A 57,671-nucleotide genomic window follows, 5' to 3' on the forward strand; every position below is an offset into this window, starting at 1 on the left:
AACGTGAGCGTCACGACCAGCCACAGCGTGAAGATCGCTCGTCCCGTCCGTTTCAAATAATAGTTGACCATATTTTCGGTGTAGTATGTTTCCTAGTATTATAATAGTATGTACCAGTGTGTTACTTGCCCGAATAGTTCATCTTACCCATCCGTGGGAGCCAGCTCTCGGGCCATCGGACTTTGGACGCATCCGAACCCTCTTCGGGGATATCCCACACGTCCCCGGTGAGGAACGACTGGGTCTGTTTCTCCGCGATAGGGAGCATCGGAAGGTCCTGGTTCGTCACCCACGCCTGTTCGACGGCGATCGTTTTGACCTTCGAGTCGGACGTCGCGTGTGACATCGCCTTCAGGCGTTCCGAGGGATTGACCGTCAACTCGCCAGATCCGCTCCGTTTCGGCACCGTGACTGTCCCGTGTTTTCCACCGCGGTCCTGATTCGCCGGTGGGTAGTTGTACGTGAACCCGCGGTAGTTCTCCAGCATCATCTGGCGCAACGAGAAGTACGGGAACGTCGCTTGTCCACCACCGGGGAGCCAACTGCCGGACGCGAGGACGAAGTTGCCGTTCGGCCACACTTGGCCCTGGAGGTTGCCGAAACTCCGGCCGTCCATGCTCGATTTGAACCCGAAGCTCTTGAGCTGATCGACGATGGTCTGGGTCGCCGTCACCCAGTCCGACCAACCGGACGGCACCTGAACGGGAAGGTTGACGATGTCTCCGTCGCTGTCGTGCCATTTTCCTCCCTGTTTCTCGTAGCCCGCGTCCTTCAGCACTTTGGCGGCCTTGTCGGTCTTCGATTCGGCCTTCCCGTAATCCGTAAAGTCGCTCCGCGCGTCGCCGATCCACTTGTCGACCGCAGTCGAAGCGATACCGGCGGAGAGTTCCGCTGGCTTCTTCGAGGCGGGTCCAGCGTTCTTCACGATGGCGTCGCGGTCGAGGACGTACGCGATTGCCTGCCGAACCGCCCGGTCACCGGCGTGCTTGTGATCGAACTGCGGCACGAGTCCGTAGCCAACGCCCGATGGGAACTTTATCTGTTGCCAGCTTTTCGGCAACTGTTGGAGGATGTGCGGTGGCGTGAACGCGGTCGCGACCGAATCGATCCGGTTGGATATCATCGCGTTGTACACCGACTGGTTCCCGTCCATGTACAGGTACGAGTACGTCTTGAAATTGATCTTGTCCGAATCGGGGTGGTCGTCACGGCGCTTCGTCACCACCTGCTGTTGACTGGTGCTGTCGAACGCGAACGGTCCACTTGCGACGGGGTCTCGCCACGCGAAGTTCTGGAGTTTGTGTAGTCCCTGTTTCTCGTTCTTCTCGATTTCGTCCAGATACTTCCCGAAGACGCTCTTTTTCTGCTGAACGAAGTTGTTGCTGAGCACTTGGAACTTGACGATGGTCTGATTGACCGGTTGCGAGAAATGCATGACGATGGTCGAGTCGTCCTTCGCCTCGATGGACTTCGTGTAGTCGCTGTATCCCGAACCGGTCTTCATCCCGAGTTTTAGCTGGGTGACGATATCGTCTGCAGTCACCTTGTCACCGTCCGCCCACGTCAGGCCCTTTCGGAGTTTCATCGTGAACGATTTGTCGCCGAACGACCAGTCGGAGATCGCGTACGGGACGAATTCGTTCTTCCCGAGGTTGTACTGTGCGAAGCGGTCGAACAGGAGATTCTGTGATGCCTGTGCGTAACTCGACGGGTTCGACGGGTTCCACTGGATGTTCGTCGGCACCTGATTTACGCGACTGATGTGCTGGACGTCGTGGATGTTGCTTCCGTCACCGTCGCCCCCTCCACTCCCGTCGCCGTTATCACCGTCGTTCGACCCGTTACCACTGCAACCTGCCAATGCGGCCGCACCGGCCGTTCCTGCCACCGTAAGAACGTGCCGACGGCTACATACGTCACTATAGCTCATAGAGCGGTCTCTCATGGTCCAATAAAACCAGCACAGTGATTATAGATAAATGTTTCCACACCATCAACCATTATTCTCTTTTCATTGCGGAGAGCCGAACTGAAACAGCACGACGACCTCATTTGCTTCCCATCGGAACTGTTTGCAAACTTTCTTGCCCCGAAGGGGCAATACGGTGGTATGAACAGCTACGATCGGTTCTGGGAACTCGTGTACGGCGCACGAAGATATCTACAGTTGGTTCTCTTTTTCCTGCTGTTCCTGCTCGTGCTCTCGGGAGTCGCCCTCGTGTTCGGACAGTCGGAGGCGGCGTCGGCCACGATGCTCCTCCTGGATATCATCCTCGTCCTCGCCCTCGGTGCCGTCACCCTCGTCATGCACTGGTACAGCACCAAACGCCACATCCAGAATCGGCAGTGAGGTTTCGATTTCGGGGGCGCTTTTCACTGCTCCTCGTTTTCACTTCCCTTTGTAGTTCATCTTTCCACGACGCGGAAGCCACGTGTGCGTCCACCGTACCTTGGAGACGGTCGCTCCCTCCTTCGGAACGTCCCACTGGTCGTCGGTGAGGAACACTTGGGTCTGTTTCTCCGCGACGGGGAGTATCGGGAGGTCCTGATTCGTCACCCACGCCTGCTCGGTTGCGATCGTTTTGACCTTCGAATCCGAGGTCGCGTGTGACATCTCCTTCAGGCGCTCCGAGGGATTGACCGTCAACTCGCCCGACCCGTCCCGCTTCGGCACCGTCACCGTACCGCGCTTCCCGCCACGGTCGGGGTTCGCCGCCGGATAGTTGTAGGTGAACCCGCGGTAGTTCTCCAACAACATCTGGCGCAGCGAGAAATACGGGAACGTCGCCTGTACGCCGCCCGGAAGCCAACCGCCGGAGGCGAGGACGAAGTTGCCGTTCGGCCACACCTGGCCTTGGAGATTGCCGAAACTCCGTCCGTCCACGTTCGATTTGAACCCGAAGCTCTTGAGTTGATCCACGACGGTCTGGGTCGCCGTCACCCAGTCCGACCACTCCGACGGGACTTGTACGGGGAGGTTGACGACGTCGCCGTCGCTGTCGTGCCACGTACCACCCCGTTTCTCGTAGCCCGCGTCCTTCAGGACCTTCGTTGCTTTCCCCGTTTTCGACTCGGATTTCCCGTAATCCGTGAAGTCGCTCTGCGCGTCGCCCAACCACTTGTCCAGCGTGTCGGACGCGAGTCCGGCGGAGAGTTCCGCTGGCTTCTTCGAGGCGGGTCCAGCGTTCTTCACGATGGCGTCGCGGTCGAGGACGTACGCGATTGCCTGTCGGACCGCCCGGTCGCCCGCGTGCTTGTGATCGAACTGCGGCACGAGTCCATAACCGACGCCGGACGAGAACTCCACCTGTTGCCAGCTATCCGGCAACTGTTCGACGATGCGTTTGGGCGCGAATACGGCACACGCGTCTATCTGGTTCGACGTCATCTGCTGGTGGACGGCCTCGTTGCCGCCGCCGATGTACCGGAAGACGTACTTCTCGAAGTTGATCTCGTCGGAATCTGGGTGGTCGTCACGGCGTTCCGTGACCAACTGCTGTGGACTGGTGCTCTTGAACGCGAACGGTCCGCTCGCGATCGGCTCTTTCCACGCGAAGTTCTGAAGCTTCCGCAGACCGTTCTTCTCGTTCTTCTCGATTTCGTCCAGATACTTCCCGAAGACGCTCTTTTTCTGCTGGACGAGGTTGTTGGCGAGGACGTGAATCTTGACGATCGTCCGATTGACCGGTTGCGAAAAGTGCATGACGACGGTCGAATCGTCCTTCGCCTCGATGGACTTCGTGTAGTCGCTGTAACCGGTTCCGGTGTGCATTCCGAGTTTCAGTTGGGTGGCGATGTCGTCGGTGGTCACGTCGTCACCGTCCGCCCACGTCAAGCCGTCCCGAAGTTTCATCGTGAACGATTTGTCCCCGAACGACCAGTCCGTGACCGCGTACGGGATGAACTTCCCTTCTCCGTGGTTGTACTGTGCGAAGCGGTCGAACAGGAGGTATTGGGACCACTGTGCGACGCTCGATGGATTGGACGGGTTCCATTGGACGTTCGTCGGCACCTGATTGATGCGACTGACGAGTTGGACGTCGTAAATCCCGTCGCCGTTTCCGCCGCCGTTTCCATCGCCAGACCCGTTTCCGTCGCCGTCCGAGTTGCCGTTACACCCGGCGAGGGAAGCGACGCCGACGGTTCCCGCCATCGTGAGAACGCGCCGACGGCTAACTACGTTACCGTACCTCGTGGATTCGTCTCTCATAGCGCATTCGCTTCAAAATAGGGAAAGTAGATAAATATTCGCACGGCACTGGCCGAAACCCCTCTCGGAAATTCATTCCGCCGATGACTCGTCGATCAACCAGTCTACCGTCGCGTGAGCGATGGACCGAATCTCCTCGTCGAGCGGCGCGTCACAGTCGGCGAACTCCCGAAGCGGATCGACGGCCGACGGGTCACCGATGTGACCGAGCGCGGAGACGGCGTGAACTTGCACGGCTCTATCCGGCGTCGTCAGTCGATCACACAGCGGCGCGACCGCGTCGGCCACGGCGTCCGGGTGCTCCTCGCTGATGAAACTGATCGCGCCGACGCTCGCCGACAGCACCGCCCCGGAACCGTCGCGGACGAGCGAACACAACCGTGATGCGTGCGGAAGGACGGCTTCGGCGTCGATGCTCGCCACCTCGTAGACGACGTTCGCCACGACGGTTCGCGCGGTGGTCTGTCGTTCCATCTCCTCCCTCGAAACGCTGGCGAGGTGTTCCCGTGCCTGCGTGTTAGGGGCGGCAGTGGCATCCTCGACCGGATCCGTCGGCTCTGTCGCCATCACCGCCACGAGTTCGTCGGCGTACGGGACGAACCATTCAGCGTGGTCGATCGCCAACACGCGAACGACGTCCGCCGCCAGCGCCGGGATCAGCGGCGTTTCGTGGGTCAGCAGGGAGAGGAGGTCGGGAATCGCGTCCTGAACAGCCGAGGGGGTGTCGTCCGCGACGGCGGCGAGGATCAGCAGCGACTCCCTGAGCACGACGATTCGATCGTCGTCGAGAACTGCCACGAGCGTCGGAATCAGCGGTTCGACGGTTTCGAGGTCGTCCGCGGCGAGTGCCGAAACGATTTGCGCCGTGTGGGTCCGCACGAGGTTCTCCTCGCTTCGGAGTCCCTCCCGAAGGGTGTCGATTTCCACGTCGTCGGCCGAGACCGTTTCCGGGTCGAGTTCCATCAGTTGGTCGTGATCGCCCGTCATTCGACCGAATACAACGAACCTCGGGTAAAATACGTGACGGTCGCTCGACTCCGCTCAGTCGAGCAGTTCGTCCAGACGGCGCGCGATTCCCCGTCCGATGGCTTCCATCCCGGCGTCGCCGGGGTGGAGGATGTCGGCCGTCAACGCCGTCGGTTCCATCAGGTCCTCGCCCGCGATGACGTGCAAATCGTCGTGCGACGAGTCGGCGACGATGGTTCGTAGTGCCGAGCGGAACGCCGTCGCGCGCTCCGCGTCGTCGCCGCGAATCACGTCCGCGTGGTACGGAAACAGCGTCACGCAGGCGACCGGGCGGTTCGGATGTACGTCGGCGACCGCATTCACGAGCGTGCCCGCGCGTTCGCAGAACTGTGCGAGCGTGAACCCTCGGTTCGCCATGTTCACCGAGAGAGCGAGGGTCGCTATGTCCCAGTCGTCGCGTCCGGCGAGATGCTCGGCCATCGCGGATTCGCAGAACGCCGACCCCGAACAGCCCAGGTTCAGCGCGTCGAGTCCGAGTCCTCGGGCGACGCGAGCGACGTAGGTCAGATGCGTCGCCGAAGCCGATGCACCCTCCGTGATGGAGGTTCCGTAGGCGAGATAGCGGCGGGCGGGGAGTTCGTCGGCGGTCGGCGGTCGGCAGTCGCCCGTAACGCCGTGGATGGCGACCGGTGCCCACGCCTCGAACCGAAGCCGACAGACGCGGGGGGAGAACGCTCCGGCCCGGGTCGTCGCGTCGTCGAGAAGGGGAATCCGCTCCGGGATGACGAACTCGAACGTCGTCGGCGTCGGGCCGAGTTCGAGCGGTTCGGACGGCTGAAACTCGCCCCAGAACGGCCGAAAAACGGTCGTTTCGGCCGCCGAGAGCGTCACGGCGACGACGGCGTCGTCGCGCTCGGGCACGAACCGAACCTCACAGCCGGTCGGGTGGCGGAGCCGTTCGCGGGCATCGACGTTCAGGTTCTCCCCGACGGATGCCGGGACGCGACACAGCTGGTCACCGGTTCCGGCGCTTTCGGCGGTTCCGGTGGTTCCGTCGGTTCCGGTGGTTCCGTCGGTTCCCGCTCTCCCGTCCACCCAGTCGGCGGGGACCGTTTCGGCGACGTTGTGCAACGAGACGCTCGGATACGTATCGGAGTGCATGTGAATTGGTACCACCTTGGTGGAAGCGGATGATAAGTGTGTGAGAAACGGGTGGCGTTCGCCGGAGGGTTTTTCCTCCCGCTCATCGTGGGGAATAGTATGTCCAGCAGATCACCCGACAGCGTCGGCGTCCAAAGCGTCGTGTTCAAATCCCGGTCGCTCGCGGACCTCCTCGACACGCTCGAAGACACGGATATCGACTCCCTCGAACTGTGGGGCCACCACCTCTCGCCCGAAAACGACGACGCGACCATCGCGGCGGGGAAGGAACGCATCGAGGATTCCTCCGTGGAGATTTGTGGCTACGGCGTCGTGGACCTCGAAGACACCGGCGAGGCGCGTGAGCACTTCGAGTTCGCCGAGGACCTCGGCGCGGGGTACGTCACCGTCAACTACCCGCCTGCTCGGGACGACGTGACCGAGGAACTCGTCGAACTCGCCGAGGAGTTCGACCTCGACGTCGGCATCCACAACTACTCGACCGTCCACCACGACGACCTCTCGACGGTGTTCTCGGACATCGATGACGTTCGATCGGTGCTGGACCGATACGACCACCCCCGACTCGGCGTCTGCATCGACACCGGCCACTTCCTCGTGATGGACGAGTCGCCGGACGAGGTGATTTCGGCCTTCGACGACCGGATCGTCGCCGTCCACCTGAAGGACACCAGCGACGACGAGATCGAGGACCTACCCGGTGCCGGAACGCTCGACCTCCCGACTGTTCTCGGCCTCCTCGACGAACACGCGGACGTGGACGCGCCGCTAGTGATCGAGTACGAACTGCCCGACGACCGCGTGCTCGACGCTCTTCGTGAGGCCGGGAACAACATCCGAACCGCCGCCGAGCAGTAACCATTCACTTTTTTCGAAGGCCGACCGCAACGAGCGATGAAAACGATTCCGCGTGGATCACGAAGTCCGCGGTCCGCGGTCACAGTCCGCGGTCACAGTCCGCGGTCATAGTCAGCGGTCAGCGCTCGGCGCTCTCCAGTAGTCCTTTCATGTAGCCGACGGCGAAGAGGCGGCCGTTCATCTCGTAGCCGGGGTTTTCGTTGGGTTCGCCCGCCATCGTCGGTACGTGATCCGGACGAATCGGGCCGTCGAAGCCGACGTCCGCGTAGGCTTCCATCGCGGCGAGCATGTCAGTCGGACCGTCGTCGTGCCACGTTTCCACGAAGCCGTTTTCGGTCTGTTCCACGTCGCGGAAGTGCACGAAGTTGATGCGGTCGCCGAAGCGGCGGATGGTCGCCGGGACATCGACGCTCATCGCGGCGAAGTTCCCCTGGCAGAACGTGATACCGTTGTACTCGCTCTCGTAGCAGTCGAGCACGCGCTCGTAGGCGTCCGGGGAGTTGATGATGCGCGGCATCCCTCGAACGTCGTCGATCGGCGGGTCGTCGGGATGCAGTCCCAGTTTCACCCCCGCCTCCTCGGCGACGGGGACGACTTCGGCGAGGAACGATTCGAGGTTCGTCCAGAGTTCCTCGGCCGTCGTGTCCGCCGCGGCGGGGCGTGGACCGCGCCGCATCAGTTCGTCGTCGTAGGCGGAGGTGCGCGAGTCGCCACGAGCAGGGACGGTCGTCGACGTCCGCGCCCATCGCAGTCCGGCCATCCAGTCGTAGCAGACGACCGGGATGTCGAGCGTTCCGAGGTTGCGCAAGAGGGTTTTGAACCGGGCGATTTCCTCGTCGCGTCCGTCGGTCGCCAAACGCGTCGCGTCCGTGAGCGGGACCCCGCCCTCGAACGCGGCGATTTCGAGGCCGTGGTCCTCGAAACGGGTCTTCATCCGCAGGAGTTCATCGAACTCGTAGGGACGGCTCCCGTCGCCGAGTTCGAGCGTGTGGACCACGACGTGTTCGATGCCGATCTGTGCGGCCTGTTTCCACCGTTCACAGGGTTCGGGTGGAAGCACGAGTGCGGGTTTGATAGGAAGTCACCGGTTCAAACACTCGCGGCCGGGACCGAAATAGTATCGATTGGCGGGGGTTTGATAACCGCGGGGAGGGGAAGAATTATATCGTCGCATCGAAATTCAGTAGCCAGTATGCAGACAGCCACCCTTAGTGGGAGCTGGGAGTTTCGACGCCACGGTAGCGAAAACTGGCACAAGGCAACCGTTCCCGGCGGAATATACGGCGATCTACTGAACGCGGGTCTGATCGACGACCCGTACGAACGGGATATCGAACTGGACGTACAATGGGTCGGAGAATCCGACTGGGAGTATCGCCGGACGGTCACCTTCGACGAGGAATTCTTCGACCACGAACGGATCACCCTCCAGTGTGACGGTCTCGACACCGTCGCGACCGTCGCCGTCAACGGCGACGTCGTCGGCGAGAGCGATAACATGTTCCGGGGGTACGAGTTCGACGTCGCCGACGCCCTAACGGTCGGGGAGAACGAGATTCGCGTTCGATTCCGCTCGCCGGTGGAGTACGCCGCCGAACGCTCGGCGGCGCACCCGTACGACGTTCCGACGCTCCGCTACCCCGTGGACCAACCCGCCCGGAACTTCATCCGGAAGGCCCAGTGTCACTTCGGGTGGGACTGGGGGCCGTGTCTCCCGACGGTCGGCATCTGGCGCGACATCCGATTGGTCGCCCATTCCTCGCCACGAGTCGAGTACGTGACGCCGGTACAACGCCACGGATCGGAGAACGTCGAACTCGACGTTCGGGTCGGCCTCTCGGTCCCGACGGCTGGCGAGTACACCGTAACGGCAGCGGTCGATGGAGCGGTCGAAACCCGGGAGGTATCGCTCGATTCCGACGGCGAAGTCGAGTTGTCGTTGACCGTCGAAGACCCCGACTTGTGGTGGCCGTCCACGCACGGCGATCAACCGCTGTCCGACCTCGACGTGACGGTCCAGGGCGCGGAATCCCACTCGGTGACCGAGCGGATCGGGTTCCGTGAGATCGAACTGGTCCGCGAACCGGACGAGGACGGCGATGGCGAAGGGTTCCATTTCCGAGTGAACGGCGAACCGATCTTTGCCCGAGGAGCGAACTGGATTCCGGCGGACGCCCTCTACCGAAACGTGACGACCGAGGTCTACGACGACCTGCTGTCGAGCGCCGTGGACGCGAACATGAACGCGATTCGCGTGTGGGGCGGCGGCTACTACGAGCGCGACGAGTTCTACCGACTGTGCGACGAGAAAGGACTGCTCGTCTGGCAGGATTTCATGTTCGCCTGTGCGCAGTACCCGGCCGACGACGAGTTCGTGGCGTCGGTCGAGGCGGAAGCGCGCTATCAGGTTCGGCGTCTCTCCTCGAACCCCTCGGTCGCGCTCTGGTGTGGCAACAACGAACTGGAAGTCGGCGTCGAGAGTTGGTTCGCGGACAACGAGAACATCGACCGGTTGGAAGCCGACTACGACCGACTGTTCCGCGAGACGCTGAAGGACGTCGTGGCCGAGGAGGACCCCTCGCGCCCGTACTGGTCCGCGTCGCCGTCCAGCGGTCCCGACCGTGTCGACCCGGAAAACGAGAACCGGGGCGACATCCACTACTGGGGCGTTTGGCACGAGGGAAAGCCGTTCTCGGCGTTTCAGGAAACTGAGCCGCGATTCGTCTCCGAGTTCGGCTACCAATCGTTCCCGTCCGTGGAAACAGTGGCCGACGTGGTTCCGGAGGATCAACACAATCCGACCGCGCCGCTGATGGAACACCACCAGCGCAACGAGGGAGGGAACAAGCGCATCCTGCAACGGATGGCCGACCACTTCCGGATGCCGTCGAACTTCGACGATTTCGTCTACCTGAGTCAGATTCAACAGGGAATGGCGATCCGAACCGCGGTCGAACACTGGCGGCGGTTGAAACCCCACTGCATGGGGGCAATCTACTGGCAACTCAACGACCTTTGGCAGTGCGCCTCGTGGTCGTCGGTCGAGTACGGCGGCGGGTGGAAAGCGCTCCACCATATGGCCCGCCGGTTCTACGCCCCGACGCTGCTTTCGATGGTCGAGGACGGGGACGACCTCGAACTGTGGCTCACGACCGACGGCACCGAACCATCCTCCGGAACGGTCGCCGTCGAAGCCGTCACGATGGACGGAAATCGACTGTTCAAGGGGGAGTTCGACGCGGAAGGAGGGGAGAGCGAAAGCGTCCGCATCGGTCGCATCGATATCGAGGACGCGCTCGGCGACGCCCCGCGCTCGGACGTGCTGTTTCGGGCGACGCCGCTCGACTTCGAGGCCCGCCCCGCGTTCCACTTCCTCGTTCCGTACAAACGACTCTCGCTGCCGGAAGCGGCGGTCGAACTGTCGGTGTCGGAGTCGGACGGGGAACTCACCGTCAGCGCGTCGGCCGCCGCGCTCTTTGTCGAGTTGCAGAACGACCGCGACGGGCGGTTCGGCGACAACTACTTCCACCTCGCTCCGGGCGAGGAACGGACGGTCGGATACGAAATCGATGGAACCGCCGACGGGAAAACGGTTGAGGAATCGATTTCGGTCCGTCACCTCGCGGAAACGTACTGAGTTAGGGCTTCGACAGTCGTGGCGTGGTGACGGAGCGGTCGTCCCGACTCCGTCTCGGCACTCGGTGCTCGGTGCCCGGCGCTCCGCGACAATGCGATCCGTACCGAGATATCCCGTTACGGCTCCGCTACTCCGGAGGATCACGCGCCTGTTGTCACGGGAAGTCATCGTCCGAGGCCGACGGACGACAGTAGCCACCGTATTTTATGTCGGATTGGGGATGAGATCGTGGCCACGGGACGAATCACGACCTCCGAATGGGCACGGGATGGAAGCGGAGGAAGTGCTGTACTCACAGGAGGTTTGATCATTTCAAACAATATGTGGTCGCACAGCCAGCGCCGTCGATTCGAGGGCGGTATAGCGTGGGAACTGGAGAGGCGACGATACGTACCAAGATCGCTTCGACGGGTTTGTTCGTTCGAAGAGTGGCGAACGGGACGCGTTTCCGAGACGGGACCCGTGGACGAACGGGGTTTGACATGGTCAACCAAAAGGAGCCAATACACGATTTGGTTTGATTTGATCAAACAATACCGATCGGAATCCGGGACGAAGCGAAGCGCCAGCGGAACAACGAACGGTAGCGTCAGGTGTATTCGGCCGATTAGGAGAGCCAACCGGAAAGCCATTACATAAATATGGTTGTAACAGCTCAGATCAGTTGATAAAGCGGACGAACGGTATCGAAGCGAATTTCGTTTGATCTGGTCAAATATACCGGTCGTACACCGTTGTGTCGGGACGACCACTGCCGGTCAGGACCGCCGTCGATCACGTGCGCCCACCGATGTTGAAGACGATCGGGTCGAACTGGCCTTTACATTATTATGCTTGTAAACATTTGGGTGAGAGGTTCCCACACCAAGGAAACGCGACCGATTACCATATGTAGAACCACATGAATGATTCGATATGAATATAGGTAATTATCAACTACCAAAGCATTTTTGTCCGGTACTTGGAACCGAAACTACACCCGGCGAAAAGAGAACGACGAGATGATATTACTATCAGACATTCGCACGGCACACGAGGTGATATCTAAATTTATGGTTCGTAGAGCCGACAAGAGGCCACGTATAGCGACTTTGAGCGCAGAAGAAGCCCACAACTGGTTCAGGACGTTGAATACCGAAATTAACGAGAATAATAACACCTCGTCGATCGACGGAAACCGTGTGTGTCTCACCGGGTTTGCCGGTTCAAAAACGCGACCGGAAAACGCTCCGGGGGATCATCGTGGTCAGCAACAGAGAAAAGAAAGGGATCGAACCGGTTATTCCGTCCGTTCCGATTCCGATTGACGGCCGAGCGGTTTCATAAAACCCCTGCGCGAAAGATTAGCACGCGAGCAGTACCGCCCAGCACGTTGCATCCAAAGTGTGACCGGACCGCCGTTGAGAAATAGGCAATATTCTGATGGATTGCTTTCGAACCGGTTCGAAAGCACGAAAGAGCGGCGGGGTTTCCGCTTCTCTCTCTCTCTTGACTTACAGTCGCGACAGGAGGACGTCTTCGTCCTCGATGCCTTCGATGACGTACTCCATGAACTGGTTCGCTTTCGCTCCGTCCACGAGGCGGTGATCGTAGGAGAGGTGGAGGTCGATCCGCGGGCGGACTTCGACCTCGCCGTCCTCGGTGGCGACGGGTTCGTCTCGGACCCGTCCGATACCCATGATGGCCACCTCGGGGTAGTTGACGATGGGCGTCCCGAACGTTCGGTGTTCGCCGAACGTCGCGAGGTTGGTCACGGTGAACGTCCCGTCCTGCATGTCGGCGGCGTCGATGGAGCGCTCGCGGGCCCCCTCGGCGAGCGTCTCCAACTCCCGGGCCACCTCCACGATGGATTTGCTGTCGATGTCCTTGATGACGGGAACCAGCAATCCGTCGTCGGTGTGGGTCGCAAATCCGACGTTGTAGTAGTACTTCTCCACGATTTCGTCGGTCGTGTCGTCGATGCTGGCGTTCACCATCGGGAACTCCTTGAGCGCCGGGACGACCGCCTTGAGCAGGATCGGCGTGTACGTGATGTGAACGTCGTGTTTCTCGTCCAGTCGCTCCTTGAGATCCACGAGTTCGGTCGCGTCGGCCTGGAACCCGGAGGTCAACTGCGGGACGACGGCCGCCGAGCGGGTCATGTTTTCGGCGATGCGCCCGCGAAGCCCCGAGAGGTCGCGCCGCTCGGCGCGCTCCTCGTCCTCGTCGATCGCCACCGGTTCGATTTCGGTCGTCGGGTGTTCGATGGCGTAGGCCGCTTGGCCCTCGGCTTCCGCCGTGCCGCCGCCCGACCCACCGGCGCGTCCGGAGAGACGCGCGTCGATGTCCTCGCGGAGCACGCGTCCGTTCGGCCCGGACCCGTCGATAGTCGAGAGGTCTACGCCCTCCTCGCGGGCGTACGCTCGCGTTCGTGGTGCCGCGAACACTCGCTCGTCGGCCGTCGCCGGGGATTGGGACTCCTCCCCCTCGACGTCGCTGTCGGCCTCCTCCTCGGCTTGCAGTTCCTCATCTTGGCTCTCCTCCGTTTCTTCCCCCGCATCTTCCGCTTCCGTTTCTTCTTCAGCCTCCTCGGTTTCCTCCGTCTCGCCTTCCTGCTCGGCTGTCTCCGTTTCTTCTTCAGGTTCCGCTTCCTCGGCTTCCGTTTCTTGCTCGGTGTCGGCTTCCTCTTGCGCTTCTTCGGCGGCTTCGGCCTCCTCCCCGCCGCTCGGCGGGGAGTCGGTTTCGATGACGACGAAGACCTCACCGACTTGCACGACGTCGCCGACGTCAACCTGCCGCTCGGCGATGGTGCCGGGACACGGCGACGGAACGTCGGTGACGGCCTTGTCAGTCTCGACCTCACAGAGCACGTCGTGTTCGTCGATGTCGTCACCCTCCTCGACGTGCCACTCCACGATTTCGGCCTCGGTCAACCCCTCGCCGGGGTCCGGGAGTTCGAACTCGTAGTCGGTCACGGCGACCACCTCGCTCTCGCAGCGACGGAACGGAGGGACTGTTTCGGACTGTGCTGTCGGTTCGTTGTCGTCGATAGATCAGAATTCATAACTCATCACCGCCTCGATCGCGTGTTTCGCCCGCTCCGCGTCGGGGAGATAGTCGTCCTCGATGTCGTTATCCGGGAAGTGCACGTCGTACCCCGTCGCGCGCTTGACGGGGGCTTTCAGCCTATCGAGGGCGTACTCGTTGACGAGCGCCGAGAGTTCGGCCCCGAGACCGAGCGTCCGGCGCGCTTCGTGGAGCACGACGCACCGGCCGGTCTTCTTCACCGACTCCAGAATCGTCTCAACGTCGAGCGGCGAGAGCGTCACGAGGTCGATGACCTCCACGTCGGCGTCCACCTCCTCCGCGGCGCTCTCGGCGTGGCGGACCATCGCGCCCCACGTCAGCACCGTCACGTCCGATCCCTCCTCGACGATCCGGGCCTCGTCAAGCGGGAGCGTGTACTCGTCGGTCGGGACGGGGTCGTCGAACCCGCGATAGATCCGTTTCGGCTCCATGAAGACCACCGGATCGTCACAGCGAATGCTCGACGCCAGCAGACCCTTGGCCTGGTACGGAGTGCTCGGACAGATCACGCGGACGCCCGGCGCGTGAATCTCGAACGTCTCGGTCGATTCCTGATGGTATTCGAGCGCCTTGATGCCGCCGCCGTACGGCATGCGGATCGTCATCGGGAGTTCGATATCGCCGCCGGTGCGCTCGTACATCTTGGCGACGGCGTACATGAACTGGCCGAACGCGGGGTAGAAGAAGCCCATGAACTCGATTTCGGGGACCGGGCGGTCGTCCCGCATCGCCATCCCAACCGCGGTGCCGACGATGCCGTTTTCCGACAACGGCGTGTCTATCACGCGGTCCGGCCCGAACTCGTCGAGCAGTCCCTCGGTTGCGCGGAAAACGCCGCCGAGCATCCCGATATCGTAGCCGAGGACGCGAGTGTCGTCGTCCCGTTCCATCTCCTGATGGAGTGCTCGGTTCACCGCCGTCACGATGTTCATATCTTCCGTTTCAACGCCGTCGTCGTCCGAATTCAGCGGTTCGAAATCGACGCCCAAATCGGGACCGTAATCGTCCCACTGCTCGGTGTCGAACGCGTCGCCGGAGAAATCGGTGAACGGGTTTTCCCCGTTCCGTTCGCGCTGGAACTCCGCCCGCTGGTGGGCTTCGCGCCACGAGGTGCCGTGCAGGTGGTGGTCGAACATCCGCATCGGGTCGGTTTTCGAAACGCTTCGCGCTTCCTCCACGGCGTCGTTCACCGCCGCGTCGATTTCGTCCCGAATCTCCTCGCGCCGGTCGTCGTCGAGGAGGTTTCGGTGGCCGAGATACGTCGAAAGCCGCTCGATCGGGTCGCGGTCGGCCCATTCCGATTTCAGTTCGTCGTCCCGATAGAGGTCGGCGTTGTCCGACGTGTTGTGGTTCCCCATCCGGTAGGTAACACACTCGATGAGCGTCGGCCCGCCGCCGTCTCGGGCGCGCTCGACGGCTCTGCTCGCGGCGTCATACACGGCGAGCACGTCGTTTCCGTCCACGCGTTCGTGCGGAATACCGTACGCTTCTGCCTTCTGTGCGAACGTTTCCGCCCCGGTCTGGCGCTCGGACGGTTCCGAAATCGCCCACCCATTGTTCTGGACGACGACGACGAGCGGTGCGTCGAAGACGCCCGCGAAGTTCAGCCCGTCGTGGAACGACCCTTCGCTGGTCGAGCCGTCGCCGATGAACGCCATCGAGACGGTGTCGCGGTCGCGGAAGCGGTCGGTCATGGCCGACCCGGCCGCGTTCGTCACGTTCACGCCGACCGGCGTGTAGTCCGGCGAGAAGTTGACGGGTGACTCCCAGTCGTCGAGTCCCTCCGCGATGGTTTCGGGTTCCTGTCCGGTCGTCCCGGCGACGATCTTGGCCATCGGTACGTCCCAGTGCAGGAGCGCGGCGTTCTGACGGTAGGTGTAGAAGATCCAGTCGTCCTCAGAGAGGGCGGCGGCGGCACCGAGCGGCGTGGCTTCCTCGCCGCGCTCACGCGCGACGAGGCTCGCCTCACCGCTCCGTTGGAGGTTCAACATCGTGTCTTCGAGCGTTCTGGTTCCCACCATCGTCCGGTACAGACCGAGGAGTTCGTCGTCTCCGAGGTCCGGTACGTCGGCACCGTCGAGGACGCCGCCGTCGTCGTCCAACAGTTGATGGAAGTCGCGGGACCGGGCCGCCTCGTCCCACGTCTCCTCAGACATGGTCGGACACCGCTGGGGAACGTGCTGGTACTTCCGGAACGATGCGACTCGGTGCGTTCGCCGTTAGGCGTGTCGAGTTCGGTGAGGGTGTCGGGTCGATCATGGTCCTGTATTCTCCGTCATCGGTCGCTGTTTCGCGTGTGAATCGCGTGATCGCGGGCGTTCGCGGCGGCTTCCTTCGCGGCCTCCGAGAGCGTCGGATGGGTGTGAATCGTCGCGGCGACGTCGTCCACGGTCGCACCGAGTTCCAGCGCGAGGCCGAACTCGGCAACTAGCTCGGACGCTTCGGGAGCGACGAGTTGCGCGCCGAGCAGATAGCCATCCTCGGCGTCGGCCACGACGCGGACGAATCCATCGTCGTCGTCCAGCGTCATCGCGCGGCCGTTGGCCTGCAGGGGCATCCCCCCGGTCGTTACGTCGTATCCGGCATCGACCGCCTCGTCCTCGGTCATCCCGACCGTGGCGATTTCGGGGTCGGTGAACACGACGGCGGGGACGGCCTGATGGTCGAGCGCGGCCGGTTCCCCGGCAATGACTTCCGCAACGACTTCGCCTTCGCGCATCCCTTTGTGGGCGAGCATCGGTTCGCCCGCCACGTCGCCGATGGCGAAGACGTTCTCGCGGTCGGTGCGGCCACGGTCGTCGGTTTCGATGAACCCGTCGTCGGTCGGTTCGAGGTCGATGGCGTCGAGGTTCACCGTGTCGGTGACGGGTTCGCGGCCGACGGCGACGAGCGCTTTTTCGGCCTCGTACTCGGTTCGGTTCCCGTCCTCGTCCTCCGTGACGACGGTGATTCCGCCGCCGTCGTCGGTCCACTCCTCGGCACCCTCGCCGAAGTGAAATTCGACGCCGAGGTCTTCGGCGCGCTCGCGGACGAGTTTGCTCGGTCGGTCGCCGTATCCGGGGAGGATTTCGTCCAGCATCTCGACGACTGTCACGTCGGTTCCGGCCTTCGCGTACGCGCCAGCGAGTTCCATGCCGATGTAGCCTGCACCGACAACCAGCAGCGAATCGGGCGCGTCTTCGAGCGCGAGGGCCTGCCGCGAGTCGAGAATCGGGTCGTCCTCGAACGCGAATCCGGGGAGTTCGACGGGGCGGCTACCGGTCGCCACGACGGCGTGCTCGAACGTCAACTCGTGCTCGCCATCGTCGGTCCGAACCGTGACCGTCGAACCGTCGGCGAACTCGGCGAGACCCTCGACGAGCGTCGCACCCGCCGCCTCACAGAGCTGTTCGACGCCGCCGGTGAGGCGGTCCACGACGCCGTCCTTCCAGTCCACCGTTTGGGCGAATTCGATGTCGGGGTCGGCGTGAATGCCGCGGTTCTCGCCGGTCGCCGCCTCGTGGGCCGCGTCGGTCGCCGCGATGAGTGCCTTGGACGGGATACAGCCGTAATTCAGGCATGTGCCGCCATAGGCGTCCTTTTCGATGAGCGTTACGTCGAAATCGAGTTGTCCGGCGCGGATGGCGGCGACGTAGCCGCCTGGTCCTGCGCCGATGACGACGACTTCCGTTTCGTCGGGGACGTGATTTTCTGGCATGTGATGGGTGGAATCGCGGTCGTTTTCCGGGCGTTTCGAGTTCGTCGTGTGCGACGGGAAGACGTAGGGAGCGGGTTCGATCTCGATGAATCCGGTCCCTGCTCACACGTCGGACGGGTTGGATACCGATATCCAGCGGGTAATTTCTGACGGCCCACCCGAGCCAACGAGCGAATCGGACGGGAAACGGGAACCGACGGACGGGGGTAATTACGGTGCTTTCGATAGCAACGATAAGAGACACACCCGCTAGCGATGTAGGGTTAGACATGGGACTCCGAGACCACGCCAACGAGGTCGCCAACGACGCCAAAGCGCGGACGATGACGGCGGCACGAAGAGCGCGTGGTGTCGGAGAAACAGTCGCGCGCAAAACGGCCGACACGGGATCGGAAGCGGGCGGCGAAGCGTTACGAACGGTGCGGGAGACCGTCGAGTCCGTCCACGGCCGCGTGGACGGGAGCGAGGGCGTCGAAGCCATACCGGAGCCATCGGTCGTCTCCGCGACGACCGACCAGGCGACGACGGCGCTCACGGTCGAAATCCGACAATTTCTCGACGATGTGGATCACCGGTATGCGGCCAAGAGCGCCTTTAACGGCGCTCGACAGGGGTATGCCGCCGGTCCGTACGGTGCGGTTCTCGGAGCGGGGGCGGGAACGGTGTATGGTGCGTACAACAGCACCAGGGACACCTTCGATCCGGAAGCCGCGAACCCGAACGAAGGCATCGATGTCGGGCAGTATCTGGACGGCATCGGACACGTGAGGACAGGGTACGAGGCTGGCAAGCGGTTCGGGACGAAGGGAAAGGTCGCCGGAGCGGCCATCGGTGCCGGCGTCTCGGTTCTCCCGTTGGTTCGCGAGCTATCCTCGATCGAACGGGCCGACGAGCCCCTGTCCCACTACGTCGATTCGATATCGCTGCCGAGCATCGACGGGATTTCCGTGAGGAGGCGATAACGGAACCGGCGAACACACTCCGGGCGAACGACGGCCAGCACGGCGACAGCGGTGCGTACGAGGGAATTTTCGGCCGATAGGGCCGGAACGATTTAGTCCTTCGCTGTGTTGTCGTTTTACCGAAGCGAGATAGGATAGTCACCGGCGGAAAGCCGTTTCCACGCGGGTATCTCGCCGGGAAACGAACGACGTGCGAGAGATTGTACACATGGAACTCGGAATAATTGGACTCGGTTCGATCGGTGGGAACTTGGCGAAGCAAGCGACCGAAAAGGACATCGACGTCGTCGGCTGTGATACGGCCGACCGCCCGGAACTGAAAGAGAAGGGCGTGACGGTACTCGACAGTGGGGAGTACGAGGAGCTGGCGAACCGCCTCGATGCACCACGGGTCATCTACCTGTCGCTCCCGGCCGGGGAACTGATAGACGAGCAACTGGACGAACTCGTGAAACACCTCGACGAAGGCGACGTGGTGATGGACGGCGGCAACTCCTTCTGGCGGGATTCGATGCGCCGGGAGGAGCGCGTGTGGGAGGACGGCATCTACTACCTCGACACCGGTACCAGCGGTGGCCCGCCGGGTGCGCGCGACGGGGCCTGTTTCATGGTCGGTGGCCGGGAGGAAGGGTTCGAAATCGCCGAACCTATCCTCGACGAACTGTCCGTCGATGGCGGACTGCTGCACGTCGGCCCGCCGGGAAGCGGTCACTTCGTAAAGCTCGTCCACAACGGCGTCGAGTTCGGGATGCTCCAGTCCATCGCCGAGGGAGTCGAACTGCTCGAAGCCGGTGATTTCGACGTCGATCTGGAGGACGTGTTCAACAACTGGTCCAACGGGTCGGTTATTCGAAGCTGGCTGGTCGAACTCATGCGCGACCAGATCGGGGAGGACAACTACGAGGACGTGCCGAACTACATCGAGGACACCGGCGAGGTGAACTGGCTGGTACAGGAGGCGTTCAAGGGCGAAACGCCGATCCCGGTCATCAGCCAGTCGGTCACCGAGCTGTTCAAGTCGCGTGGCAATCAGGAGCACGCCTACCAGGCCATCGCGGCGATGCGTCACGGTTTCGGGACCCATCCGTTCGGCGAGGACGACGACATCCTCAAGGAGCGTGTCACCGGACGCGTGGACAACGTGTCCCGCTCGCACCTGGAGAAGGACAAAGAGCGAAAGGAAGCAGTCCGACCGAAAGACCGCATGGACCTAGACGATTAAACCATGGCAAAACAGTTCAGCTACCGGCAAGGAGGCCACGACGTCAGCGTCTGGGCGGAAACCGAGGAGGAGACCGTCGAGGAGGCGAAGGACGAACTCGCGGACCGCGATTTCGACTTGGACGAGGGGGAAATCCGCGACAACATCCGCGTCATTCCGTCGCCGCGCCGGATCAAGAGTTCGGCCGAGGACGTGTTGATGGACAAGCGCCGCCGCGGCGGGATGGAGGCCGCCGAAGTGGTCGAGGACGGGATGGACGTCGGCCTCGGTACGGGAAGTACCACCGCGTGGGCCATCGCCAAAATCGGCTGGAAGATAGACGAGGGGGCGCTCACGAACGTTCGCGGAGTGGCGACGTCGCTCCAGTCCCACGAACTGGCGAAGGAAGTCGGGATTCCGCTGATAAACGTGGACGAGGTGACGGAACTCGACGTCGCCATCGACGGCGCGGACCAGTGGGACCCCGAGAACCCGCACGTCGTCAAGGGCGGCGGTGCCTCCCACGCACGGGAGAAACTCATCGACTCGATGGCGGAGAAACTCGTCATCGCCACGGACGACCAGAAACGATCGACGCCGTTGTCGTATCCCGTCCCGCTCTCGATCCTGCCCGAATCGCGGGAGGTCGTCAAGGAGTGGATTCGGGAGCAGGGCGGCGACCCGTCGGTGCGGTACGCGGAAAAGAAGGACGGCCCGCTGTTCACCGCGAACGGCAACCTCATCGTGGACTGTGATTTCGGCGACATCGAAAATCCGGAGAAGCGGGCGACGGAGTTGGCCCGAATCCCCGGCGCACAGGAACACGGCCTGTTCGTGAACATGGTCGATGAAGTCGTCTACGGCACCGACGACGACGTGAAGACGGTCCGGTTCTGAACCGCATCCCGACGACGCGGTTTCGCTCTTCTCGCGGAGGATTCGTTTCGGGCGACGACACGGGTTTCAGTCTTACCGCCCCCCAGCAGACCGGTCGAACGACCGGCCTGCTGTGGATTCCTGCAATCGTTTGTGATCTCCGTAGAATCGCGTGAAGTCGTCCGAGAGGGGGCGAAAATCAAGTATCGCTCTCGATTCGACGCGTTCCCGAAATCGCACCGCTTCCCGGGGTCACACCGTTTCCACGTGATTCCGGAGCGTTCCGATGTTCTCGATGTCGATTTCGATGCTGTCACCCTCCGCGAGCGTGAAGTCGTCCGGCGGGACGAGCGACGTGCCCGTCAACAACACCGCGATGTCGGGCATCGTGTCGTGTGCGTCGAGATAGGAGACGAGTTCCTCGCACGAACGGGCCATCTTCGACGTCGAAGTCGAACCGTCGAAGACGGTCTCGTCGTCGCGCCGGATGCGCATCGACAGTTCCAGTTCGCGCGGGTCGCCGACCGTCTCCGGCGAGGCGATACACGGACCGATGGCACAACACTTTTCGAAGACTTTGGCCTGCGGGAGGTACAGCGGATTTTCACCCTCCAGCGACCGACTGCTCATGTCGTTGCCGACGGTGTACCCGACGATATCGCCGCGCGCGACGACCACGGCCAGTTCGGGTTCCGGCACGTCCCACTCGGAGTCGGCGCGGATGCCGATGGCGTCGCCGGGGCCGACCGTCCGACTCGGCGTGGCTTTGAAGAACAGTTCGGGGCGCTCGTTCTCGAACACGTCCTGATACATCGACCCCCGGCCGCTCTCCTCCTCGCGCGCGTCGTTGCTGGTCTCGTAGGTGACACCGGCCGCCCACACCTCGTCGGGGACGGTCGGACGCGGTGCATCCGAGGGCAGTCGGTTCGCGTCGAGCAGGGGCGCGTCGTCCAGATGAATCCGCGCCACGTCGTCGAGTCCCCCCTGAGTCGCGGTCGCGGCGAGCGCCAACTCGCGAACGGAGGCGATACCCGAGGCGGTCGTGAGGTCGTACACCTTCCGTTCCTCTCGTGCGAGCAGTCGGGGACCGTCGTCCGAAGGAATGCGATGGTATCGCATGGGAAAATATTCGCCCTTGAACCACATAGCTCCGACGGCGAAATCGGGGAGAAAAAGGCCACAAGAGTATTGTGGTGAGGGATTCGACCGCACGACCGAGCGACGGTTTGGCCACAAGAACGGAGTACCCCACGCACGTACTTTCTCCGATGCCCGAAACGTACAGCAATTACGTAGACGGAGAGTGGAGAGAATCGGAATCGGGCGAAACGTTCGAAGTTCACAACCCCGCGAATACCGACGAGGTCGTCGCGGAGTTCCAGCAATCGACCGCGGAGGACGCACGCGGAGCGGTCGAGGCGGCCGCCGCCACACAGGAGGAGTGGGCGGACACGCCCGGCGCGACCCGCGGCAAACTGCTGCGTGCGACCGCGAAGCGCATGGACGACCGCGAGGAGGAACTGACCGAGACGCTGGTTCAGGAGGAAGGAAAGACCCGAAGCGAAGCCAACGGCGAGGTCAACCGCGCCATCAACATCTTCTACTACTACGCCGAGCGAGCGATGGACTACGCCGGGGAGCGAAAACAGCCCAGTTCGCAGGGCCAGAACCTGTACACGGTCCGTGAGCCGATGGGCGTGGCCGGACTCATCACCCCGTGGAACTACCCCATCGCGATTCCGTCGTGGAAGAGCGCGCCCGCGCTGGCGACCGGCAACACCGTCGTCCTCAAACCCGCGATGGACGCGCCGACCGTCTTTGCGAAGGTAGTCGAGTGCATCGACGAAGCGGCCGACGAGGTCGGTGCCCCGGACGGAGTGTTCAACTTCGTCGTCGGGAGCGGCGAGGACGTCGGGAGCGCCATCATCGACCACGAGGAGGTCGATACCGTCTCCTTTACGGGAAGCCGAGCGGTCGGCGAGATGGTGTACGAGCAGGCCACCGACCAGCACAAGCGCATCCAGACGGAGTTGGGGAGCAAGAACCCGACCGTCATCGGCCCCAGCGCCGACCTCGAAGAGGCGGTGAACGTCGTCGGTTCCGGCGCGTTCGGCGTCACCGGACAGGCGTGTACCGCGACCGAGCGAGTCATCGTTCACGACTCGCTGTACGACGACTTCGTGGACCAGTTGGTCGAGTACGCCGAGGACCTCGACATCGGCCCCGGACTGGACGACCCCGGCATGGGACCGCACGTCTCGGAGAGCGAACTCGAATCCACGCTGGAGTACGTCGAAACCGGGAAAGAAGAGGGCGCGACGCTCGAATACGGCGGCGAACGCCTGGAGAACGGTGAGCACGAGAACGGCTACTTCGTCACGCCGACGGTCTTCACCGACGTGGAAAACGACATGCAGATCATGCAGGAAGAGGTGTTCGGCCCCTTCGTCGGCGTCACCTCCTACAGCGACTTCGACGAGGCCGTCGAACTCGTCAACGACGTGGAGTTCGGCCTCGCCGCAGGTATCGTCACGCAGGACCACTCGGAGGCGAACCGGTTCATCCAGGACGTGGACTTCGGCATCGTGAAAGTCAACGAGGCCACCACCGGCCTCGAACTGCACGTCCCGTTCGGCGGCATGAACGCCTCCTCCAGCGAGACGTACCGAGAGCAGGGTGAGGAAGGCATGGACTACTTCACCATCATCAAAACCGTCTACGACAACTACTAAGACGACTAGCAGAAGAAGAACCGTTTTTCACTTCGTACGACGGCGAGCAGGCGTGTTTGGGAGTTTTGCGATTGCAACTACTGAGAATACTACCTCGATTACTGAAATCGCAAACCTATCAAATACATCATGTCGTAGCGAACTGTCGAGGTATCACCACAATTTCCTCGTAACACCTACTGTTGAACCAGAATCAAATACCTCTCTTCGCCGCCGAAGTTCGGCTACAAATTTTACCAGGCGGGAAACCGTCGATAGTCGTATGCAGATTTCGAGAATCGAGTCCACGGAGTTCTCGTACCCCATCGAGGACGTGGGGACGGACGCCGGGTACAACCTCGTGTACGAACCGGGGTCGACGACGGAGCGCAAGTTGTTCGGGCTCAGGATCGAGACGGACGAGGGCGTCACCGGGGAGTTCGTCGGCGGGAACTCGCCCGCGTTCGCGCAAATCAATACGCTCGCGGACAACCTCATCGGACGGAATCCACTACGCCGCGAGCGGTTGTGGTCGGAGATGAAACGCGCGCTCCGGAAGTACGACCGGATGGGCATCGGACCGGTCGATATCGCGCTGTGGGACCTCGCCGGGAAACACTACGACGCGCCGATTCACGAACTGCTGGGCACCTACCGAACGCGACTCCCGGCCTACGCCTCGACGTACCACGCCGACGACAACGGCGGGTTGGACTCGCCACACGCGTACGCCGACTTCGCGGAGGAATGCCTCAAAATTGGATTCCCCGGCTTCAAAATCCACGGCTGGGGCGGGACCGACGAACGGCGCGACATCGACCGCGAAATCGAGACCGTCCACGCGGTGGGCGAACGCGTCGGCGACGAGATGGACCTGATGATAGACCCGGCCTGCGAGTACGAGACGTTCGGCGACGCGCTGAAGGTCGGGCGCGCGTGCGACGAGGAGGAGTTCTTCTGGTACGAGGACCCGTACCGCGACGGCGGCATCTCCCAGTACGCGTACAAAAAACTGCGCCAGCAGTTGGACACGCCGCTGTTGCAGACCGAGCACATCCGCGGGTTGGAACAGCACACCGACTTCCTGCGGAACGAGGCGACGGATTTCCTCCGGGCCGACCCCGCCTACGACGGGGGAATCACCGGCGCGATGAAAATCGCGCGCATGGCCGAAGGGTTCGGAATCGACGTGGAAATCCACTCGCCGGGTCCCGCCCAACGCCACTGCATGGCCGGAATTCGGAACTCCAACTACTACGAGATGGCGCTGGTTCACCCGGAGTGTTCGAACACGACGCCGCCGGTGTACGAGGGCGATTACGTGGACGACCTCGACGCCATCGACGACGAGGGAACCGTGCCGGTCCCCGACGGGCCGGGATTGGGCGTCGAGTACGACTGGGACTACATCGAGGAGAACAGGACGGGCGGACGAACCTACGAGTGACGACGCGCCGGTGACGACGCAACGGAACGTGATGGCTGACGACACGGCAGAACGGAATGTCCGACGACACAGCGGACGTGACGGCTAACGACGCAGCGAATACCGACGCGACGGAATTTCAGCGAACGGGGTTACGTCTCGCGTTTCTCGAAGAGACGGTAACTCAGAAGCGCGAACCAGACGCCGACACCGCTAGCGAGGAGTGCATCCAACGTGGTCGTCTGAAGCCACAGTCCCGTCGCGAACACGGCTTCGCCGAGGAGTATCGCGACGACCGTCGGAAGGTATCGGGCGGTCCGGTCACTGAGGGCGGCTTTGACGCGTGATTCCGATTCGGCGTCGGTGGATGGAAGGGGTTTCATTGGATGAGTAGCGTCTCGATGGTGACGGAGGAGACAGCGTAGGGACGGACAGCAACGCGGAAATCGAGGGAATATCGTGCGGCAGAATCGGACAACATCACTCTTGTCTACCCGATTCAGGTGGTTATTTCGCCATGAACCTTGCTATGAGTCCTCAATACCTGGACGTACGTCACATACTCCTCGCCATTACACCCCGGCATTTCACGACGCCACGACCGGACGTGTCGAATTGCCGCTCAGCGGATCGAAAAGGCGAGTATCGGTCGGTCAGCCATCCGACTTATGGCCCTCCATGGAGTAGTACACAGCTATCCCGTGCCAACAATATTCCTCATTAGAATCGGAGCAAAAAACCTTTGAGAGCCGGTCAAGGGACGTATACCAATGGAAGTGACAACAGTTCAAGAACAGTCCTCGTCGCGGAGGGCCGTTCTACTCTACTGCCTCATCACGTCGATTTTCGTCGTCGGAGTGCTGGCCCCGATCTACTTTTCCGTTCCCTATCTCCGCGTCCTCAAGACGGCCGTCCTCCTCGTCGTGGTCGCACAGGTCGGTCGGCTGTTCGTCTCGGCGCTCGTCTCGATACAGGCATCACACGCCACTCCGTCGTTCCCATCGGACGATGACGAACTTCCCACGGTGAGCGTCGTCATCCCGGCGTACAACGAAGCGAGCGTCCTGGAGGGAACCATCGACGCGTGTCGAGCGGTCGATTATCCCGAGCACAAGCTCGAAGTGATCGTCTGTTACGAAGCCGATTCGACCGACGAAACCGCCGCTATCGCACGGCGGGCGGCCGCGGACGACGGGCGAATCGTCGCGGTCGAACGCGACGAACCGGGCGGCGGAAAGGCGAAGGCGACGAACTACGCGCTCACCTACGCGACCGGCGAGATAATCGCCAGCATCGACGCCGACCATCAGTTCGATCCGGCGGCGCTCCGGCGAGCCGTCGGGTGGTTCGAAGCCGACGACGATATCTGGTGCGTGAAAGGACGATGCTACGGCCGGAATCCGAGTGATTCGCTCATCTCGCTTCACGCGACCGTCGAACGCCACGTCACGGAGCGGGCCGACCTCGTCGCGCGCTCGCTCTGGAACGGGTTCAGCATCTTCGGCGGGGGACAGGCGTTCTTCCGCCGGGACGTGTTCGAGCGACTGGGTATGTTCGACGAATCCGTGCTGGTGGAGGACATCGACATGTCCACGCGGATCCACCTCGCCGGGAAGGAGATAGTCGTCGATCCGTCCATCATCACGTTCGAGGAACACCCCGCGACGGTGGCGTCGTGGTGGAGTCAGCGAAAACGATGGGCGCGCGGATGGTTACAAGTGAGCAGTCGCTATCTCGCCTCGGTCGTCACCTCGCCACAACTCTCGTGGCGAAAGCGCCTCGACGGCATCTACACCTTTTCGAACACGCTCATCCTTCCGTTTCTCGTCGTGGGGCTTCCCCTCCCGTTCATCCAACTGTTCCTCCCGGTTACGTCGTACGTCCCGTACAGTCAGGTCATCTGGACGGTGCTCGGTGCCTTTCCGATACTCACCGTCCTCGCCGTCTTGCTTCGGGACAGATACGAGGGGTTGCCACACTCCCGGTGGGAGTACGCCGCCGCGTTCACCCTCGGCGTGTATCTCATCCTGAACTCCGTCGTGTACATCGTCGCGTTCATCGACGAGTACGTCCTCCGCAAACCGGCGGTGTACGTAACGACGAGCCGAAACGACGATACCGTCAGCCCGACCAACGCCGACTGATCGAACGGTCGGAGTTCACCGTTGAGTGGCCCCGGAAGGAATAACGCATGTCGACCGCTGTGGGATCGATTTCGATGAATATATCTTCCCACATAGGACCATATTTGACAATATATTTCTCCCAATCTATGTACTAGTGGTAAAATTTATTGTGGTCGTCGAGAAGGGCACGATATGGAGACACGGAAAGTTCAGGTCACCGGAGGATCCACGTTCACGGTTTCCCTGCCGAAGGACTGGGCGAACGAAAACGACGTCGCGGTCGGGAGTTCGATCTCGTTTTTCTCCCACGAGTACGGGCTGGTTCTGACGCCACGTCGTGGCAGGAAAGGCATCGAAGGACGGCTCGATATCGCCACGCGGAGCGACGATGAACTGATGCGCGCCATCATCGCGATGTACGTGAACGGTTTCAACACGATCACGATCGAGACCCATCACATCACACCCGGCAAACGGCGTGCCATCCGCACGACCACACAGAACCTCGTCGGGCTGGAGATAGTCGAGGAAGCGGACAAGAAAATCGTCGTGCAGGACCTGCTCAACGCCTCACAGATGTCCATTCACGATGCGATTTCACAGATGAAGGTCATCGCGATGGCCATGCTGGAAGACGCCGTCTCCGCCCTCGCCGAGACCGACGAGGACGCCGCTCGGAACGTCATCGAACGTGACGACGACATGGACCGACTGTGGTTCGTCGTCTCCCGGACGTTTCGAAGGACGTTACGGACGCCAGCGGTGGCGGAAGAACTCGGATTCCCCCGCGAGACGTGCTTCGATTTCTACACGTGCGGTCGTCAACTCGAACGTATCGCCGACCACGCGGCGAAGATTTGTCGGGTCGCCATCGAACTCGATGCGATACCCGAACGCGTGGTCGAGGCAGTTACCGAACTGCACGCCGAAGCCGCCGCCATCGTCACCACCGCGATGGAGGCGTTTCTCACGGACGACCGGAAGCGAGCCACCCGACTCGCCAACGAAGCACGGGAATCGGTCTTCGGGATAACCGAATCCGGTCGCAGTATCGACGACCTCCTTCGTGACCTCGAACCGCATCAGGCCCATCAGCTACGACTCAGCATCGATTCGCTTTCGAGGTGTGCCGACTACGGCGGCAACATCTCCGAGACGGCGCTCCAGAAATCGGCCCCTCGACCGTAAGAGCGGTCGTTTCGGGGAACCGTCCGAACGCCGCTATCGCCAGCCCACACGAATCGTCGATCGCTAGAAAAATCCAGATCGTCGCTAGTATCATATTTCTCCTATAGTGTGGAATGTTTCTCCCCGGGATACAATATATACTATGTCCATTAGATATATATTTCTCCCCGATAATTCCCGGATATGGTTTCCAAGAATAACGCCTATCGTAAAGAAATCAACCGTCGTGGATTCTTCCGGAGCGTCGCCGGAACGACCGCGGCCGGTGGGCTTTCGACGCTCCTCGCCAAGCGAGCGATCGCACAGCCGACGACCCCGGTTCGAGACGGTTCAGCGCACGCCTTTTCCTACGACGCGGCGGCGGATGCGGACGCGACGTTTCCGCAGTCGGTCATGAGCGGCGGACCGACCGATTCGGGTGCCATCGTCTGGACCCGAATCGCCGAGGCGGCGTATCGAGAGGGGCAACCTGTCGGGGTTCAGGTCGCAAACGACGAGACGTTCGACGACCCCGCTTTCGAAGGGGTGGTCGATGCGTCGACGGTGTCGGCAACGCATGATTACACCGTCAAAGTGGACCTCGACGGCGAACTCGACGCCGACCGCTTCTACTACTACAGGTTCATCTACGACGGGACGGCGAGTCGAACGGGACGACTCCGGACGATGCCGAGCGCCGACCAGCACGTCGATGACCTCTCGTTCGGGGTCGTGACCTGTCAGGACTATCAGAACGGCTATTACGGCGCGTTCCACCACATCGCGAACGAATCCATCGACTACGTCGTCCACCTCGGCGACTTCATCTACGAGTCGTCGGACGGCGCGTACGTCTCGCCCACGGGCGAAATCAAACCCGGCCGGGATTTCGACCTCCCGAGCGGGGCATCGCTCGCTGAATCCCTCGACGACTTCCGCTTTCTCTACAAGAAATACAAATCCGACCCGCTACTGCAGGAGGCCCTGGAACGCCACACGCTCATCGCGGGGTGGGACGACCACGAGATCGGAAACAACCGGTACTGGGACTACGCGACGGATGCTCCGGTCCTCCCGAACAAGGACGACGGGTCGAAGCCGTCGGTCGCGATGGAAATCACGGCGAACGGAATCCAAGCGTGGATAGAACACATGCCGATGCGGGTCGAGTACGACCCGTCGGAGGAGGACCTTCACGAACAACTTCGCCTGTGGCGGCGGTTCGAGTTCGGTGACCTCGTGGACCTCGTCGTCACCGACGAGCGTCTCTTCCGCGACGGCCCACCGTGTGAAGACCGAACGCTCACCTGTACCAACGAGGACGACCCGGACCGGACGATGTTGGGTTCCGAGCAGAAATCGTGGTTCGTCGACTCGCTCTCCGAATCGAGCGCCCGGTGGACGACGTGGGCAAACGAAGTGCTAACGATGCCGCTGACGGCGGGAGAGGACTGGTATCAGGTCGAATTCCTGGAGGACTCCTGGGACGGGTTCCAGGCCGAGCGTGCGGAACTGATGAACGCCGTCGATGACGCCTCCCTCCGGAACTTCATCACCCTCACGGGGGACCTCCACTGCTCGATGGCTGGCTACCAGCACGCGGGGTACGGCGAAGTCTCGTGGAACCGGGATACCGTCGGCATCGAATTCATGACGCCGTCGATCACGAGCGTGTGTGCCGCCGACGTCGTGGACTTCCCGGGAGACTGGGACAGGGAGGCGTTGGCCGCAATCGCGAAAGCGGAGAACGAACACCTCGAATACATCAACTGGTACGAACACGGCTACTCCGTGGTCGAGTTCACCGAGACGGACTGTGAGTTCACCGTTTACGGGGTCGATGCGGACGAGAATTCGGCCGACGCCGAGAAACGAACGCTGGCACAGTACCGCGTTCCGGACGGCGAACTGTCGCTCGAAGCGCTGTCGGAACCGAAAACGGTGTCGAGGTCGTAATCGGAGTTAGTGCCCATCGCCGCGCGAGGCGAAACGGCAACCACCGTTAAGCGGTTTCACGGATTATTTCACGCCGTCATGGTGCATTCGACGTGGGGCGATTGGTTCGTTCGTGACGAAGTCGAGTCGGTTGACGTGGACGGGATGTCGATCTGGTATCTCGGCTGTAACGGGTACATCGTTCGAACACCCGAAACCACCATCTATCTCGACCCGTACTTCGGCGACGGGTCGCCGCCGCGGACGGTGCGGATGATCCCGATACCCGTGGACCCGACGGCCGCGACGATGTGTGATGCGGTATTCGTCACCCACGAGCACATCGACCACATGCATCCACCATCGTACGGCCCGCTCGTGGAAGACCTCGGGGCACACCTCTACGCGCCGGACGAGGCGTTCGAGAACCCCGCCTACGACGGCGACCTACGAGCACCCGACGACCGGCGCACCGTCGTGTCGGCAGGAGACGATATCTCCGTCGGCGACATCGACGTTCACGTCCGCGCCGCGAACGACCCCGATTCGGGCGGCCCGGTGAGCTACGTCGTCGAACACGAGTCGGGGACGTTCTTCGCGCCGGGCGACTCGCGCCCCGCGGACGCGTTCTCCGACATCGCCGACGAGTTCGACATCGACCTCGGCGTGCTCGCCCACGGAACCGTCGGCAACATCTATCACACCGAGGACGGCGAGACGTACCCAACCGACTGGTACAACGACGGCGAACAGGTCTCCGAGGCCGTCGCCGACCTCGAACTCGACCGGTTCGCCCCGGTTCACTTCGACGTCTGGAAAGGGGTCGAGGCCGACCCGAAGGCGCTCCGGGAATCGCTCGCCTCCTACGAGTACCCGTACGTCTTCGAGGACGTCCGAATCGGCGACCGACTCGTCATCGACCGGCCTGGCGTCGTTCCGGCGAAGGCGATTCGGGAACACTGACGGGCGAAAAGTGATCTCCGGAAGAAAAAAACGAGAGGGGTAATCGAAGGAGCGAAGGGAGATTCGGAACGGCGGTCGACCGGGTTACTCTGAATCGGATTCGGTATCGTTCGCCTTCGAATCCGTTTCCGTATCCTCTCCATCCTCCTCGTCCGCCGACGCGGACTGTGGCGATGCGTTCGACCGAAGTTCGGTTTTCGGCTTCGGCATCGGGACGTCGGCACCCTTGACGGCGTGCCAGATGATCCGGTTGAACTCCTGCATGTTCGCCTCGTCCTCCGTGCCGAGGTCGAGATTCTTCGAGGCCTGTGCTCCCGGCGAGTTCTCGGTGTTCTTCTCGTCGAGCGACTGCTCGGGAACCCGTGCCTCGTAGCTGTAGTCCAAGTCGGGTTCCTCGTCGTCGCCGATGAACGTGTTTATCATCGGCGTCGCGCGGGCGTCGAACTGCGTCAGCGGTGGCATGCCGAGGATGAGTTCGATGGTTCTGAGGATGGAGACGGTACTGTAGAACGTGCTATCGACGACACCCTGACGAGTGTACGGGCTGGCGACCAGCGTCATGCTGCGGTGGGCATCGACGTGATCGGGACCGTTCTGGGCGTCGTCCTCGGTGATGAAGATGGCCGTGTCCTCCCAGTACGAGGAGTTCGTGACCGTCTCGACCAGTTTCCCAACCGCGAGGTCGTTGTCGGCCATCATGGCCTGCGGGGTCGGCATTCCGGGCGTCGTTCCCGCCGTGTGATCGCTCGGGAACCTGAGGATCGTGAGCTCCGGCAGTTCGAGGTCGTTCGAGTCGTCCTCGTACGCGCGGAACTCCTTGAGCCACGCTCCGTATCGTCTGATATCTTTGATGTCGAGGTCAAAGCTGGGGAAGTCGGGGTCCACGTGGTCTTCGAGTCCGGAGACGCTCGGTTCCGCGTGGTCGAAACTTCCGTCGTCGTTGTACTCGTTGTTCGCGAACTCGCCGTAACTTCGGTAGCTGACGTCGGACGCGGCGGCCATGTTCCAGAGGTAACCGCCCTGCGGTCGGGTCGCGCCGCCGTTCTCGAAGTCGTAGTTCCGTCCGCGACCACCGTAGTTGCTCGGCCACGTCTTCTGCGTGTAATCGTTCGCGATGGCTCCGACCGACCAGTTGTGGCCGTCCGCACTCACTTCGGCATCGACGTAGAAGTTGTCGAGCAGCGCGAACTCCTTCGCCAGCGCGTGCTGATTCGGGGCCGATTCGGGACCGAACAACGTGAGCGACGGGTCACCGTTGCCCTCCTCGATGTCGCCGAGCACTTGGTCGTACGTCCGGTTCTCCTTGATAATGTAGATGACGTGGTTGATGGGCGACGGGTCACCGACGCGGCGAGGAATCGGTCGGGAGGTGACGTCCTCCGCGGAATGGACGAGTTCGCTCGTCATCTCGTTAAACCCGTTGTTGTCGACCACCTGTTCCGTGTACGTCCCGAGCCGTTCAGCGTCGGGCAGGGGAACCTTCGAGAGCGTCCCGGAGATCATGTTCCCGATATACTGGACGTCCTGTTTATCCTTCGCCGGATTCGGCCCGTTGGGGTTCGGTCCGGCTCCGAGACCCTTCATGTTCGCCACGAACAAATCACGGCCGTCGTTCGTCACGGTAAGGGCCGACGGGAACCACGCCGTCGGAATCAATCCCGCGATTTCCGCTGTCGTGTCGTCTCCACAACCGTCAGCTCCGAGGTCAACGACGGCGACGTCGTTGTTTCCGGCATTGGCGACGTACAGCGTCTCGCCGTTTGGATCGGTAGCGAGCGCGTTCGGCATGCTGCCGGTCGGTGCATCCTCGTACGGTTCGAGGTCGATGGTTTCGACGACTTCGTCCGACCTCGTGTCGATGACGGAGACGGTGTCGGCGTTGCCGGACGAGGTGTAGACGTGCGAGCGAGTGGGACTGCGGAGAACGTCGTTTGGCCGTCCGCCGACCTGAATCGTCTCCGTGACTTCGAGGTCGTCGGTGTCGATAACCGAAAGCGTGTCCGCACCCCAGTTCGAGACGTACGCTTTCTTCCCGTTTCGGGAGAGTTCGACCGTATACGGTTTGTTGCCCACGGAGATGGACTCGATGACCTCCTCGCGACACAGGTCCACGACGGCGACGGCGTTGTTCAGGTTCGTGGCGACGTACAGTCGTGCCCCGTCGGGCGAAACCGTCAGCCCTGCCGGGAATATCTGTTCGTCCTCGGGGGCGATACGAATCGGATCCCGTTCGGTCAGCGTACCGTCCGCGACGGAGTAAACGCGAATCTTGTTGTTCGTCCCCGCCGAGGCGTACAGCGTCCGGTTCGACGCGAACTCGACGCCGACGAACAGTGCTTCGGGTGACTCGTACGTGATGGTATCGACGACTTCGTTTGACGCTACGTCTACCAGCATCATCGACTGGACGCCCTGCCCGTCGTTCGAGACGGCGAGATACTTCCCGTTCGGACTGAGCGCCATACCCATCGGCCGGTCGCCGACCTCCGTTTGCTTCCCTGCAGGCGTGAGCGTCCATCCGGGAGCGTGCGGAACGAATCCCTCGCCCTCGCCTGGCGTCCCGTCTCCCGACGTATCGGTATCCGAGTCGCCCTTTTCGTCGGCCGTCACGATACTTTTCCTCGCGCCGAGCGCTCCGAAGAGGAGGCTCGACCCCGCGCCCGCTTTCAGTACACCCCGCCGTGTGAACCGCGTGCTTGGCTTCACGTCCGGCGAATGATTGCTTCGGAGGGTATAATTTTATATTTTCCTTATATAAATCTATGATAGCCATTTTCGAATATGTGCGTGCCGTGGACGGACTTCCGGATTGTCATGCCGTTCCTGCTTGCAAATGCGGCGAGTACACTTAACCCGGTTTTGTCCGTACTTTCGCGGGCAATGGGAAGCCTTCACTTCGATTACGACGGTGAGACGGTCATCGTCACGGGTGCGAGTTCGGGTATCGGCCGCGCGATTGCCCTCCGGTTCGGCGAAGCGGGGGCGACCGTCATCAACGCCGACGTGCGCGAGGAGCCGAAATCGGACGGCAAGCCCACCCACGAGAAGATTCGGGACGAGCACAAAGGAAACGCCGAGTTCGTGGAGACCGACGTGTCCAAGCCCGGCGAGATCGAGGCCGTGGTCGAGGCCGCCCGCGACTACGGCGGCGTGGACGTCATGGTCAACAACGCCGCGATGCAGCACAGCGAGGATTTCCTCGACGTGGACCAGGAGGACTTCGACAAGCTCCATCACACCAACATCCGGGGCTACTTCTTCGGCGTTCAGGCCGCCGCCAAGGACATGATCGACCGCGACGAGGCGGGAAGTATCGTCAACACCGCCTCCATCAGCTCCGAGGTCGCTCAACACGATCAGGTCCAGTACGACTCCACGAAGGGAGCCATCAAGATGATAACGCGCGGTACCGCCCTCGAACTCGCCGAACACGACATCCGCGTCAACGCCGTCGCCCCCGGCCAAATCGCCACCGAGTTCACCGAAGGGTGGAGCGACGAAGCCGAGGACGCCGCCGGTGAAGGCGGCTTCATCAAGCCGGTTCCGTTGGGGCGGGCGGGCTACCCCGAGGACATCGCCGGTCCCGCGCTGTTCCTGGCCAGCGACGACGCGGACTACATCACCGGCGAACTGTTGTACATCGACGGCGGTTGGACGGCGATTTAGATATCATCGTCCTGGACGGACCGTTTCAAGACGGATATCTCGCGTTCGAGTTTTGCAATCCGAACGTGACTGAGGAGTACTTCTCGAAAGTTCCACCATACTCGTGGCGAGAGGGTGCGAGGTTTTCCGTGACGACAAGTACAGACGTCGATGAACCCGTCACCGGCCACCAGCGCGCGCCGTGTGGTCCGGACAGGAGACGCGAGACCGGTCAAAATTCTCTCCGAGCGTGAGGATATCGATCTCTACTCCTCGATAACTGAGATTACAGCGGTTCGAAGTCCACACAACGAAACCCGATCTCTCAAACCCCTTTTCGATCGATACTGGCGTTTGCAGGCACGTCGCTTAACATCGTACCGATGGTAGCAGACTTCAAGCGGTAGCGGTAATCACGGTCGGAAGGATCGGAACGAAACCGACGACGAACGACGATTTACGAGGTACATTCATGTCACGGAAAATCGCCGTCCTCGGTTCGGGATACGCCGGGGTCGCGGCCCTACAGAGTCTCGAAGAGGAGTTGGAAGGGGAAGCGGACATCACGTGGGTATCGGAAACCGACTATCACCTCCTGTTGCACGAGGTGCATCGCTGTATCCGGGACCCGTCGGTCCGGGAGAAGGTCGTCATTCCGGTGGAGGAACTCAAGGACGACGACACCGAGTTCGTGCAGGCGCGGGTCACCGGACTCGACGTGGACGAGCGCGTTGTCCATCTGGACGAGAGCGACGACATCGAGTACGACTACTGCGTGGTCTGTCTCGGCAGCCAGACCGCGTTCTACGGCATCGACGGATTGGAGGAACACGCGCTCACGCTGAAGAGCCTGGGTGACGCGATGACCATAAATCAGAAACTCTCGGCGGCGGTTTCGGACGCGACCGACGACGATCCAGCACAGGTCGTCGTCGGCGGGGCCGGACTGACCGGTATCCAGACCGCGGGCGAAGTGGCCGCGTATCGCGACGAACGCGACGCTCCCGTCGAAATCCACCTCATCGAGATGGAAAACGAGATTTTCCCCGGCCACGACCACGAGTTTCAGGGGGCGATTCGGAACAAACTGGACGCGAAGGACATCGAAATTTCGACCGGCACTGTCGTCTCGGAGGTCGACGAGGCGAAAATTTACTTCGAGAACGGCGACCCACTCCAGTACGACGCCTTCGTCTGGGCGGGCGGTGTGACCGGCGAGGACGCGCTGTCCGACGCCGACATCGAGAAGGACCACAACCGCGCCTATTCGAGTTCGACGTTCAAGACGAGCGACGACCGGGTGCTGGCCATCGGCGACGCGGCGCTCGTGGACCAGGACGCGGAGGGGGGCCCGCTTTCCGAACAGGACGCCTGGGAGGCGATCGTCCATCCCGACACGGACGACGTTCCGCCGCCGACGGCCGAGGCGGCGATGGAGGAGGGTGAGCACGTCGGGAAAAACGTCGCTCGGATGATCGACGGCCGCGAACCCGTCCACTGGTCGTACATCAACAAGGGGACCGTCGTCTCCGTCGGGGAGGAGGCGGTCGCACACGACGTCATCGGTATTCCGCTCAACACGTTCAGCGGGCCGGGCGCTCGCGTCCTCAAGAAGGTCATCTCGGCGCGATGGATCGGTGAGTCATACTCGTGGCCGGCGGCGGCGAAAGCATGGACGGACATGTGAACCCCGAGGAGTCGACCGTGGCCGTCTACTTCGACATCGACGGAACGCTGCTCGAACGGCGGCGCGAGGAGGACGAAGTCGTGCCGACGGCCGCCGAGTTCGGCATCGACCTGCGCGACGAGCAGGTCGAGACGTTCGACCAGTTCGTCCGGCAGTACTTCCGTCGGAACGTCGAGGACGGCTACCGCGAAGCCGTGAAGACGTTCACGAAACATCTCGACCTCGACGTCGATACCGACGCGTTCACCGCCTCGCTCAAGCGACTGAAGGTGGAAAACACCCGACTCGTGGACGGTGCCGAGGGAGTTCTCGACGAGTTCGCGGAATCGACGCGTCTCGGCATCATCACGAATGGCGAGGGTGACATCCAGCGCGAGAAGCTAGCGACCCACGGTATCGACGACTACTTCGAGCACGTCCTCATCTCGGGGGAGCGCGAGACGATGAAGCCGAAGGACGAGATGTTCGAGATGGCGAAACGTGAGTGGGTGGCGGACGGGTACGTCTACGTCGCGGACCGACTCGGTGACGACATCGTCCCCGCGAGGGGGAACGGGTTCACCACCGTCTGGGTGTCCGACGACGTATCACCGATTCCGGACCACGTGGTGCCGACGCTCGCCGACCTGTCCGTGGACGGCGTACTGGACGTGGTTTACCCGTGATCGAACACGGTGTGACGACACGCGGATTCGACCGACTGAGGGGAAATCGAATGAGAACGACTATCGACGGAACCGTCGGTTCTCGCCCAACGGCGAGGATCATGGACGAACGGGGAGGTACGGACACGGATGAGTGAATTCACGCCGATTTCGGAACACGGTCTCATCGGGAACCTGGAGACCTGCGCGCTCGTGGACACGACCGGTGCGGTCGATTGGTGTTGTTTCCCACATATGGAATCCCCGAGCGTGTTCGGATCGATACTCGACGCCGAACGGGGCGGGGAGTTCGCCATCGCGCCGCTCACCGAGTACGACGCCCACCAACAGTATTTCGACCGGACGAACGTCCTCCAGACGACGTTCGAGACGGCGTCCGGCGAGTTGACCGTCACCGATTTCATGCCGGTCATCGGCGAAGCGGTCGCCGACGAGCATCCGGACCAAGCTATCTATCGGAAGGTGACCTGTACCGAGGGGACTGTGGACGTGGAAGCGACGTTCGCGCCTCGATTCGATTACGCCCGTTCCGAGACGTCGCTGGAATCGACGTCCGGCGGGATTCGCGCGACCGGAGACGGGGACGACGAGAGCGCGTTCCTCTCGACGCCGACTTCGATGGTCATCGAGGACGATACGGCCCACGCGACGTACTCACTCGACGCGAACGAGAGCCACTGGTACGTGTTCCAGTACGACAGCCACGAACCGATGGGAGGGAGTTCCTGCCGCGAGTTGCTCGACGAGACCGTCGATTACTGGCACGACTGGAGCCATAGCTGTAGCGGGTCGGACTGCCCGTTCGAGGAGATCGGCCACGACCACGTCATCCGATCCGGTCTCGTGCTCAAACTGCTCACGCGGATGGACACCGGGAGCATCTGTGCGGCACCGACGACCTCCCTCCCGGAGAACATCGGCGGGGTTCGAAACTGGGACTATCGGTTCAGCTGGATTCGGGACAGTGCGTTCACCGTGCAGGCGCTGACGCATCTCGGCTACACGACGGCGGCCGACGAGTATCTCAACGACTACATGGAACTGAGCCGTTCGACGGATCCAGAGGACCTCCAACCGCTGTACGGGCTGGATCACCGTTCTGACTTCGAAGAGGAAACGCTCGACCATCTCTCGGGCTATCGCGGCTCCAAACCGGTCCGAGTCGGGAACGACGCGTCGAGCCAGTTCCAACTGGACATCTACGGCGAACTCGTTCAGACGGTTTACCAGATGGCGTGGTCGAACGAGGGGGTCGTCGACGAGGATTGGAACACCGTCAGGGACATCACCGAGTTCGTCTGTGAGACGTGGAACGATCCGGATTCGGGAATTTGGGAACCGCGGCGGGAACCGACCCACTACGTCTACTCGAAGGTGATGTGCTGGTCGGCGCTCGACCGCGCCATCGACCTGGCCGAGCGGGAAGGACTCGACGCACCGCTCGATAGGTGGCGGGAACAGCGGGAGGAGGTACGGGACGCGGTCATCGAACGGGGGTTCGACGAGGAGTACGACAGCTTCACGCAGACGTTCGATGGCGATCGAATCGACGCGACCGGACTCCTGATCCCACAGACCGGATTCCTGCCGATAGACGACGAGCGGGTCCAAGGAACCATCGAGGCCGTCAGGGAACACCTCACGACGCCGGACGGGTTCGTGTATCGGTATCAGGAAGGAGGGGACCAAATGCCCGGAAAGGAGGGTGCGTTCATCCTCTGTTCGTTCTGGCTCGTCTCCGCGCTCGCCAAATCCGGGGACGTGGAGCGCGCCGAGGAAATATTCGAGAACGTCTTGGAAACCACGAGTTCGGTCGAACTGCTCTCGGAACAGGTCGACGTCGAACGGGAGGAACTCCTCGGGAACTACCCGCAGGCGTTCAGTCATATCGGCCTCATCAACAGCGCGCTCTACATCGCGGAGGCCAAGCGGGACGACTTTTCGGTCGAATCGATGGGAATGAACGAGACATCGCTGGGGTCACGGACGGGTGACGACCGGACGGGCGAACATCGAACGGCCGAGACGGAATAGTCCTTACTCCCCGTCGAGCACTTCCGCGGAGTTGTCCCGCGGTTTGTAGTCGATGGACCGGAGCGTGTGCGTGAGCGAGAGACAGCGGTTGTCGTTGCGCGAAATCGCGTGGACCGCGACCGGGTTCTCCTTCAATTCCGAGAGTGTAGCGGCGCGCAGCGCCCTGTGACAGTCGGGCTTGCTGAGCCACATCGCACGGGCGAAGCGGGCGTTCGCCTCCGGATAGTCGGTCTCTGGGTTTTCCTGTGAGTCGCGCAGTTCGTCGCGAGACATCAGCCACCCGATTCGGAGGTTCACCGTCTCGATGTCGTGCTGGTAGGCGAACCGGTTGCCGATGGCTTCGCTCGACACTTTCGTCACGCCGTACCACGAATCGGGATGGGGTGGCGCGTCGTGCTGGAGTGCAGGCGCGTCGTCGTACATCGTCTCCGGTTCGTCGGGGGCCACGGTCTCCCGGCCGTTGATGGCGTGATTCGAACTCGCGTACACCACCCGGTCGAGTCCGTTCTCGATGGCCGCCGTGTACGCGTTGTAGGTTCCTTGGATATTCACCGGGGTCAAATCGTCCCACTCGGCGTACGGCGAGGGATTCGCCGCGAGGTGAATCAGAACGTCCTCGTCCGAGAGCGCATCGACGAACGCGTCTCGGTTCGTCACGTCGACCGGGATGCTGTCCATGTCGTCCTGTTCCGTGCGCGTGATGAGGGTGAGTTCGTGTGGAGTGTCGTCGAACGCTTCGATGACCTCACGACCCACGTTTCCGGACGCACCGGTAACCGCGATACGTGTCATATCGACAGGTCACGGGCCAACGGGACATATGTGGTGGCCGCCATAGCCAGCAGTTTTTGTGTCACTGATGGAAACTAGTTCACAATAGTTGAAACGAATTGCGGACATGTCCTCCGACGAACCGTACTTCTCGCGTCGCCAACTGATCGGCGCGGGGGGACTCGCGGCCCTCGGCGCGTGGTACGTTCGCCCCTCCCGATTCACGAGTGAGCAGTCGCTCGACCGACCGATTCCGCGGGATACGTGGCCGACCTTCGGTCGGGACGCCTCCCGCTCGGGATACGCGCCGACGGCGTTCGCCTACGTGCTGGTCGTGCGAACCGACTGGTGAGCGTCCGAATCGGTGTCACCGTCGGAGTCGGAATCGCCGTCGTGGTCCGAATCCCCGTCGTCCCGGTCGCTGTCGGAATCGCCATCGAGTCCGGCGGAGTACGTCTCGTCGTATTTTATCAAGTCCGCCCATCCGTCGTCCCCGTGGGCGCAGTGTTGACACATAGTATCGGAGAACGACCGACGAAAGGATAAGGCTTTGCGTGACGAACGGCCGTTTCAGCGGGGAGAGACGTTCAAACAACGACCCCGATCTTTATTCTCTCGTGGTGTGTACACCTGCTTGTCATGGTAGACGTAGCAGTCATCGGCGGCGGCCCCGCCGGTCTGAGCGCGGCACTGTTCACACAGAAGAATGGGCTCGAAACCGTGGTGTTCGACACCGACGAAACGTGGATGCACAAGGCACACCTGTTCAACTATCTCGGCATTCGGAGCATCAAGGGAACCGAGTTCATGTCCATCGCTCGCGGACAGGTCGAGGACCGCGGTGCGAACATCGAGCAGGGCGAGGAAGTCACGAGCGTCGAGGAGAATGGAGACGGCTTCACCGTCACGACCGACGACGGCGAGTACGACGCGACGTACGTCGTCTTCGCAACGGGCAACGATCACAGCCTCGCCGAGTCGCTCGGCTGTGAGCTAACCGACGACGACGTCGTGGATGTCGACGTGACGATGGGAACCAGCGTCGAGAACGCCTACGCGACGGGTGCGATGGTCCGTACCGGGGAGTACGAGGCCGTCATCTCGGCCGGGGACGGCGGTGCGGCGGCGCTCAACATCCTCTCGAAGGAGAAGGGAGAACACTTCCACGACTTCAACGTTCCCGGCGACGTGCCGACGCTCGGTGACGGCGAGACGTCGGACTGACGGCGAGGCGTCGGACTGACGGGACGGGTTCCGCTTTCGAACATCCAATACCACTATTTCCGTTGCCCGCGTTGGGGGAACCGATGTACGATTCGATCCTCGTTCCGACGGATGGAAGCGGCGGTGAACAGCAGTTTGTCGAGGAGGCGATTTCGCTCGCGGAGCTGACGGGTGCGACGGTGCACGTCGTCCACGTCGTCGATAGCGGCCTCGCGGAGTCGCTCTCGAAATCGACCCGATCGATGGTGAACGACGACCTGAAAACGTCGGGCGAAACGGCGATCGGGTCGATCGTCGGCGCGGCCGAGCGCGCCGGACTCGAAACCGAGTCGACCGTCCTGCACGGCAACCCAGCAGAGGAAATCGTCGAGTACGCCGAGGAGAACGACATCGACGCCATCGTCATGGGAACCCACGCGAACAAGGGCGTCAGCCATCTCGTCCTCGGGAGCGTCACCGAACGCGTCATTCGGCTATCGACGGTGCCGGTGCTGGCCGTCAATCTGACCGAGCACCACTCGTCCGAGCACCACTGATTAGGTCCTCGGCGACGAAGGAAATCCATGACGAACCGGCGGGTTGCGACGCTCGGCGTCCTGCTCGGAATTTTCCTCGCGGCCATCGACGGCACCATCGTCAGCACGGCGATGCCGACCGTCGTCCAGTCGCTGGGCGGACTGCAACTGTACGCGTGGGCGTTCGCTGCCTACATGCTGTTCGCGGCCGTGTCGATGCCGCTGTACGGCCGCCTCGCGGACATCTACGGCCGAAAGCGGTTGTTCTTCGTCGGAGCGGGCATCTTCGTCGGCGGGAGCGCGCTGTGCGGCGCGGCGGGAAGCATGCTCGAACTGGTCGCGTTTCGCTCCTTGCAAGGAATCGGTGCGGGCGCGATGTTCGCCATCCCGTACACCATCCTCGGCGTCGTGTACCCGCCCGAAGAACGCGGCCGTGCCATCGGCCTCGGGAGCACTGTCTGGGGGATTTCGAGCGTCATCGGTCCCCTGCTCGGGTTCCTCATCGTCTCGACCGTCGGGTGGCGCGGCGTGTTCTATCTGAGCGTACCGGTCGGACTACTGGCCGTCCTCCTCGTCTGGGTTTCGCTGGACGAATCGACCGGGAGCGCCGAGCGCGACATCGATTTCCTCGGCGCGGCCGTCCTCTCCGTGGCCGTCGGAACGCTCCTCGTCGGACTCCAACTGCTCGAAACGACGAGTTCGTGGGCACTACCGCTCATCGTCGTCGGAATCGTCGGCTTCGGCGCGTTCTACGCCGTCGAGAAGCGGGCGAGCCAACCCATCGTCCCCCTCTCGATGTTCGACGACACGGTATTCATCACGACGAACGTGACCGGATTCCTCACGAGTTTCGTCCTCTTCGCGGCGATTACGTACGTTCCGCTGTATCTCCAGAGCGTCCAAGGCGGTGCCGAAAGCGCCGCGCTGGCCGTCTTCCCCATCTCCATCGGGTGGTCGGGGACGAGTTTCCTCTCCGGACGACTGGTGAACCGAGTCGGCGAACAACGACTCGCCACCGTCGGGAGTAGCCTGCTGGTCGTGAGCTTCGGCGTCGCAACCGTCCTCTGGACGGCGACGACGCCGGTTCCGGTGGTCGTCGTCAACGTGTTCGTGATGGGCGTCGGCATGGGGATGGTGACGCCGCCGCTGCTGACGGCGATTCAGAACCACTTCGGCACCGAACTGATGGGCGTCGTCACCTCCTCCCAACAGTTCTTCCGCAACCTCGGCGGGACGATGGGCGTCGCGCTCCTCGGCTTCGCGCTGAACCTCGTCATTCAAAATCGGCTCGCGGCAACGTCCAACATCGCCAACGTCGGCGAACTCCAACAACGGTTGCTCGGGTCGGCCACACCGCCTGCCGGGTTGGCCTCGATTCTAACGGACGGCCTGACGACCGTGTTCGGGCTTTCGGTGGTCGTCTCGATACTCGCGGTCGGCTTTGCGTACTATATTCCCAGAAAGCGCGCCGAGTCGTCGGCGCAGGCGACGGCCGGAGACTGAGACGAAACCGAGAGTGGAGTGAGATGTGTTTGATTCTAGTTTTGTGAGTGCAGCGACTACGATGAAGGCCCAGAAAGTCCCTGTCCGCTCGCTAGGACGTAGGATTGAATTTATTGCGATTTCAGTAGCCGAGCCGCATGAAGACCGCACCCGCCCACACACCTCCCCAACCTCCTCGCTCCTACGGTCGCTCGTCCCTCACGCGGGCGCACATCAGTGCGCCGTCGCGCGCCGTGTGGTTTGTCCGTATCGACCAGCCCGACCAGCCGGACGGCGCGCGGGCCAACAAGCCTGAGGATAGCGGTCATCCGAGGGCTTGTTGGCTATCGTGCGAGGGATGAGCGGAACGACTGGTAAGGAGTCATTCGAAAATCTCCGATTTTTGAGCATGAAGCGAATCGACTGGGGAGGCGTGTGGTGCGGGACGGTAGCGGTCGAGGGGGGGGACTGAAAGGGGCCGTCCGCTCGCGCTTGCGTAGTCGTCTCAGTGACTCCTCTTGACGAAACGAGCGACGAAGGAGCGAGTTGAGGAAAGATGTCGCTGAGACGACCGCGAGCGGGCGGGGGCTTTCGAGGCAGTCTACCCTCCAGTAACTGCAATCACAAACCAGCCAAACACTTTTTTCGAAGCGAACGGCCGGGGGGTTTCGGGGTCCCCTTCTCAACAACTGCAATCACAAACCTACCAACCACTCCGTCTCGGAGCGAGACTCCAAGTGTTGACGAGTCTCCAAAATTTCCCAAGCCCGCGGCTATTTGTGCCATCTCCCCAAACCACCACCCATGTCAGACCGCGATTTCGAGGACCTCGTCGTCGGCGACCGACAGACGTTCGGCAGTTACACCGTCACCGAGGAGGAAATCCTCTCGTTCGCCGAGCAGTACGACCCGCAGGAGTTCCACGTCGATCTGGAGGCCGCCGAGGAGTCGATGTTCGGCGAACTCGTCGCCAGCGGGTGGCACAGCACGGCCATCTCGATGCGAATCCTCGTGGATAACTTCTTCCAGAACAGCGGGAGTTTGGGTTCGCCCGGCGTCGAATCCGTGACGTGGCCCGCTCCGGTCAAACCGGGTGAAACGCTCTCGCTGACGCTGGAAGTCACCGACAAGCGTATGCTGGAGAGCGACCCGAGTCGCGGCCTCGTCACGTTCTCCCTCGAAATGCAGAACGAAGACGGGGAGACGAAACTCACGATGGACCCGAAGGTGTTCTTCGCGCGTCGGGAAGAACAGTAAGTAAAACGGTTATTTGTCCCTTGGGAACATATTTGCTCGCAACGACGAAACGACGAGTATGGCTCCCACCCGCCGCCAAACGCTCGCCCTCGCGAACGCGCTCGCCGCCGGGGCGCTCCTCCCCGGTTGTCTCGGGTCGTTCTCGATGGAAAAACCGAACCCGAAAGGAGGACTAATGACCGAAACGCCGGAAAAGACCGTGACAGGAACGGAGAACCCGAATCCCGCTTCGACTGACGAGAAAGCCATCCGAACGCTCGCCCGCGGAAACACCGCGTTCGGACTGGACCTGCTCGCGTCGCTCGCGGGCGATTCTCCTGGGGAAAACCAGTTTTTCTCCCCGTACAGCGTCTCCGTCGCGCTGGCGATGACCTACGCGGGCGCTCGCGGCGAGACGCGAACCGAGATGCACGATACCCTCCTGTTCCCGCTCGACGGCGACTCGCTTCACGCCGCGTTCGGAAAGACCGACGACGAAATCGAGTCCACGGCGGAGCGGTCCACGGCCGACTCCGACGAAGGGACGCCGTTCCAGTTGACGACGGCGAACGCGGTCTGGGGGCAGGACGGCTATCCGTGGCGGGACGAGTTTCTCGACACGCTCCTGACGTACTACGGCGCGGGATTGCACATCTGCGATTTCGAGCACGACGCCGACGGGGCGAGGGACGTCATCAACAACTGGGCCGCCGAACGGACGGCGGACAAGATCACGGACCTGCTACCCGAGGGGTCGCTCGACGCGATGACGCGTCTCGTTCTCACCGACGCCATCTATTTCAAAGCGACGTGGGACGAGACGTTCTCCGAAAAACGGACGGAACGGAAACCGTTCACCACGCTCGACGGCACGGAAGTCATGGTGCCGATGATGTCCCAATCGAGTTCGTTCCCGTACGCGACGGTCGATGGTCATCAACTCATCGAACTGCCGTACGTCGGCGGCGAAGTCGGCATGGTGGTCGTCCTGCCGAAGGAGGACACGTTCGAGGAGTTCACGGACTCGCTCGACGCGGACGGACTGACGACGATGGTGGACGAGTTGGAACCGGAACACGGGTCGATTTCGCTGCCCAAGTTCGGCGTCGAATCGTCGTTCGAACTCGGGACGACGCTCGCTTCGCTCGGGATGGAGCGGGCGTTCTCCTCGAACGCCGATTTCGGCGGCATGGCGAACCTCGAAAAAACCGGCGAGGACCTCCGGATAGGGGACGTCTTCCACGAGAGCTATATCGACGTCGGCGAGAAGGGGACGGAAGCGGCGGCCGCGACGGCCGTCAAGGTGGTCGCGACGGGGGCACCGGCGAACCCGTTCGAGATGACGATCGATAGGCCGTTTTTGTTCCTGATCCGCCACAAACCGACGGACACGACGCTGTTTCTGGGTCGTGTCGTAAGTCCCTGATTCGAACTCACGCCGTTCGCCTGCGCCGCATTTTCTCCACGAGTCGCTTTGCCGACCCCGAAACCGACTCGCGCGTATTGGGCTTCGTCCAGACGTAGCGCGCGCTCCCGTCCTCGAATCGCTGTACCTCGTCCAACTGCCAGCCCCGCCGCTCCAACACCCGCTCGATGGTTAGATAGGGGAAGTGTTCCTCGATGTACCCCACTTCGGTTCCGTAGATGTCGGACGCGTACAGTTGCGAAACCATCCCCTCGTGTTCGACATCCCATTTGATGTGGTAGTACCAGTAGCTGATATATGTCGGAAGGTCGAGTTTTGGTAGTTGTCCCCGTCGTAACGTTCCCTCCTGGTTGCGCTCCGGCCCGTTCCACGAGAGGGACGAGACGGCATCGTACTCCTCTCCACGTGCTGGCGAATCGTTAAACGTCTCCAACCACTGATGCTCCCCGCACTCCCGGATCACGGTTTCCACGACAATTCTCCGTGGCATGTTGAAACGTACGTCCCGAAAAATAATGATGTTTTTGTGCATCGAACATGCACGATGGGATGGAGGGTGGTGTGGAGTAGTGAAATGAGAACGGAAAAGCACGAAGCGATGCGATGAGAGATGAAGCGATGCAGTGAGGAATGAAACGGTGTGGGGAAACCACACCGGTTTCGGAAGTCAGAGGCATGTGGCGGTGATACGATGAGCGGACGTCCCGCCCTTTTCCGGTGACGACCACCAGTCGTCACTTTTCAACCGCAGTCGTAGCCGCCACAACTATTGGATTTACTGAATCTTCCAAATGCTTTGTGGCAGATCGTCACCGGGCGAAATCCGGTGAACTAGCCGTGTTTTCGGTAGAAATTCCCCGCCGTCTGTCGATTCGATGCGGAAGTTATTTATCATAAATGCATATAAATCAACTCATGCCCGGTGCACGAATCACGGCAGGAGAGCGAGTCACGCTCCGAACGCTCGAAAAAGAAGATCTCCCGTTTCTCCAGCGGGCATACACTAACCCCGAGATACGCTATCCGCTCGGCACGCCGCTCAAGAACCGGGACCAACTCGAAACGTGGACCGAAGACGAGGGGACCGACCAGTTCCTCGTCTGTCTCGACGGCGAGGACGAAGGCGATGGGGACACGCGACCCATCGGTGCCGTGTTCGTCGAGGATGCGAGTTGGCGGCGACCCGAACTCGTCTACTGGCTGACTCCGGACGTTCAGGGCAACGGGTACGGAAAGGAAGCCGTTTCCCTCGTCATCGACTACATCTTCCGCGTGTACGACACTCCCGCCGTGGGTGCCGGAGCCTACGCGTTCAACGACGCCTCGCTCGGTCTGCTCGAATCCCTCGGTTTCGAGGAGGAGGGACGAATTCGCATGGATCGGTTCGTTGACGGTCGGTACATCGATCGGATCGTATGCGGTCTGCTCCGGGAGGAATGGCGCGAGCGAACCGAATAGGAACATAATTCCCCCACTTTGAGCATTCAGCCATCGAATTTATGCCGTTCCGGAATCAGATTCGCCCATGAGCAACTCCGATCTGGAGGACGAGTTCGATTTCGACGGCGAGTTGCCGCCGACGGTCGACCGCGCGGCGATCGACCGAATGCGGACGATCGCACACGTCTTCGACGACTTCATGCGAATTCCGTTCACCGACATGCGCGTCGGTCTCGACCCCATCCTCGGCGCGATTCCGGTCGTCGGCGACGTCATCAGCGCCGGGCTTTCGCTGTACATCGTCCTCGAAGCGGCCCGGTTGGGTGTCTCGTTCACCACCCTCCTCCGGATGATAGCGAACGTGAGCATCGACGTCGTCGGCGGTTCGGTGCCGGTCGTCGGCGGCATCATCGACGCCGTGTGGAAGGCCAACAAACGCAACGTCGAACTGGTGCTGGAGGACCTCGCCAACGACCCGCTGGACGACGGCTTCGACGGCGAAACCGAAGTCGTCGAAATCGAGATCGAGTAACGGTTGGTGACGCTCCGGAGATACGTCCGTTTCCGTTCACTTTCGAAGTCGAAAGTTTCTCGATACGGTGGTGCTAGGGATAGTTCGTCTACGACTCCATGTTCGAGACGACTTTCGGTGTCCTCCAGAAATCGCCCCTCGCAATCGTCCCGCTCGTCGCCATCGGTTGGTTCGTCGCGCTGGGCGTCCGTCGGAGTAAACTCGTTTCCCGAGTCGCGCGATACGTTTTCGTCCTCGGCGTGATTCCGCCGTTCTGCCTCTTCGTCCTCGCCGACTTCTTCGGGAGTCAATCGAGTCGAGGTCTCGCGCGAACCCTCCTCGATAGCGAAGTTCGGCTGGTTGTCGGCATGCTCGACACCGCCGACAGGCTGACGGCGGCGGTGCTCCGAGCGTTCCTCCATCTTGTGTCCGGGGTCACCCCGGGCGACCCCCTCGTGGGAATCACGTCGATGCTACCGTCGTGGGACCCGTTCGCCGCCATCTCCGCCGTCGGGTTTCTCGTCGCGGTGTTCGCCCTCCATTTCGTCGCGGGCATCGTCGTGATTCGGATTACCCGGTGGGAGAACGGCGCGTCACTCGCCGACGAATGGCTGAGCGCCGCCGGTGTGGTGCTGTTCGTCTCCGGAATGGTGTGGATGCTGCTCCAGTTCGACCCGACCGGGTTCGGGAACTTCGAACTCCGGGCGTCGGTGCTGGCCTCCTCGATGGGGTTGGTCACCGGCATTACCGTGTCGAACCTCCCCGTGAACCTCCCGGCGTGGTGGCCGGACGGCGTGATGGGGGACGGCGAGACGGCGGACGCCGAATCCAAGGCTGACACCCCGACGGGACGGGAACGAACGCGACGCGCGTCGCGTTCGGATACCCGGTCCCCCCGAGCCTCGGCGACCGAAACAGCAACGGGGGACGCTTCGGCGGCCGAATCGACATCGAGGACCGAAGCCGCCGATTCGGATCCCTCGTTCGAGCGGCTACAGAAAACGGTCGAGTCGCTTCTCCGTCGGTAGGAGACGATTACCCGCTTGCCTGTTCGGCCGGAGCGGTCGCCCGCCATCCCTCGATGAGTTCGTCCGCGCTCGTTATCTCCGCGTTGTACACGTCCTGCAGGTACTCCAACCCGCCACGGTGGTCCTCCTCGCTGAACGCCTCAACGCAGTCCTCCGGGACGGCGATGTGGTAGCCGCGGAAGAGCGCTCCAGCGGAGGCGTGCCGGATGCACATGTTCGTGTGGAGGCCGGTCAGAATCACGCGGGAGACGCCCAGACTCCGGAGGTGTTCGTCCAACCCCGTCCCGTAAAACGCGTCGTACGTTCGCTTCTCGAAGACGTGGTCGTCCGGACCGGGTTCGAGTTCCGGAATCACTTCCGCGCCCTCGGTTCCGCGCATGGCGTGTTCGCCCCACACGTCCAACTCGAAGTCCTCCGGTCGGTGGGCGTCGTTCACGTAGACGACCGGAACCCCGGTTTCGCGCGCGGCGGCGATGAGTCGGTCGAGTTCCGGGATGATGTGCTCGGCGCGCTCGGCCGCGATTTTTCCGGTCACGAAGTCGTTCAGCATGTCGATGACTAGCAGTGCGTCGGTCATTGTTCTCCCCCGAATCGAGATAGGGAGTCAGCGAAGAAAACGGTTGCAGTCAGTACCGAAGCGAATCCGGCGAAATGCCGACGAATCCGGCGCTCACGTCCCACAGACGCTTTCGCACCTCGGCGTCGTGTGATTCGTCGGAGGATTCGACGACGTCGCTGTCACTGAAGTATTCGCCCGTCACGCCGTCGTACTCGGGCGACGCGGCGGCGCGGATGACGGTTTCGGCACCTTCCTCGACGCTCTTCGTAAACGGCAGGGGAAGGACCGAGAACAGGCCGAGCGTCAGTCGCCCGCGAATCGACGCCTCGCGCGTGAACGCGGTTTCGGGCACGAACCCGGGGTTGGCCGTGGTTGCGGTCACGCCAGTTCCGTCCAGTCGTCGTGCCAGTTCGTAGGTGAAGAGGAGGTTCGCCAATTTGGACTGGCTGTAGGCCGCCATGTCCTCGTAGTCGCGCTCGCGCTCCAAATCGGCGAAGTCGATGGTGCCCCTCTCGTGCAGTTCCGAGGTCGTCGTGACGACGCGGGCAGGCGCACTTTCGACCAGCAGGTCGATGAGCAGATGCGTGAGCAAAAAGGGCGCGAGGTGGTTGATGGCGAACGTGGCTTCGATGCCGTCCACGGTCTCCGTTCGCCGGTTTCGGAACGTCCCCGCGTTGTTCACCAGCAGGTCGAGTCGGTCGTGGCGGTCCTCGAACTCCGCCGCGAGGTTCCGGACGTTGTCTTGGGACGCGAGGTCCCCGACGTACAGTTCGGCCCAGCCGTCGCCGTTCCGGGCCTCGATTTCCCGTGCGACTTTCCGGCCGCGTTTCCGGTTCCGACCGACGATTGCGACCGAGGCACCGTACTCGGCGAGTTTGAGTGCGGTTTCGCGGCCGATGCCGCTGGTGCCGCCGGTGACGAGGGCCACTTGGTTCCTGAGGTCGGGTCGAGTGGGCATGATTGGGTGGAGGGAGCGGGAGGGGAAATCCGTGGCGGAACTCTCGACACGACATCCTCTCAGCCATTTTCACCGAACGACAGTTGTTACCACAGGACAACTATCAACCATGGGGGAGCCAAACAACGAGTTCGATCCGGAGGAACGGGATGCCCGCGACGTCGCCGCGAAAGCGGGGGAGGAGCGTTCGGAGTTCATGTCGCTGATGCCGCACTACTACCGGGGCGAGGTATCGCAGATGTCCACACGGTTGGACAGGTTGGATCTCACCATCGATTGGGCCATCGCGGTCATCGTGGCGATGCTGGCGCTGTCGTTCCAGAGCACGGGCAGTCCGCCGTACTTCCTGTTGATCGGAATGTTCGCGCTGATGATGTTCCTGCTGTTCGACGTGCGCCGGTATCGAACCTACGACGCGACGCGGTCGCGGGTGCGGATGATCGAGGAGAACGTGTTCGCCAACGCGTTCGACCCGAAGGGGTCGGTCCACCGCGATTGGCGGGAAAAGTTGGGTCACGACCTTCGGGAACCGACGCTGAAGGTTTCGCTATGGGAGGCGCTGTCCCGCCGACTCAAACACGTCTACTTCCCGCTGGAAACGGTGCTGGTCGTTGCGTGGCTGTTCCGCATCACGGCCTTCGTCCCGAAAGAGACGCCGGTCGAGACGGCCGCCGTTCCCGGGATTTCGGGGGAGTTCGTCATCGTCGGCGTGCTCTGTTTCTACGTCGCCACTGCGCTCCTGACGTTCTGGCCGACGAAGCGGGAAGCCAAGGGCGAGTTCCACGGCGAGAAACCCGGCGAATGGAAGGTCGAACGGCGGTGATGGGTTTCGTTGCCCGCTTCGGACTCGTACCGATATCGTCACCACGCAGGAATTGATAGTTCATTTGTCTCTACGTTCTATATCAACGAGTCACAGGAGGCAACAAGGCATTAGTAAATTCGAGAGAATTCAAATAGTGGTCCCACAATGCCAGACAGTGACAAGCGTCAGACCCTCAAGTTGCTGAGTTTTGGAACAGTAGCCCTCAGCGGAATCGGTGCGGGAGTCGTCGCGGGGGACGGTACCAACTCGTCGTCTACTGACGAATCGGGTTCGTCCGCGTCCGATACCGGTAGCTCCGACGCGCAGGGTTCGATGGAACTGTTCAGTACGAGAACCATGATGGGAGAAGGCGAAGTCCCGTCGAACGACAGCGACGGGCAGGGCGTCGCCGTGTTCCGCCGAACGACGGACGGAACCCTCGACTACGGACTCCTCGCGTTCGAACTCGAAGCGCCGGTGACCAAAGCACACATCCACGTCGGCAAACCGGGTGAAAACGGCCCGCACGTCGTCAGCCTCATCGACGCTGATGCGACGGGAGAACAGACCGTGCACGGTGCCAACGCGATTGCCACGGGGGCGATTTCCGACGATGACCTCGTCGGGCCGTACGAGGAGTCGTCGCTCGACAAACTCGTTTCCGAGATGGCCGACGGGAACACCTATGTCAACGTTCACTCGGAGGCGTATCCCGAGGGAGAGATTCGAGGCCGACTCTTTTCCGTAAAATCGGTCGATGTCGGTGTCGAGACGACTATCAGCACGGATGAGGACGGCGAAACGGACGGAAACGGAACGCCATCGCTCGACGTGAGTATTATGAGTGAAGAATGCCAGTAATGAATCACTAAGCCAACGAACGTGTCGGTCCGTTCGTCTCGTTTTTCGACCGGCAGCGAGACAAGCATCAAGGAGGCTTCTATCGGCTTCGGTTCGATGTTAGTGAACGGACCGGAAATACACTCTCCGTTTCGTGGACGGATGGAAGCGTCGATAGGGTCCCCATAGAGACGTATGCAACCGTGGCGCGTTCATCCTGCCCTCGAAACAAGTATCCGGAGAACGATTCGGGATTTTTGAGAGTACAGACACAAATCGAAGCGCGAACGAGACGGCGTTCGATACGTTCACTCTAAGAGTTGAATTTCGACGATGTGCTCTTCGCCCCACTCCTCGGCGTGTTCTTCGTCGAGGGTTAACGCTTCCGACAGCTCTTCCACTTCTTGTTCGAACATGCAGATTGAGCAACTGACATGATATGGCAAGAGTCACCTCCGTTGACGGATCCCATCCACCTCTTCGGCAAGTAGTAAGTGGGAAACGAGAGGTTCGGGTAGTTTGCGGATTACGACGTGGTCCTCTCCAGGCGTGTAATCGATAATCCCGCTATCGGAGAGTCGTGGGAGATGATTGTGGTACAACGACAGTTCGATTCGATCGCGGGAATCGACTCCCTCCAACTTGACGAGTTCGGCGACGAGAGCACCGATCTGCATCGGACCGCTACGCGCCCGGATCGCGTGCAGTATCCGCCGACGTCGATCGTCGCTAAGCAACCGAAAGATGTCGGTAAGAGAGGAGCGCTCTATCGTGGCACAGTTGCCGGTGTTTTGAGACTGTGGTTTGCTCATTGTCTACTTCCACTTTGTTCGAGTTTGAAAAGTAGAAAGAGCCTCGATGACTAGTGTCATTCCGAACACAGACGGCGGAGGAGGCTAGACTACTAGGCTAGCGTGACGATGCATCGCTTCCCGTGACGAGTTCTGCCAGGACCTTTCGGGTTCCCTTCCGAATGTGCTGATAGAACGTCGCCGACGAGATTCCCAGCGTCGCGGCCAACTCTTCGCCCGTGACGTCTCGAGGGGAGTTGAAATATCCCGCGTGATACGCCACTTCGAGAATTTCCCACTGGCGGTCGGTCAACCGGTCGTCGAGGTTCTCGGCCGTCCCGACGTTCCGTCTCGGGCGATCGGTCGACTGTTTGGATCGAAATTTGGTCTCGGGGAACTCCCGTTGAAGGCCTTCGATGATGCCCCGCGTATCCGCCTCCGGCGCGACTTCCGCAACCAACGTCGCTCCCCCTCGTTCGACTTCCACCGTCCGTATCGTCGCCCCATACTCGGTGAGAGTGAGAAGGGGAGAGTTACCGGACAAGAGACATTCGATCGTTCCTCTGTTCCCCTGTTCACGGAGTACACGAGCGTCGTCGATACTCGGGTTCCGGTCGAGATGTTCACACACGCTAGTTGGCGGCGTGTCGGCCACTTCGAGATACGAGACGAAGGCACCGTCAGCCGTCGGCGTTAACTTGGATATCGAGAACAAGCAGTCCAACCGCTCGGAAAGCTCGACGAAGACGGCGTTCGGATCCGTACACCGAAATTCGAGTTCGACGACAGTATCAGCATGGAGAAGCCGCTGGTTTTCGGCGGCGTGAATCGTATGACCGATACGCTCGCCGACCTCCTGAAGGAGGTGTTGCTCGTGCTCGTCGAACGCAAACGGACGGCTCGAACACAACACCAAGACACCATAGACGGTGTCCCGGTACACCAGCGGAACGGCCGCCGAACTCCGATAGCCACACTGAACTGCACGCTCGTGCCACCGCTCGTACGTCGGATCGGAGAGGATGTCCTGAACGGCGTGGACGGTCCCGGACTGCAGCGCCCGACCTGCTGGACTGGGTTCGAGGTCGCTATCGTCGGTCGTAATCGTGACGTCAGAGAGTCGTTCGTCCTCGATACCCGCCCAAGTATGCGGCACGATATCGTTCCCGGGACCGTTGTTGGCGATCCAGGCGAAGCGGTACGCTTCGGAACTGGCGAGGCGATCACAGACCAACTGTTCGGCTTCATCTCGGGTCGATGCCCGTGTCAGGACTCGATTTAACGAACGGAGGCTTTCGGTGATCTGATGGTGTCGTTCGAGTTCGTTGCGCTGCCGACGAAGCGTTCGCTCACGTCCTTTGCGTTCGGAGATGTCGGTGTTGATAGTGACGAAGCGTTCGATGCTGTTTTCGGCGTTTTTGATCGGTGCTGTCGTCTGGTGAACGGTATAGGCTTCGCCCGACTTTCGCCGATTAACGACTTCTCCGATCCAGACGTCCCCTCCGTGGATCGTCCGCTGGAAATCCCTGTAGAAGTCGGCGGTGGTATCATCTGCGTTCAGAAATCGGGGGTCCTCGCCGATAGCCTCCTCGGCGGTGTAGCCCGTGATAACCTCGAACGCGGGATTGACGTATTCGATGGTGCCATCCACGTTCGTGAAATAGATCGAGTGCCTCGACTGTTCGATCGCCTCCCGGAAGGCACGCAAGTACAGTTCGTGTTCACGACGTTCGGTGAGGTCTCGCGTCACCTTCGTGAATCCCTCGAGTGACCCATCATCGTCGAAGCGGGCAGTGATGTTGACGTGGGCCCAGAAACGAGTGCCGTCGGTCCGAACACGCCACCCCTCGTCTTCGAAGCTACCGTTCTCGACCGCCAATTCGAGTTCCCTGTCCGGCCAGTTCACCGCTCTGGCGGCTTCGGGATAGAATACCGAAAAATGCTCGCCGACGATGTCGGTCTCTCGATACCCCTTGAGGTTCTCCGCACCGCGATTCCAACTGACGACGGTGCCGTCCGGATCGAGCTGGAATATGGCGTACTGTTCGACTGACTTGGTAAACGACATGTGTTGGTGAGTGCTGTTTGGATTCGTTCTCGAACTGTCTCGGCGACTTCTCGGTCACCCGTAATTCGGTCCGGTCGATCCACGCGACCGAACACGACCTCTCTCCGTTTCGAGAACGCAGGCTTCTTACCTAAAACTACAGTATTTCGTTCAATTTCTCGACGTTTTTGAGGGCAGAAGGGATGAGGGAGCTACGAAACAGGTTTGCCGCCACGGGTTTCGAACTCAAGGATTAACAGTCGGGTCGCCGTACTGTATTCACAGTGCTCACTTCGATAAAAGCGGTGTTCTGGAACGGGACGGACCGGCGGCTTCGGCTCCCGTGGCGGTTCGTCGTCGCCGGAATCGTCCTCGGAATCCTCTCGTTCGGGGTGATACTCGCGTTCAGGCCGATTCTCCGCCCCGTATTCGTCGGATTGGGACTCGGATCGTTCGGGCCCGGGGGACGGTTGTTGGTCCGGGTCATCGTCGAACTGATCGTGGTGTGTTCGTTCACGTACCTCGTCGGGCGGTTTCTCGACCGTCGTCGGTTCTCCGACTTCGGGTTTCATCTCTCGCGGTCGTGGTGGTTGGACCTCGGGTTCGGCCTCGTCCTCGGTGCGGCGCTCATGACCGCGATATTTTTCGCCGAAGTCGCGTTCGGTTGGGTTCGAGTCGTCGGCTATCTCCGAACCGCGCCGAACGTGTCGTTCGTCGGCGCGTTCCTCCTTTCGATACCCCTCTTCGTCTTCGTCGGTATCAGCGAGGAGTTGCTGATACGCGGCTACCTGCTGACGAACCTCGCCGAGGGGTTCCGCTGGTTTCGGTGGGTATCCGCGGACGCGGCGGTTGCGGCCGCGACGCTCTGTTCGTCGGTGGTGTTCGGCGTCCTGCACGTCTTCAATCCGAACGCGACGCTCACGAGTACGCTCGTCATTGTCCTCGCCGGTGTCATGCTCGCGTCCGGGTACGTGCTCACCGGCGAGTTGGGTATCTCCATCGGGTTGCACATCTCGTGGAACTTCTTCCAGACGAGCGTGTACGGGTTTTCGGTGAGCGGCCTTCGACTCCCGGTGACGCTCGTCGCTACCCGACAGGTCGGTCCGCGTGTCGTCACCGGTGGACCGTTCGGTCCGGAGGCGGGCCTCGTCGGCGTCGCCGCGATCTGTCTCGGCGTGGCGGCCATCGTCTGGTGGGTTCGGTTACGCGGGACGGACGGAGCGATTTCGTCCGTCTCGACCCCCGAACTCCGCTGAACGGCTCAGACGCCCGGAATCCCCAGCGCCCCCGCGGTGATGATGTCGAACAGCGCGAAGATGTAGAGGACGATGGCGGCCGCGAACCACGCGACCAGTCCGATGACGATGGCCGTTCCCCAGCCACCGGGATAGCGCCAGTTGATGACGCCGATCCACGCGATGAGTGCGAGCAGCGCGCCGATGATGGGAATCCACCCGACGAAGAAGCTGATGATGCCCCACACTATCGACCCGATGAGTGCGGTGATGATGGCGTGACCGTAGCTTCCCGCGCGGTCCGTCGTCACCCTCGCACCGACGTAGATGCCGAACCCACCGATGAGCAGGCTGACGAGGAAGATGATTATCGTATCTATCCACGCCATCCTACAACCTCCCTCCGCTTCGCCGGAGTTCTGTTTCGAGACGGCCAACTGTCGTGTTATATCGTTCCACTGTATTCCCCCCGAGGCTCATAACGTTCCCATCCATCGTGTGTCTGTCGGTTGTTCAGTTCGAGTTTCCGACATACGAGGGAATGTGAACTGTGCCGACGAAGGTTTCCTCGCCACTTATACCGACGGTTGCCGAATACCGACTAACCACGATGAACGAGCAGCGAGGAACGGAACAACGAATCAGGGAGGCCGCGTTTCGGGCGCTTGCGAAGCACGGATACGCGGACCTCTCCATCAAGATCATCGGCGAGGAGTTGGGACAGAGTCCGTCGCTCATCTACCACTATTTCGAGGACAAAGACGAGTTGCTCCTCTCACTGCTGGACGTGTTTTCGGAGAAGTTCGTCGAGAAGCAACTTCGGGAACGGACGGGCGACCCCGAAGCGGACCTCCGTTCCGTCGTCGATACGTTTCTCGACCCGACGCGACCGGAATCGGAGTCGGTCGTGATATCGTCGTCGGGGGACGAACCGGCAGTGTCGTCGGTTTTCATCGAACTGTGGGCGCAGGCGGCACGGAACGACGCGTATCGGGAGAAACTCACGGAGATAGACACCGAGTTACGGGACATACTCGTCCGAATTCTCGATTCGGGCATCGAGGATGGCACCTTCCGAGATGTCGATACGGAAACGACGGCGGAACACATCCTGGCCCTTCTCCTCCACGGGATGCACACCCGGACGACGACGAACAGGGACGGTGTGCCGGACACGATGCGGGAACTGATCGACGACATCATCGAGAACGACCTGCTCCGGAAAAACTGAAATCCGATAGCTTGGGCGACTACCCCTGGCCGATGAGTCGGTCCTCGTCCTCCCAGAACTCCTGCCGGAGTTGGTACTTCTGGACTTTGCCGGTCGCGGTTTCCGGCAGGTCGTCGTCCACGATGATCTTGCGCGGAATCTTGTAGCCCGCCATCCGCTCGCGGCAGAAGTCCTCCACGTCCGCATCGGACAGTTCGACGCCGGGTTTCGGGACGACGACGGCCGTCACGAGTTCGCCCCATTCGTCGCTCGGCGTGGGGATGACCGCCGCCTTGGCGATGTCGGGATGGTCGTACAACACGTCCTCGACTTCGATGGACGAGACGTTCTCGCCGCCCGAGATGATGATGTCCTTCTTGCGGTCCTGAATCGAGATCATCCCGTCCTCGTCGATGGTCGCGAGGTCGCCCGTGTGGAAGTAGCCCGGCAGACGGTCGTTGAACGCCTCGTCGGTCGCCTCCGGTTTGTTCAGGTATCGGTCCATCACCTGATTGCCGCGGACGACGACTTCGCCCATCGTCTCTCCATCCGGGGGAACGTCACTGCCGTCATCGTGAACGACGCGAACGTCGGTGCAGA

Annotated in this window: 48 protein-coding genes and 1 pseudogene (1 of these 49 running past the window's edge); 29 read left to right on the top strand and 20 right to left on the bottom strand. The window is 61.6% G+C overall.

Features of this window, described 5'->3' with window-relative positions:
• Positions 1–121: 121 nt before the first annotated feature.
• Complete coding sequence (locus NKF26_RS19745) at positions 122–1,888, bottom strand: ABC transporter substrate-binding protein (protein WP_253227795.1); 1,767 nt, start codon at positions 1,886–1,888, stop codon at positions 122–124.
• Between the two features lie 222 nt (positions 1,889–2,110).
• Between NKF26_RS19745 and NKF26_RS19750 the strand changes: the two genes are divergently transcribed.
• Positions 2,111–2,350, top strand: coding sequence for a hypothetical protein (locus NKF26_RS19750; RefSeq protein WP_066148335.1), 240 nt, complete (start codon positions 2,111–2,113; stop codon positions 2,348–2,350).
• Positions 2,351–2,389: 39 nt separating this feature from the next.
• On the opposite strand, the gene NKF26_RS19755 is transcribed toward NKF26_RS19750, so the two are convergent.
• From NKF26_RS19755 to NKF26_RS19765, 3 genes are all read right to left on the bottom strand, one after another.
• Positions 2,390–4,210 (bottom strand): ABC transporter substrate-binding protein, encoded by a 1,821-nt coding sequence (locus NKF26_RS19755; RefSeq protein ID WP_253227796.1) that lies wholly within the window; start codon positions 4,208–4,210, stop codon positions 2,390–2,392.
• A 72-nt stretch (positions 4,211–4,282) separates the two neighbouring features.
• The gene (locus NKF26_RS19760; RefSeq protein WP_253234785.1) at positions 4,283–5,197 is read right to left on the bottom strand and encodes a HEAT repeat domain-containing protein; all 915 of its coding nucleotides are present in this window, start codon (positions 5,195–5,197) and stop codon (positions 4,283–4,285) included.
• 54 nt (positions 5,198–5,251) lie between these two features.
• The gene (locus tag NKF26_RS19765) at positions 5,252–6,337 is read right to left on the bottom strand and encodes an SGNH/GDSL hydrolase family protein (protein WP_253234786.1); all 1,086 of its coding nucleotides are present in this window, start codon (positions 6,335–6,337) and stop codon (positions 5,252–5,254) included.
• Between the two features lie 99 nt (positions 6,338–6,436).
• On the opposite strand from NKF26_RS19765, the gene NKF26_RS19770 reads away from it, so the two are divergent.
• Positions 6,437–7,195, top strand: coding sequence for a sugar phosphate isomerase/epimerase (locus tag NKF26_RS19770; RefSeq protein WP_253227799.1), 759 nt, complete (start codon positions 6,437–6,439; stop codon positions 7,193–7,195).
• Between the two features lie 118 nt (positions 7,196–7,313).
• Here the strand turns inward: NKF26_RS19770 and NKF26_RS19775 are convergent, their stop codons facing one another.
• Positions 7,314–8,270 (bottom strand): mannonate dehydratase, encoded by a 957-nt coding sequence (locus NKF26_RS19775; protein ID WP_369682175.1) that lies wholly within the window; start codon positions 8,268–8,270, stop codon positions 7,314–7,316.
• Positions 8,271–8,387: 117 nt separating this feature from the next.
• On the opposite strand from NKF26_RS19775, the gene NKF26_RS19780 reads away from it, so the two are divergent.
• Complete coding sequence (locus tag NKF26_RS19780; RefSeq protein ID WP_253227801.1) at positions 8,388–10,832, top strand: glycoside hydrolase family 2 protein; 2,445 nt, start codon at positions 8,388–8,390, stop codon at positions 10,830–10,832.
• A gap of 1,493 nt (positions 10,833–12,325) precedes the next feature.
• Here NKF26_RS19780 and NKF26_RS19785 read toward each other — a convergent pair.
• The 3 genes from NKF26_RS19785 to lpdA form a co-directional block, all read right to left on the bottom strand.
• Positions 12,326–13,786: a 2-oxo acid dehydrogenase subunit E2 gene (locus tag NKF26_RS19785; protein ID WP_253227802.1), complete on the bottom strand. Its 1,461-nt coding sequence runs from the start codon at positions 13,784–13,786 to the stop codon at positions 12,326–12,328.
• 78 nt (positions 13,787–13,864) lie between these two features.
• Entirely contained in the window at positions 13,865–16,054 is a 2,190-nt protein-coding gene (locus NKF26_RS24490; RefSeq protein ID WP_369682174.1) for a thiamine pyrophosphate-dependent enzyme, read from the bottom strand.
• Between the two features lie 119 nt (positions 16,055–16,173).
• Positions 16,174–17,595 carry a dihydrolipoyl dehydrogenase gene (lpdA, locus tag NKF26_RS19800; RefSeq protein ID WP_253234787.1) on the bottom strand — a complete coding sequence of 474 codons (1,422 nt, stop codon included), beginning with the start codon at positions 17,593–17,595 and terminating at the stop codon, positions 16,174–16,176.
• Between the two features lie 269 nt (positions 17,596–17,864).
• Here lpdA and NKF26_RS19805 point away from each other — a divergent pair, with 269 nt between their 5' ends.
• The 3 genes and pseudogenes from NKF26_RS19805 (at position 17,865) to rpiA (ending at position 20,655) form a co-directional block, all read left to right on the top strand.
• A complete protein-coding gene (locus NKF26_RS19805) occupies positions 17,865–18,557 on the top strand; it encodes a hypothetical protein (protein ID WP_253234788.1) in 693 nt (230 codons plus the stop codon).
• Positions 18,558–18,729: 172 nt separating this feature from the next.
• Positions 18,730–19,779 (top strand): annotated as a pseudogene (locus NKF26_RS19810) (NADP-dependent phosphogluconate dehydrogenase); the annotation flags it as partial.
• Positions 19,780–19,782: 3 nt separating this feature from the next.
• Positions 19,783–20,655 (top strand): ribose 5-phosphate isomerase A, encoded by an 873-nt coding sequence (rpiA, locus tag NKF26_RS19815; RefSeq protein ID WP_253234789.1) that lies wholly within the window; start codon positions 19,783–19,785, stop codon positions 20,653–20,655.
• A 231-nt stretch (positions 20,656–20,886) separates the two neighbouring features.
• Here rpiA and NKF26_RS19820 read toward each other — a convergent pair whose 3' ends face one another.
• Positions 20,887–21,753 (bottom strand): fumarylacetoacetate hydrolase family protein, encoded by an 867-nt coding sequence (locus tag NKF26_RS19820; protein WP_253227807.1) that lies wholly within the window; start codon positions 21,751–21,753, stop codon positions 20,887–20,889.
• A gap of 149 nt (positions 21,754–21,902) precedes the next feature.
• Between NKF26_RS19820 and NKF26_RS19825 the strand changes: the two genes are divergently transcribed.
• Complete coding sequence (locus NKF26_RS19825) at positions 21,903–23,366, top strand: aldehyde dehydrogenase family protein (RefSeq protein ID WP_253234790.1); 1,464 nt, start codon at positions 21,903–21,905, stop codon at positions 23,364–23,366.
• A 262-nt stretch (positions 23,367–23,628) separates the two neighbouring features.
• Positions 23,629–24,792 (top strand): enolase C-terminal domain-like protein, encoded by a 1,164-nt coding sequence (locus NKF26_RS19830; RefSeq protein WP_253227809.1) that lies wholly within the window; start codon positions 23,629–23,631, stop codon positions 24,790–24,792.
• Between the two features lie 131 nt (positions 24,793–24,923).
• Here NKF26_RS19830 and NKF26_RS19835 read toward each other — a convergent pair whose 3' ends face one another.
• The gene (locus NKF26_RS19835; protein WP_253234791.1) at positions 24,924–25,154 is read right to left on the bottom strand and encodes a hypothetical protein; all 231 of its coding nucleotides are present in this window, start codon (positions 25,152–25,154) and stop codon (positions 24,924–24,926) included.
• A 387-nt stretch (positions 25,155–25,541) separates the two neighbouring features.
• Here NKF26_RS19835 and NKF26_RS19840 point away from each other — a divergent pair, with 387 nt between their 5' ends.
• The 4 genes from NKF26_RS19840 (at position 25,542) to NKF26_RS19855 (ending at position 30,962) form a co-directional block, all read left to right on the top strand.
• Positions 25,542–26,915, top strand: a complete 1,374-nt coding sequence (locus tag NKF26_RS19840) for a glycosyltransferase family 2 protein (protein WP_253234792.1) — start codon at positions 25,542–25,544, stop codon at positions 26,913–26,915.
• 174 nt (positions 26,916–27,089) lie between these two features.
• Positions 27,090–28,085, top strand: coding sequence for a phosphate uptake regulator PhoU (locus tag NKF26_RS19845; protein ID WP_253227812.1), 996 nt, complete (start codon positions 27,090–27,092; stop codon positions 28,083–28,085).
• 183 nt (positions 28,086–28,268) lie between these two features.
• Positions 28,269–30,020 carry an alkaline phosphatase gene (locus NKF26_RS19850; RefSeq protein WP_253234793.1) on the top strand — a complete coding sequence of 584 codons (1,752 nt, stop codon included), beginning with the start codon at positions 28,269–28,271 and terminating at the stop codon, positions 30,018–30,020.
• Positions 30,021–30,098: 78 nt separating this feature from the next.
• Entirely contained in the window at positions 30,099–30,962 is an 864-nt protein-coding gene (locus NKF26_RS19855; protein WP_253227814.1) for an MBL fold metallo-hydrolase, read from the top strand.
• Between the two features lie 84 nt (positions 30,963–31,046).
• Here the strand turns inward: NKF26_RS19855 and NKF26_RS19860 are convergent, their stop codons facing one another.
• On the bottom strand, positions 31,047–33,668 hold the full coding sequence (locus NKF26_RS19860) for a glutaminyl-peptide cyclotransferase (protein ID WP_253227815.1): 2,622 nt from the start codon (positions 33,666–33,668) through the stop codon (positions 31,047–31,049).
• 174 nt (positions 33,669–33,842) lie between these two features.
• On the opposite strand from NKF26_RS19860, the gene NKF26_RS19865 reads away from it, so the two are divergent.
• The 4 genes from NKF26_RS19865 (at position 33,843) to NKF26_RS19880 (ending at position 38,993) form a co-directional block, all read left to right on the top strand.
• On the top strand, positions 33,843–34,628 hold the full coding sequence (locus tag NKF26_RS19865; protein WP_253227816.1) for an SDR family NAD(P)-dependent oxidoreductase: 786 nt from the start codon (positions 33,843–33,845) through the stop codon (positions 34,626–34,628).
• 451 nt (positions 34,629–35,079) lie between these two features.
• Positions 35,080–36,294, top strand: coding sequence for an NAD(P)/FAD-dependent oxidoreductase (locus tag NKF26_RS19870; protein WP_253227817.1), 1,215 nt, complete (start codon positions 35,080–35,082; stop codon positions 36,292–36,294).
• Positions 36,279–36,959, top strand: a complete 681-nt coding sequence (locus NKF26_RS19875) for an HAD family hydrolase (protein ID WP_253227818.1) — start codon at positions 36,279–36,281, stop codon at positions 36,957–36,959. The genes NKF26_RS19870 and NKF26_RS19875 overlap by 16 nt, the downstream gene beginning before the upstream one ends.
• 129 nt (positions 36,960–37,088) lie before the next feature.
• Complete coding sequence (locus NKF26_RS19880) at positions 37,089–38,993, top strand: glycoside hydrolase family 15 protein (RefSeq protein ID WP_253227819.1); 1,905 nt, start codon at positions 37,089–37,091, stop codon at positions 38,991–38,993.
• Positions 38,994–38,996: 3 nt separating this feature from the next.
• On the opposite strand, the gene NKF26_RS19885 is transcribed toward NKF26_RS19880, so the two are convergent.
• A complete protein-coding gene (locus tag NKF26_RS19885; protein WP_253227820.1) occupies positions 38,997–39,785 on the bottom strand; it encodes an NAD(P)-dependent oxidoreductase in 789 nt (262 codons plus the stop codon).
• Between the two features lie 106 nt (positions 39,786–39,891).
• Between NKF26_RS19885 and NKF26_RS19890 the strand changes: the two genes are divergently transcribed.
• Positions 39,892–40,116 carry a hypothetical protein gene (locus tag NKF26_RS19890; protein WP_253227821.1) on the top strand — a complete coding sequence of 75 codons (225 nt, stop codon included), beginning with the start codon at positions 39,892–39,894 and terminating at the stop codon, positions 40,114–40,116.
• On the opposite strand, the gene NKF26_RS19895 is transcribed toward NKF26_RS19890, so the two are convergent.
• Positions 40,086–40,280 carry a hypothetical protein gene (locus tag NKF26_RS19895; RefSeq protein ID WP_253227822.1) on the bottom strand — a complete coding sequence of 65 codons (195 nt, stop codon included), beginning with the start codon at positions 40,278–40,280 and terminating at the stop codon, positions 40,086–40,088. The genes NKF26_RS19890 and NKF26_RS19895 overlap by 31 nt on opposite strands.
• Before the next feature lie 123 nt (positions 40,281–40,403).
• Here NKF26_RS19895 and NKF26_RS19900 point away from each other — a divergent pair, with 123 nt between their 5' ends.
• The 5 genes from NKF26_RS19900 (at position 40,404) to NKF26_RS19920 (ending at position 45,647) form a co-directional block, all read left to right on the top strand.
• Positions 40,404–40,988, top strand: coding sequence for an FAD-dependent oxidoreductase (locus NKF26_RS19900; protein WP_253227823.1), 585 nt, complete (start codon positions 40,404–40,406; stop codon positions 40,986–40,988).
• 83 nt (positions 40,989–41,071) lie between these two features.
• Positions 41,072–41,524, top strand: a complete 453-nt coding sequence (locus NKF26_RS19905) for a universal stress protein (protein ID WP_253227824.1) — start codon at positions 41,072–41,074, stop codon at positions 41,522–41,524.
• A 27-nt stretch (positions 41,525–41,551) separates the two neighbouring features.
• Positions 41,552–43,006 (top strand): MFS transporter, encoded by a 1,455-nt coding sequence (locus tag NKF26_RS19910; protein WP_253227825.1) that lies wholly within the window; start codon positions 41,552–41,554, stop codon positions 43,004–43,006.
• A 783-nt stretch (positions 43,007–43,789) separates the two neighbouring features.
• Positions 43,790–44,242, top strand: coding sequence for a MaoC family dehydratase (locus NKF26_RS19915; RefSeq protein WP_253234794.1), 453 nt, complete (start codon positions 43,790–43,792; stop codon positions 44,240–44,242).
• Positions 44,243–44,300: 58 nt separating this feature from the next.
• Complete coding sequence (locus tag NKF26_RS19920; protein ID WP_253234795.1) at positions 44,301–45,647, top strand: serpin family protein; 1,347 nt, start codon at positions 44,301–44,303, stop codon at positions 45,645–45,647.
• A gap of 7 nt (positions 45,648–45,654) precedes the next feature.
• Here NKF26_RS19920 and NKF26_RS19925 read toward each other — a convergent pair whose 3' ends face one another.
• The gene (locus NKF26_RS19925; RefSeq protein ID WP_253227828.1) at positions 45,655–46,137 is read right to left on the bottom strand and encodes a hypothetical protein; all 483 of its coding nucleotides are present in this window, start codon (positions 46,135–46,137) and stop codon (positions 45,655–45,657) included.
• 425 nt (positions 46,138–46,562) lie between these two features.
• Between NKF26_RS19925 and NKF26_RS19930 the strand changes: the two genes are divergently transcribed.
• The 3 genes from NKF26_RS19930 (at position 46,563) to NKF26_RS19940 (ending at position 48,626) form a co-directional block, all read left to right on the top strand.
• Complete coding sequence (locus tag NKF26_RS19930; protein ID WP_253227829.1) at positions 46,563–47,105, top strand: GNAT family N-acetyltransferase; 543 nt, start codon at positions 46,563–46,565, stop codon at positions 47,103–47,105.
• A 67-nt stretch (positions 47,106–47,172) separates the two neighbouring features.
• Positions 47,173–47,619 (top strand): DUF4112 domain-containing protein, encoded by a 447-nt coding sequence (locus tag NKF26_RS19935; RefSeq protein WP_253227830.1) that lies wholly within the window; start codon positions 47,173–47,175, stop codon positions 47,617–47,619.
• Positions 47,620–47,717: 98 nt separating this feature from the next.
• Positions 47,718–48,626: a hypothetical protein gene (locus NKF26_RS19940; protein WP_253227831.1), complete on the top strand. Its 909-nt coding sequence runs from the start codon at positions 47,718–47,720 to the stop codon at positions 48,624–48,626.
• A 7-nt stretch (positions 48,627–48,633) separates the two neighbouring features.
• On the opposite strand, the gene NKF26_RS19945 is transcribed toward NKF26_RS19940, so the two are convergent.
• Together NKF26_RS19945 and NKF26_RS19950 are read right to left on the bottom strand one after the other, a co-directional pair.
• Positions 48,634–49,203 (bottom strand): cysteine hydrolase family protein, encoded by a 570-nt coding sequence (locus tag NKF26_RS19945; protein WP_253227832.1) that lies wholly within the window; start codon positions 49,201–49,203, stop codon positions 48,634–48,636.
• Between the two features lie 49 nt (positions 49,204–49,252).
• Complete coding sequence (locus tag NKF26_RS19950) at positions 49,253–50,143, bottom strand: SDR family oxidoreductase (protein WP_253227833.1); 891 nt, start codon at positions 50,141–50,143, stop codon at positions 49,253–49,255.
• 109 nt (positions 50,144–50,252) lie between these two features.
• On the opposite strand from NKF26_RS19950, the gene NKF26_RS19955 reads away from it, so the two are divergent.
• Together NKF26_RS19955 and NKF26_RS19960 are read left to right on the top strand one after the other, a co-directional pair.
• A complete protein-coding gene (locus NKF26_RS19955; RefSeq protein WP_253227834.1) occupies positions 50,253–50,966 on the top strand; it encodes a DUF2270 domain-containing protein in 714 nt (237 codons plus the stop codon).
• 147 nt (positions 50,967–51,113) lie between these two features.
• Positions 51,114–51,809 (top strand): CHRD domain-containing protein, encoded by a 696-nt coding sequence (locus NKF26_RS19960; RefSeq protein WP_253227835.1) that lies wholly within the window; start codon positions 51,114–51,116, stop codon positions 51,807–51,809.
• A gap of 428 nt (positions 51,810–52,237) precedes the next feature.
• On the opposite strand, the gene NKF26_RS19965 is transcribed toward NKF26_RS19960, so the two are convergent.
• Both NKF26_RS19965 and NKF26_RS19970 read right to left on the bottom strand, forming a co-directional pair.
• Positions 52,238–52,600 carry a hypothetical protein gene (locus tag NKF26_RS19965; protein WP_253227836.1) on the bottom strand — a complete coding sequence of 121 codons (363 nt, stop codon included), beginning with the start codon at positions 52,598–52,600 and terminating at the stop codon, positions 52,238–52,240.
• A gap of 97 nt (positions 52,601–52,697) precedes the next feature.
• Positions 52,698–54,647 carry a bacterio-opsin activator domain-containing protein gene (locus NKF26_RS19970; protein WP_253227837.1) on the bottom strand — a complete coding sequence of 650 codons (1,950 nt, stop codon included), beginning with the start codon at positions 54,645–54,647 and terminating at the stop codon, positions 52,698–52,700.
• Between the two features lie 263 nt (positions 54,648–54,910).
• Here NKF26_RS19970 and NKF26_RS24495 point away from each other — a divergent pair, with 263 nt between their 5' ends.
• Positions 54,911–55,882: a CPBP family glutamic-type intramembrane protease gene (locus NKF26_RS24495; protein WP_253227838.1), complete on the top strand. Its 972-nt coding sequence runs from the start codon at positions 54,911–54,913 to the stop codon at positions 55,880–55,882.
• A 5-nt stretch (positions 55,883–55,887) separates the two neighbouring features.
• Here NKF26_RS24495 and NKF26_RS19980 read toward each other — a convergent pair whose 3' ends face one another.
• Entirely contained in the window at positions 55,888–56,250 is a 363-nt protein-coding gene (locus tag NKF26_RS19980; protein WP_253227839.1) for a hypothetical protein, read from the bottom strand.
• A 221-nt stretch (positions 56,251–56,471) separates the two neighbouring features.
• Here NKF26_RS19980 and NKF26_RS19985 point away from each other — a divergent pair, with 221 nt between their 5' ends.
• Positions 56,472–57,092, top strand: a complete 621-nt coding sequence (locus NKF26_RS19985) for a TetR/AcrR family transcriptional regulator (RefSeq protein ID WP_253227840.1) — start codon at positions 56,472–56,474, stop codon at positions 57,090–57,092.
• Between the two features lie 19 nt (positions 57,093–57,111).
• On the opposite strand, the gene NKF26_RS19990 is transcribed toward NKF26_RS19985, so the two are convergent.
• Positions 57,112–57,671: the 3' portion of a class I adenylate-forming enzyme family protein gene (locus tag NKF26_RS19990; protein ID WP_253234796.1), read on the bottom strand. 1,039 nt of this gene lie beyond the right edge of the window; only the last 560 of its 1,599 coding nucleotides appear in the window; the start codon falls outside the window, past its right edge; the stop codon is at positions 57,112–57,114.

Source organism: Haladaptatus sp. AB618 (assembly GCF_024136965.1).
In the GTDB taxonomy this organism is placed as follows: Archaea; Halobacteriota; Halobacteria; order Halobacteriales; family Haladaptataceae; genus Haladaptatus.

Bases quoted from the DNA above. Each gene is read 5' to 3' on its own strand.
- NKF26_RS19900 (WP_253227823.1), top strand. From the start codon at position 40,404: ATGGTAGACGTAGCAGTCATCGGCGGCGGCCCCGCCGGTCTGAGCGCG.
- NKF26_RS19955 (WP_253227834.1), top strand. From the start codon at position 50,253: ATGGGGGAGCCAAACAACGAGTTCGATCCGGAGGAACGGGATGCCCGC.
- NKF26_RS19840 (WP_253234792.1), top strand. From the start codon at position 25,542: ATGGAAGTGACAACAGTTCAAGAACAGTCCTCGTCGCGGAGGGCCGTT.
- NKF26_RS19920 (WP_253234795.1), top strand. From the start codon at position 44,301: ATGGCTCCCACCCGCCGCCAAACGCTCGCCCTCGCGAACGCGCTCGCC.
- NKF26_RS19890 (WP_253227821.1), top strand. From the start codon at position 39,892: ATGTCCTCCGACGAACCGTACTTCTCGCGTCGCCAACTGATCGGCGCG.
- NKF26_RS19910 (WP_253227825.1), top strand. From the start codon at position 41,552: ATGACGAACCGGCGGGTTGCGACGCTCGGCGTCCTGCTCGGAATTTTC.
- NKF26_RS19965 (WP_253227836.1), bottom strand. From the start codon at position 52,600: ATGAGCAAACCACAGTCTCAAAACACCGGCAACTGTGCCACGATAGAG.
- NKF26_RS19865 (WP_253227816.1), top strand. From the start codon at position 33,843: ATGGGAAGCCTTCACTTCGATTACGACGGTGAGACGGTCATCGTCACG.
- NKF26_RS19970 (WP_253227837.1), bottom strand. From the start codon at position 54,647: ATGTCGTTTACCAAGTCAGTCGAACAGTACGCCATATTCCAGCTCGAT.
- NKF26_RS19945 (WP_253227832.1), bottom strand. From the start codon at position 49,203: ATGACCGACGCACTGCTAGTCATCGACATGCTGAACGACTTCGTGACC.
- NKF26_RS19880 (WP_253227819.1), top strand. From the start codon at position 37,089: ATGAGTGAATTCACGCCGATTTCGGAACACGGTCTCATCGGGAACCTG.
- NKF26_RS19820 (WP_253227807.1), bottom strand. From the start codon at position 21,753: ATGCGATACCATCGCATTCCTTCGGACGACGGTCCCCGACTGCTCGCA.
- NKF26_RS19750 (WP_066148335.1), top strand. From the start codon at position 2,111: ATGAACAGCTACGATCGGTTCTGGGAACTCGTGTACGGCGCACGAAGA.
- NKF26_RS19930 (WP_253227829.1), top strand. From the start codon at position 46,563: ATGCCCGGTGCACGAATCACGGCAGGAGAGCGAGTCACGCTCCGAACG.
- NKF26_RS19845 (WP_253227812.1), top strand. From the start codon at position 27,090: ATGGAGACACGGAAAGTTCAGGTCACCGGAGGATCCACGTTCACGGTT.
- NKF26_RS19950 (WP_253227833.1), bottom strand. From the start codon at position 50,143: ATGCCCACTCGACCCGACCTCAGGAACCAAGTGGCCCTCGTCACCGGC.
- NKF26_RS19985 (WP_253227840.1), top strand. From the start codon at position 56,472: ATGAACGAGCAGCGAGGAACGGAACAACGAATCAGGGAGGCCGCGTTT.
- NKF26_RS19850 (WP_253234793.1), top strand. From the start codon at position 28,269: ATGGTTTCCAAGAATAACGCCTATCGTAAAGAAATCAACCGTCGTGGA.
- NKF26_RS19905 (WP_253227824.1), top strand. From the start codon at position 41,072: ATGTACGATTCGATCCTCGTTCCGACGGATGGAAGCGGCGGTGAACAG.
- NKF26_RS19935 (WP_253227830.1), top strand. From the start codon at position 47,173: ATGAGCAACTCCGATCTGGAGGACGAGTTCGATTTCGACGGCGAGTTG.
- NKF26_RS19825 (WP_253234790.1), top strand. From the start codon at position 21,903: ATGCCCGAAACGTACAGCAATTACGTAGACGGAGAGTGGAGAGAATCG.
- NKF26_RS19835 (WP_253234791.1), bottom strand. From the start codon at position 25,154: ATGAAACCCCTTCCATCCACCGACGCCGAATCGGAATCACGCGTCAAA.
- NKF26_RS19925 (WP_253227828.1), bottom strand. From the start codon at position 46,137: ATGCCACGGAGAATTGTCGTGGAAACCGTGATCCGGGAGTGCGGGGAG.
- NKF26_RS19895 (WP_253227822.1), bottom strand. From the start codon at position 40,280: ATGTGTCAACACTGCGCCCACGGGGACGACGGATGGGCGGACTTGATA.
- rpiA (WP_253234789.1), top strand. From the start codon at position 19,783: ATGGCAAAACAGTTCAGCTACCGGCAAGGAGGCCACGACGTCAGCGTC.
- NKF26_RS19980 (WP_253227839.1), bottom strand. From the start codon at position 56,250: ATGGCGTGGATAGATACGATAATCATCTTCCTCGTCAGCCTGCTCATC.
- NKF26_RS19770 (WP_253227799.1), top strand. From the start codon at position 6,437: ATGTCCAGCAGATCACCCGACAGCGTCGGCGTCCAAAGCGTCGTGTTC.
- NKF26_RS19805 (WP_253234788.1), top strand. From the start codon at position 17,865: ATGGGACTCCGAGACCACGCCAACGAGGTCGCCAACGACGCCAAAGCG.
- NKF26_RS19765 (WP_253234786.1), bottom strand. From the start codon at position 6,337: ATGCACTCCGATACGTATCCGAGCGTCTCGTTGCACAACGTCGCCGAA.
- NKF26_RS19885 (WP_253227820.1), bottom strand. From the start codon at position 39,785: ATGACACGTATCGCGGTTACCGGTGCGTCCGGAAACGTGGGTCGTGAG.
- NKF26_RS19755 (WP_253227796.1), bottom strand. From the start codon at position 4,210: ATGAGAGACGAATCCACGAGGTACGGTAACGTAGTTAGCCGTCGGCGC.
- NKF26_RS24490 (WP_369682174.1), bottom strand. From the start codon at position 16,054: ATGTCTGAGGAGACGTGGGACGAGGCGGCCCGGTCCCGCGACTTCCAT.
- NKF26_RS19915 (WP_253234794.1), top strand. From the start codon at position 43,790: ATGTCAGACCGCGATTTCGAGGACCTCGTCGTCGGCGACCGACAGACG.
- lpdA (WP_253234787.1), bottom strand. From the start codon at position 17,595: ATGCCAGAAAATCACGTCCCCGACGAAACGGAAGTCGTCGTCATCGGC.
- NKF26_RS19760 (WP_253234785.1), bottom strand. From the start codon at position 5,197: ATGACGGGCGATCACGACCAACTGATGGAACTCGACCCGGAAACGGTC.
- NKF26_RS19875 (WP_253227818.1), top strand. From the start codon at position 36,279: ATGGACGGACATGTGAACCCCGAGGAGTCGACCGTGGCCGTCTACTTC.
- NKF26_RS19830 (WP_253227809.1), top strand. From the start codon at position 23,629: ATGCAGATTTCGAGAATCGAGTCCACGGAGTTCTCGTACCCCATCGAG.
- NKF26_RS19960 (WP_253227835.1), top strand. From the start codon at position 51,114: ATGCCAGACAGTGACAAGCGTCAGACCCTCAAGTTGCTGAGTTTTGGA.
- NKF26_RS19940 (WP_253227831.1), top strand. From the start codon at position 47,718: ATGTTCGAGACGACTTTCGGTGTCCTCCAGAAATCGCCCCTCGCAATC.
- NKF26_RS19780 (WP_253227801.1), top strand. From the start codon at position 8,388: ATGCAGACAGCCACCCTTAGTGGGAGCTGGGAGTTTCGACGCCACGGT.
- NKF26_RS19855 (WP_253227814.1), top strand. From the start codon at position 30,099: ATGGTGCATTCGACGTGGGGCGATTGGTTCGTTCGTGACGAAGTCGAG.
- NKF26_RS19870 (WP_253227817.1), top strand. From the start codon at position 35,080: ATGTCACGGAAAATCGCCGTCCTCGGTTCGGGATACGCCGGGGTCGCG.